This is a genomic window from Kocuria sp. KD4, from assembly GCF_011769905.1.
Classification (GTDB): domain Bacteria; phylum Actinomycetota; class Actinomycetes; order Actinomycetales; family Micrococcaceae; genus Kocuria; species Kocuria marina.
Genome location: NZ_CP050449.1, coordinates 2755123 through 2806716 on the forward strand (window position 1 = coordinate 2755123; position 51594 = coordinate 2806716).

Genomic DNA, 51594 nt, shown 5'->3' on the forward strand with positions numbered 1-51594 from the left:
CACCTCGCCCGCCGCGGCCTGGGGAACGAGATTGGTGACCACCCCGGACACGCACTCTGCGAGGTCCATCACACGGTGGCGCGCCGAGCGGTTCTCCTGGTCCTGGTCCAGCTTGTTGATCAGCAGCAGGTCCTCGATCAGCAGCCGCAGCCGTTCCGTGTTGCGCCGCACCACTTCCAGCACGCGGGCCTGTTCCGGGCCGACACTGCCGAAGTCCCCGTCCTGGAGCATCTCCACATAGCCGCTGATGGACGTGAGCGGGGTTCGCAGCTCGTGGTTGGTGGTGGAGACGAACACGGATTTCTGGCGGTTGAGCTCCGTGAGCTGCTCCAGAGTGCGCTCCCGCTGCTCCACCACGTCCCGGGCCTCGCGGGTGAAGGCGTTGAAGGACGCGGCGAGGCCCACCACTTCAAGAGTGCCGTGGGAGGTTTCCGCGACGGCGTCGTGATCGCCCGCGCGCTGCCTCGCCACCGTGCACTGCAGCGCGAGCAGCGGCGCCCCGAGGGCGCGGTCCGCGCGGCCCAGGGCGAGGAACGCCACCGCGATCGACAGCATCGCGGCAGTCACCACGGCGGCCGCGGCCAGAGTCATGGACCGGTTCAGATCCGCTCTGCGCTGCTCCCGCAGGCGGGAGGCGTCCGCCCGGACGTCCTCCAGTGTACCGAGGGCCCGGTCCATGGCGGATGTCGTAGTGGGTAGGTCCAGAGATTTCCGCGGGGTGTCCCTCCCTGGTTCCCGGGTGAGGCCGAGCCACGTGTCCACGGACTCGTTCAAGGACCGCAGCTGCGGCAGCCGCCCGGCCGCCACCTCACCCAGGACGTCCTGGGCTGCAGTGAGGTCCGCAGTGGCCTCAGCGTACTCCCGCGCGAAAGCCTGGTCTCCGCTGACCGCGTAGCCGCGCGCGGCCGTCTGGGCGCGCAGCAGCGTGGCCTCCACCTGGTGCGTGGCATCCATCAGGGGTGTGATGGTGGTGCGCGTGGCGGCCACGTTCAGCTGCACCGTGTGCAGTCCCCACAGTGCGGTGGCGCCGGTGAAGAGCAGTGCGAGGCACAACAGGGCGAGCACCTGCAGGAGGATGGCGCGCACCCCGCGGTGGCGGACACCGTCCCGCACTCGGGTCACTACCGGGAAGCGGGCGCTCATCCGTCCACCTCCGTGAAACCCGAACGGGTCATGGTGCCCCACTGCTGGCGGCGCCCCAGCAGGGAGGCCACCCAGCCCTCCATGCGCCACCACGCCGTGAGCTGGCGGTAGCCCAGGTTCTCCAGGACCACCGCGCCCAGCGTGATGCCCAGGTCCCGCCAGCGGGGGTACTTGTGGTAGCTCAGCTCCTCGATCGTCACGGCCGCGAGGGTCACGATGATCGCGTACGCGTAGGCCACGAGCATGAACAACAGGAAGTACTGCCAGGACACGAGTCCCAGCGCGAAGCCCAGCGCGATCAGTACCAGCCCGGCGAGTTCCAGCAGCGGGGCGATCAGCTCGAAGAGCCAGTAGTACGGAACCGCCACGAGACCCAGCCGGCCGTAGCGGGGGTTTAACAGCATGTCCCGGTAGGCCCACAGGGTCTCCCACAGACCCCGGTGCCAGCGCGCCCGCTGCCGCCGCAGCACGGGCAGGGTGCTGGGGACCTCCGTCCAGCAGATGGGCTCCGTGAGAAAGGTGACGCGGTAGGGCCGGCGCTGCCTGCGGAAGGTCCGGTGCAGACGCATCACCAGTTCGAAGTCCTCACCGATGCTCGAGGCGTCCAGGCCTCCCACCGCCACGAGGGCATCCCGGCGGAAGACGCCGAACGCGCCGCTGATCAGCAGCAGCGCGTTGATCCGGGACCAGCCTGCGCGTCCCAGGTGGAAGGCTCGCAGGTACTCCATCACCTGGATGTCCGCGAGCGGCGTGCCCGGCATGCGCACCTCCAGGACACGGCCGCCCTTCACGCGGCACCCGTTGACGGCGCGGATCACTCCCCCGGCGGCGACCGTGGAGATCGGGTCCTCGATGAAGGGCCGGGACACCGTCAGCAGCGCCCCGGGGTCCAGGATGGAGTCCGAGTCCACGAACAGCACCAGGTCCTCGCGGGCCAGGTTGACGCCCACGTTGGTGGATTCGGAGCGGCCCGAGTTGCGCTTGTGCACCACGGTCAGCCGGGTCCGCCCGTCCCGTGGGACGTGAATGCTGGTCGGTGCCTCCCGCACCGGAACGTCCTCGGGCATCTGCCGGGACACCGGCACCAGGTCGAAGGCCCGGCGCAGCACCTCGAAACCGTTGTCGGTGCTGCCGTCGTCCACCACGATCACCTCGTGGCGCGGGTGCTGCAGCGACAGAAAGGACTCCACGGCCACGCGGATGCCGACCTCCTCGTTGTGCATGGGTGCCACCACGCTGATGCCGGGCATGGTGCGGGAGCGCATCAGTTCCTCCCGCCCCGCAAACGGGATCCGGCGGCGGTAGGCCACGAAGTCCACCGCCGCCAGGACGATCATCACCAGGTAGGACGTGTTGATCAGCAGGAAGTAGATCAGCACCGGCACCGCAATGAACGCCAGGATCCCGGCCACAGCGCCGCGCAGCAGCTCAAGCCACTCCACGGCCGGCTCCTCTCATGGCGCTCAGCTGCAGCGCGTAGTGGGCGGGGTGCACGGCAGGGGTGTCACCGTCCAGGGCGCCCAGCAGCCGCTCCCGCCCGGCAGGGCCCAGTTCGGTGAGAGCCACCGCGGCCCGCTCCGCCAACCGGGGCCGATTGTCCTCGACCAGGGGGCCCAGGGCCGCCACGGAGGCGGGCAGACCCAGCCGTTCGAGGGACTCCACGGCGGCGAGCGCCACGCTCTCGTCCCGGTGGCGGGCGAGCTCGGACAGGACGGCGAGGTCCTGCGCTCCCCCCACCCATCCCAGGGCGCCGACGAAGGCGGTGAGGGCCCGGGGGTCGGTCTCCTGTGCCAGGCGCTCACGCACGACGGGAGCGGCACCTGGCACGGGGCGCACTCCGATCACAGTTGCCGCCACATGGCGCACCGCCGGGTCCGGGTGCAGGGTGGCCTCCTCGATCACGGGTGCCGCTGCGTCGTCGAAGGCGCACAGGGACTCCACGGCCACCCAGCTGGGCAGTCCGCGGGGACGACGCCGCGGCGCCACCGCGCGCAGCACGGCGCACCGCGCTGTGGGAGGAGAGCCCCGCGATGGCCCACTCGGCGCGTCCGTGGGCGTCCAGCACCTGGGCCAGAGCACGGGCGGGCTCCCCCCTGACCTTGGAGAGCATCGCGGAGACGGCGCGGTCCACCACCGGTACGCGGCGCCGGGGCACCGCGGTCAGGCGGCGCAGGGCGGAGGCGTCGTCGTCCTCACCGGACGCGACCTCGAGCATTGCGGGGCGCAACTCACCGAGCAGCTTCGCGTCCCGGCGTTCACGCCACTGCCGGCCTGCACGCGTTCCCAGGACGGTCGCGAGGAGCAGGGCCGCGGCCCATACCAGAACCCACAGCACCCAGGACAGCAGCTGCGCGGAGACCACCGTGGGGGTCGCCACTGCGGGTCACCGCCCCCGGCCGAGGAGGCTGTTCACACGGTGCAGCAGCTCACGGGGGCTGAAGGGCTTGGTGACGTACTCGTCCGCACCGGTGTTGTACCCGTCGTCCACGTCCGTGTCCCTGGCCCGGGCGGTCAGCAGGACCACTTTGAGGTGTTTCAGAGCCTCGGTGGCACGGATCTGGCGCAGCACGTCCAGTCCGCTGAGACCGGGCATCATGACGTCCAGCACCACGACGTCTGGGATGCCGTCCTCCAGCGCGCTCAGCGCAGCGGTGCCATCCTCCACCGCCCGGACCTCGTATCCCGCCTGCTGCAGTTTGAAGACCACGAGGTCGCGAATGTCGGGGTCGTCGTCCGCAACGAGGACGGACGGGTGTTCAGGGCTCACGAGGGCGCTCCGTGTGTCTGGGGGGATGGACACGCTCCGGGTCCGCGGCAGCGGAGGAGATGAGGCCAAAAGTATTCGAAAACATGCAGGTTGGCGGGAGATGACGCTTGGTGCGGTGAAATCAGCCGCGGGGCTTCATCTCCTTCTCCACGACCCACTTGTGGTTGGTCATGGTCATGCCGTCCGCCTTGTAGTCCACCATGTAGACGGTCTGGGTGGTGGAGGAGGCAACGGTGCCCGTGGCGCCCTTCATGCCCTCCATGTGGTCGGCCTCGATGGTGACCTCGGTGCCGTCCGCGAGGCGCTCCGAACCGGCACCCTGGAGCTCCTCCTGGACCACCCACTTGTGGTTGATGACCTCGGGCCCGCCGTTCGTGGGGGTGTAGTTCACGGCGTAGGCCACGGTCTTATAGGCGCCCACCACAGTGGCCGGGGCGTCCCTCATGCCCTCCATATGGTCGGTGGTCAGCGTGACCTGCGTGCCCACCGGGTAGGTGGGCTTCTCCGCGGCGGCGATGCCCTCCGGGGCGGGGCCACCGTCCATGGCGTGCATGTGCTCGTGCCCGCCCTGACTCGCACTGGGCGTGCCACTCGCGGAGGACGACGTCGCCTGGCTCGTCGCGCTGGAGGTCGCGCTGGTCTCGTGGCCCTCGTGGGCGGAGTGGTCCGCGGAATCGGAACCGGCGGAGCAGGCGGTGGTGGTCACCAGGATGGCGAGACCGGCGAGGGTGAGGGGAAGTCGACGCATGGGAAAGGATCCTTTCTGCGGGCCCGCCCGGGGTGCTGGACCCCGGTACGGGCGGGTTTCTGGTGGGAATGCGGGGTGGCAGCGGAACCCCGCTGCACTGGTTCCCTACAGCAGGGTACCGAGGGAGGCGACGAAGCCGCCCAGCATGAACGCGCTGATGCCGTACGCCAGGGGGCGGTTGTCCATGGGGCCGCCGCCGGAGGCGTGGTGGGTGATGGCGTGGCCCTTGCCGCGGCGCAGCAGGGCCTTGTTCACCGGGTATGCCGCGAAGTACGCGATCACGAGGGACAGAGCCATGGAGCCCCAGAAGAGGGCGTCGAGCAGGCCGGCGTCCATGGCGCCGGGGACCAGCCACATGACGAGGTTGTCCACGACCTCCATGGTGAGGATGGAGACGGTGTCCGCGGCGAGCACGAGACGCAGGGCCCGACCCACGCTGATGCCGGCGCGCAGCAGGGGCAGGGAGGACAGGGCATAGCCGAACACGAAGGCCAGGGCGATGGCCACGGCGGTGCTGGTGACGTTGCCCCACCCGAACACAGTGGCCAGGATCAGGCCGAGGATCTCGCCGATGGAGCAGCCGGTGAGGCAGTGGAGGGTGGCGCTGGCGGCCATGTTGGACATGTCGTGACCCGAGTGACCAGAGGTAGCGTGGTCGTGCATGTCATGACCCGCGTGGGGGTCGGAGTGATCGATGGAGTGGGTGGTGGCGGGCGTCTTCATAACATCAACCGTATACCCTCGGGGGGTACCCAGTCACAGCACTTTGCTTCCCGCGTTTATGGAGCGGCCCAGTGGTTTCCGCCAAAATGAGTCGGAGATGCCCTAGGAGATGTTCTCGTCCACGGGACTGCTGCATGGGTTGGTGACATCTGATCTGTGACGCTGTGAGGTCTCGCTGGAAGGATGAGCGCCGTGCCCAAACCCTTACCCCCTAGGTGTTGCGGGGCATGAGGTTCTTGCTACGGGTGCGCCGGTGAGATGAGGAACGGGCTCCTCGCCACAGGATAGAAGTTCCTACACCGTCCACCTGCACGAGAGAGCCCGTTCATGCCCCACGTTAACGCACCCCTGACCCCGACCGGCAAGCTGCGCATGGTCCGCCGCCACCTCGATGATGGGATCCCGAAGGCCCATGTGGCCGCCGAGTTCCGCGTCAGTCGGCCCACGGTGGCGACCTGGGTGGCCCGCTACCTCGCCGCCGGTGAGGCGGGGCTGGCCGATCGTCCCTCAGTCCCAAGGCGCAGCCCTCAGCGCACCCCGATGGCCGTCGTGGAGCTCATCGAGTGCCTGCGGCGGGAACGGAAGTGGTCCGCCCGACGCATCCACCGCCACCTGCTCGGTCTCGGGCACGAGCTGCACCTGCGGACCGTGGGCCGGTGGCTGAACCGGCTGGGGATCTCCCGGCTGCGTGACCTCACCCCGGACGGGGACGACCTGCGACGCCCACCCCAGCGGATCCGGGCAGGGTGGCCCGGGCACATGGTGCACCTGGACGTGAAGAAGGTCGGACGCATCCCCGACGGCGGCGGCTGGCGGGCCCACGGCCGCGGATCCACCGCTACCAAGGCAGCCAAGCGCGGGCCCGGAGCGAAGGTCGGCTACACCTACCTGCACTCGGCCGTGGACGGCTTCTCGAGACTGGCCTACACCGAGGCCCTCGAGGATGAGCGGGCGGTGACGACGATCGGGTTCTTCTGCCGAGCACGAGCGTTCTTCGCCACCCACGGCATTGAGAAGATCCACCGGGTCGTCACCGACAACGGCGCCAACTACAAGGCCCGGGACTTCACCCGGTGCGTGGAGGCCTTGGCCGGCCGGCACCAGCGGATCCGTCCCTACACGCCCCGGCACAACGGCAAAGTGGAGCGGTTCAACCGGCTGCTGGCCGACGAGGTGCTCTACGCCCGCCCCTACGTGAGCGAGCAGGCCCGCCGGGAGGCGATCGGGGTGTGGGTGAACCACTTCAACTACCATCGGCCCCATACCGCCTGTGGTGATCAGCCCCCAGCCTCACGCGTCCCGGCCCGTGTCAGGAACGTCATGCCCTCTTACACCTAGCGGATCGCCCGTGAGGGGTGCCGGCCGAGTCCGAGAAGGAGTTCGAGCTGGGCTTCGGAGACCTGATCGCCCTCCGCGATCATCCCGCCCAGCGACCTGACGCCGGAGCCGAGCCAGCGACCCGATGGGGTGCCCGCCTCGGCGTAGTAGCGCGTCAGTGGCGTCGAGAGCGAACGGTCGCCGTCGCCCGCGACGACCGTTCGCAGAAGGTACTTGTACCCGTCGCCCGCGCTCATCACGCGCATCGAAACTGTCACAGCGGTTAGGTGCACCTCGCACGGGCGCAGCTGTATGCGATACTTAGTCTCATGACTCAGGAGGCAGATGTCGGCCTGGCCTCCGTTACGGAGGCTCAGCGCCTTGCCTTACGTCGTGCAGCGCGCAACGGCGAGTACCACCTGCTGCTCGGTGCCGGAGCCAGCAGGGACTGATGCACGTTTAGGTGACAGTCGGGGTGTTAGGCCGCAAGGCTCACGGCTGGGTTCATGATGGTCTCGTATTCGATGGGGGTCAATCGGCCCAGGCGAGCCTGTCGGCGGCGTCGATGATAGGTCCGTTCGATCCAGGTGACGATCGCGATTCGGAGTTCTTCTCGGGTCCTCCAGCGGCCTCGGTCCAGGACGTTCTTCTGGAGCAGGGCGAAGAAGGATTCCATAGCGGCGTTGTCGCCGGCGGCACCGACCTGGCCCATCGATCCGATGAGGTGGTGACCGTTCAATGCGTGGACGTATTTTCGTGATCTGAACTGGGATCCGCGGTCCGAATGCACTATGCAGCCGGCCGCGTCTCCACGCCGAGATACTGCGCTGTCCAGGGCGTTCACCGCGAGACGAGCCTTCATCCGGGAGTCTATGGAGTAGCCGACGATGCGACCGGAGAACGCGTCCTTGATGGCGCAGAGGTAGAGCTTGCCCTCGTCGGTCCAGTGCTCAGTGATGTCGGTGAGCCAGAGCTCGTTGACGTCATCCGCAGTAAAGTCGCGCCGGACCAGGTCGTCGTGGACCGGCGGTCCGGGGCGCTTACCGTTCTTGCCGCGCTTCTTGCCGAAGGCTGACCACCACTGGTTGTCACGACAGATCTTCCACGCTGTTCGTTGGCTCATCACCTCGCCAGCGATGGCGGCTTCATCTGCGAGGAATCGGTAGCCGAACGCAGGGTCGTCGCGGTGGGCGTCGAGCAGGGCGTTGGCGCGGTAGGCCTCGGTGAGCTCGGCCTCGGTGACCTGCTGTTTGCGCCAGCGGTAGTAGGGCTGGCGCGAGAGCTTCAGGACCCGCAAGGACACCGCGACGGGGATTCCATCGTCGGCGAGCTCGCTCACGAGCGGGTAGAGCCTTTTCCCGGCAGATTCGCCTGGGAGAGATAGGCGGCTGCGCGGCGGAGGACCTCGTTCTCCTGCTCGAGCAGGCGGATCCGCTTCCTCGCATCGCGCAGTTCCGTCGACTCCTCACGGCTCCGGCCGGGGCGGCTGCCGTCGTCGATGTCAGCTTGGCGGATCCACTTGTGGAGCGTCATCTCGTGGACGCCGAAGTCCTTCGCGATCTGCGCGATGGTGACGCCGTTCTCACGAGTCCGGGCCACCCGCACGACATCGTCGCGGAACTCCTGGGGATAGGGAGCGGGCATGGTGCACATCCTTCCAGGCCGCCCGGTGGGCAAGCCAGATCAGATGTCACCTATCCATGCGGCAGTCCCGCAGATCCAAGAGAATCCGCAGCTTGCATCGCTCCTGACCACCGACGGGACCGATGTGCGTACTCGCCACCGCTGGCTGGCTTTGCAACCCCTTGTCAGACGCCTCGGCGTTCAGAACGCCGCCCAAATTCTGCGCGACGCAGTCCGAAGCGTCTCACCAAGACTGAGTCAGCAGAGCCTCCGAGAGCGCAACCCGACTGCCCTCCTCATCGGCGCGTTCATGTCGCAGCGAAATCTGAACGACGCATTCCCCGGAGCCGATCTCGATTCCTGGTATACATCGCTGATCGACGTTTTCGGCTCCTGGAGCGCTCGGTACTGGGAGCAGCGAGCGATCCTGGCACGCAGGAACTCTCGGCATGATGAAACTTTGCTCGCCAAGGCGGAATCATTCGCACTCCGAGCAACAGAACTCGTCGCCGACACCTATAGCTTCACAACCTTGGGGACCGTGCTGCTCGAGAAAGCCGCCCGACACCCATTTGACGTCCAGACGTACTACGAGCGCGGGTTGAGCGCTTTCGAGCGCGCGGCAGCGCTGGACGGGACAGGCAGCAACGTCGTCACATGGATCGCTTTCCTCCGTTACGCGACAAGAGTGCTCGACCGCATCGCCTCGGACCAGGCGAAGGGCGTAGGTAGCGGAGAATCCGAAGAGCTTTGGACTGCCGTGCGCAGCGACTGGACACGCATTTTCGACCAGCTCGCACTGCTAGGGAAAGCTGGCGAGCAGCTCCAGAACGACCTGCGAAAGCTCCGCCATGATTTTGAATCGCTTCCGACTCCGGCAGCCAGCGATGGTTCTGAGCCTCCTACCGCGGGCTAGGTAACCGCCAACGCCCACTAGGGGCTCCAAGCTCTTGGCCTCGACCTGCAAGAGGCGTGGTGGCCCATGAGGCGGTCGTCGGAACGACGAGCGGACGGGGCGGCCGGTTCGGATGAGGTCGATGGCGGGCGCGGTTCGGCGGTGCTCGGGATCGGGGATGTGCACCTGGAAGGTGACCAGCCCCGGCGAGGCGTTCTACGTCTCGGGCGGGATGAGCCGCCGACCTGTCAGGACCAGCCATGCCCGATCCCGCGCCCGACCTCGGAAGCGGTCGCCGCCTGCGAGTCGAATCGCTATTCTCCGGCTACGGCGGGCTCGACCTCGCTGTCGAGGAGGTTTTCGACGCCGAGACGGTGTGGTTCTCAGAGTTCAGCCTTGCGCCGGCGCGCGTGTTCGCCCATCACTGGCCGGGCGTGCCGAATCTGGGCGACATCACTGCGATCGACTGGCACACGGTCGAGCCGGTCGATGTGATCTGCGGCGGGTTCCCCTGCCAGGACGTGTCCACGGTCGGCAAGCGCGCCGGCCTGCACCCTGGCACCCGCTCGGGCCTGTGGGCGCATATGGCGACGGCGATCGACATGCTGCAACCAGAGTGGGTCGTCGCCGAGAACGTGCGCGGGCTGCTCTCGGCCACCGCGACGCGCCCGAACCCGGAAGGAGACGAGACCGATGGACGCAACCCCATCCCCGCATCCCCCGAGCCCGCAACCGCAACCGAGGACGGTGCCGTTCGCGGTCTGGAACTCGACCCGTGGCATCTGGGAGACCAGTCAGCTCGACCTCTACGGGCGGGACTGCCCCCGGTTGACCTGACTCCTGACTTGTGAGGATCTCTCCTCACAGTGAGGATGAAACAGTGCCCAAGCCCTACCCCGAGGAGTTCCGCCGCGACGTGGTGGCGGTGGCCCGTAAGCACGAGGCGCCGCTGTCGCAGATCGCCCGCGATTTCGGGATCTCAGAAGCCACCTTGCACAACTGGTTGCGCAAGGCCGACGTCGACGACGGCGTCCGTCCCGGCGTGACGACGGCCGAGTCGGAGGAGTTGCGGGTGCTGAAGCGGCGTAACCGGCTGCTCGAGCAGGAGAACGAGATCCTGCGCCGGGCAGCGGCCTTCTTTGCCCGCGAGTTGCCCCCAAAATGACGTACCCGCTGGTCCTCGACCTGGCCGCTGACGGGATCCCCGTCGCGGTGACCTGCCGGGTGCTGGGTTTCTCCAAGCAGTCCTTTTATGAGTGGCGGGCCAAGCCCGTCACCGCCCGGGACTGGGACGACGCCCACCTGATCGACGCCGCCATCGCTATCCACGCCGAGGATCCTGCGTTCGGCTACCGGTTCATCGCCGACGAGCTGCCCGACCACGGCATCACGGCTGGGGAGAACCGCGTCCAGCGCCTGTGCTCGGCCCAGCGCCTGTTCAGCGTCCACTCCAAGAAGCGGGGCCTGAATCGCCGGCCCGGTCCATCGGTCCACGACGACCTTGTGGAGCGCGACTTCACCGCCGGCGCCCCGAACGAGCTGTGGCTCACGGATCTGACGGAGCATCGCACCGATGAGGGCAAGCTCTACCTCTGCGCGATCAAGGACGTCTACTCCAACCGGATCGTCGGCTATTCCATCGACAGCCGCATGAAGGCGTCTTTGGCGGTCACGGCCCTGCGCAGTGCGGTGGCTCGCCGGGGGACGGTGACCGGATGCGTGGTTCATTCGGATAGGAGTAGTCAATTTCGAGCCCGGAAGTTCGTGCACGAGCTCACCCACCATGGCCTCGTGGGGTCGATGGGTAGGGTCGGGGCGTGCGCGGACAACGCCGCCATGGAGTCCTTTTTCGCCCTACTCCAGAAGAACGTCCTGGACCGGCAACGCTGGTCCACCCGGGAGGACCAGCGGCTGTCGATCGTGACCTGGATCGAGAAGACCTATCACCGCCGGCGCCGCCAACGCCGTCTCGGTCGCCTCACGCCGGTCGAGTTTGAGACCATTAATCAAGGCCTCCGAGCCGCCTGAAAACCATCAACCCCGAGAGTCAAGGAAAGTCGGGGCAGTCCCGAACTTGCTGCCGCACGCCGCTACTCTCATTGTTCTAAGGTGCCGATGATCTCATCGACGACGTCCTCAGCGGGTGTGTGTTCCCAATACCGAAGGACCGTCCAGCCCGCGGCTCTCAGATGGGCATTCGTCTGGGCATCTCGGCGCTTGTTTCCTTCGATCTTCTGTAGCCAGTAGTCGTAGTTCGAGGAAGTCAAGTGGCAGTGCTCAGGACAACCATGCCAATAGCAACCATCGATGAAAATCGCGATCTTCTTCTTAGTAAACACAATGTCGGCCGTACGGCGAAGTCCTGGTTCAGGGCGGATCGAGACGCGATAGCGCAGCCCCGCCGCGTGAAGTAAGCGTCGCACCGCCATCTCAGGAACCGTATCTCGCGACCTGTTGCCTTGCATGACTCTGCGCGCGAGGGGACTGCTCGCCCAGGACTCTGGTTGCGACATCTATCGTTATGCGTCTCTCGGCACTCAGAACAACGTCGGTGGCTCTACCACGGGGGCAGACAGGCGCACGCTGTCGAATACCTCCCTGAGCCCCTGCGGAGTCTTGACCGCACGAGCGCCCTTCTCTATAAGGACGCGATTGCCTTTCGGGGTTTCGTCGCCGAAATCTACCGCGATCACGGTGCGCCCTAGCTTCAAAGCTCCTTCTCCCGCTGCGAGGGTGCCGCCCTTTTCCCCTGCTTCGATCACAAGTAGAGCCTTCGGCAGTCCGAAGATGATGCCGTTTCTCGCCATTGCTGCATGGGCCCGCCACGGCTGAGAAGGGGCGAACTGCGAGAGGACGAGGATACGTTCCCAGTCGAAGTCAGCCGCAAAATCGCGCTTCACTCGGAAGTGGTCCAGCCCCTCGGCGAGAACGACGACGGTGCTGCCACCTTCACGAAGCGCCGCGAGGTGAGTGGCCGTGTCGACACCAGCAGCATAGCCGGACACCACGGTTAGGCTCTTCTGCGTCGCGAGGACGCCACAGCGGGTCGCTGCATCTAAACCCCTGGCACTAACGTGGCGTGACCCGCACATACCAATGCCGTCACGGTACAGCAGATCTTTGTTCCCGCGGTAGAAGATTATTGGCGCGATTGGTCGCTCGTCGGATAGCAGACTGCTCGGGAAGTCAGCCATGCCGAAAACGAGGGCGCCTATGCCATCCTGCCGCATCTCACGGGCCTTCTGGTCGACATCTTCGCGGAGGTCAGGCGGCAGCGCTGCGTATTCTTGCTCAAGCGACTTGATGCCGCCGTGGCGAAGCGCAGAGGTGATCCGCGAGGGAGTCTGCAGGCTCCCGCCAAATGCCGCGAGCGCGAGTTCAAGGAGATCAGCCACAAGACCTCATTTCCTCAATGTCCTCGCAGCAGTTAGGGCCAGCACCGCCGTTGCTCCGGCCCGCCGGGCGGCCCTGGCGGCTGATTCCAGGGTGACACCGGTATGGAACACGTCGTCGATCAGGATGATGGGATCGCGAACTACCTCGCTCAACTCAAAATCGTCCCGGACGTCTCGCACGATCTCCTCCTTTTGCGGAGGACGCGCTGGTCCGTGCATAGCTACGAATGGGAGCCCTGTCTTCGTAGCGACATCTGGGCCCAGCTTCTCGCCGAAGCTCTGCCCGTCGCCTTTGCTGCCTGGCGGAGAAGATATAACTGCTGCCTGCGCGAACAACGGGTGGGTACCGATCACGCCGGACATCGCGGTGAGTAGATCCCTGCGGGCTTGCCTCGAACTCGACCACGTCGGTTCCGTCGCGTACTTGGTGCGATAGATGAGCGTTCCTGCGGGAGTGTGTACGAGCTCGCCATCGTCGTTTGGTTGCTTGTACCAGTCAAGGCTCAGGGAGATGTCGAGGCTCGGGCTGGTCGGGATCGACAGCCATTCGGTGAGGTTCTCGCACAGATCCGCGACATCCTGCGGTACGCCGTCGGGGAAGAAGAACCCATGGGTCCATTTCTTGCTACTCTTCTCGCCGAGTCGAACATTCTTAAATGCTCGACCAGCGAACTCTCGCACCTGATCCGCTACCTCGTCAGGTCCGCAAAGCAGTAACAGAGCGTCAGCCTCGCCATTGTGGTCAAGTATGCGGTAACGCTCTTGTTTGTTCCCACGGTTATCGGGAATGAACGGCGGGATGTTGATCGAAAATTCCAAGTCGGCCTCTATTCTCGATGCTCTGCCTCCGGCGTCGTTGCCGAGGCGGTAATGGTGGTCATTGTTATAAGTTCTCTCCGCCGGGCGCTAGGCCGTAGCCACTTAGATCCGCGGAAGTGATTTCCTTCGCAGGCACGAGACGGTAGTGCGATTCGCGACGCACGCGCACCTGATCGTCCTGCACCGCAAGTTCGAAAAGGGCGATTCGGCCGTCGTCGCCGAACTGCGCTGAGATCGGGCGGCAGATCATGTCGGGCCACTTCTCAGCGCAGACCGCCATGTCTTGCTCGGTCTGCGTGATGCCTATTTCGTCGGACCCTCCCTTGGCCTGTACGGGCAGGATGAACTGGCGGCCGTGCCGGTCTACGGCGACGTAGACTTCGTCGACTTCGACCTGTCCGACGCCCTTGGCGGTCGTGCGGAGGTGGTTTTGGAGGGAGTACGAGGCCACGCCAAGAAAGATATCGATGAGGCGGTTGTAACGCACCAACGCGAGAAGAGCCTGCTCGTCCCCGAGGGCCGAGGCCGCAATGATTTCCGGCGTCGCATCGGGAATCTTGGTCACTTCGAGTGCGGGGTTCGGCCGAACTCTAACTTGGGCGGGGATCAGATCGAATGCGTACTTTGATCGGCCGATGGATCGGATGATCCACTCATGGCCGTCTGGTGCGGCGTCTCGCATCACCGCCGGGAAGTCGATTCGGTACCGGATCGCATAGACAACGTCTCCGAGGTTCTTCGGGAGGTCGATTCCCAGAGCTTCGGCAGCGCCGGGAAGTTCGTCTCGCGTCCACTCCACCCGAGTGTTGCCATCGCTGTAGTGTTGCGAGAAAACCCAACCCGCAAGCTGCTGATAGCGGTTCTCCTTGGCCTCATCGATCTGGGTGTCGCTCAAGCCTCAGCCTACTTTCCGGTCGCGCTGTGGGATCACACGTTCGGTGAGCCCAAAGTGCTCGTGTGCCTGACCCGCTGTCATGTACAGCAGATCGGTCGAGCCGAGTTTGGCTGGCTTACCCCTCGTCGGCGTCACGTCATCTGCCTCAAGTAGCGCCGCGCCGACTGCGCGACCGAGGCGAGCGGGAACGGAGTTGCCGATCTCCCGAAAGCCGTTCCACTTCGTGACGTGGAATCTGAACCAGTCCGGGTAGCCGTGCAGGCGCGCCGCCTCGCGCACGGTGATTACGCGCGGATAGACGGGGTGGATCGGACGCGGCGCCGTGTAGGCGCCACGGTCGGATGCCGTACCGGCGCGCAACGTGTTGCAAATGCCCTCCGGGTGCAGGCGCAGGAATCGGCTGACTTTCTCGGTTGTGCCGGGCTCGGCACCCGCGAATCTGTCGATTGACTTCTTCGTATGAACGGTGCGGGCCGAGGACGTCAGCTCGTCCGCGAGACGCGGTCGGGGGCGCGAGTAATCGGTCGAATCCTTCTTCGAGCCTCGCAACTTTGCTGCGTAATCACTCGGCTTACCGTAGGAAACGCCGGCGACGTTGTCGTCGTGCAGCAGTTCGTCGAAACCGTCCGCATCTGGCAAGTCGCCGATGGCATCCAGCACGCTTGGACCCAGCGGTAGCTTTGGCTTCTTGGGCACATCGCCGTTGATCGTGCGCGGAGTGTACGTGGCAGAGGGGTACTCGGGTAGCGCGACGTCCTTCCTTGCCCCGAGGAGGATTACGCGACGGCGGGACTGTGGCGATCCATAGTCAGCCGCCTGGAGTACTTTGATCGGTGTCACAACGCGGTATTCGCCGTTGGCTTCGACCATCTCGACGACCTCGTCTATGAGCTGACGGTGAGCCCCCACCATGAGACCTGCAACGTTCTCCATCAGGAAGTAGCGCGGTTTTAGCTCAAGCACGACCCTCACGAACTCCTTCAGGAGAGCGTTGCGGGGGTCGTCGATGGCCCGACGGCCGATCATGGAGATGCCTTGGCATGGCGGGCCGCCGGCCACAAGATGGATCTCACGGTTTCCGATCTCGGACTCCTCGCGGATCTGCTCACCTGAGATCTTCGATACATCAGCCGCGAAGGTCTTCCCGTAGGGGAAGTTGAACTCGTGCACCGCCGCATGTATCGGGTCGTACTCGACAGCGGCGGCGATCTCGTACCCGGCTTGTTCCAAACCGAGCGAGAGACCACCGGCCCCCGCGAAGAGGTCAACTGCGAGAGGGCGGCGAACATCGATCGACATGGTCGAGAGTCTATCTGGGATTCGCTCGTTGATCGATGTTCGCTTGGGCGTGGCGCGGGCGAAGCTGGTTGGTCCTGCGGAGGATTGATGATCCCATGTCGAAACGGCCAATCACGTCGCCCCTCCTCCGGTCCAGATCCGTTGATCACCGCGGGAGTGCCTGTCGGCGGCGTACTCCCGTGCCCGCAAGCGGAGCAGGAGAAGAAGGCTGAGCGGCCCCATGATGACCAGCTTCACGGCATTCCAGATGCACAGGACGACTAGGAGGTGCAGCCATCCGGGCCCACCCCCTTCGATGAGGTCACGGAAGACGGCTGCGGCCAAGAGGTACGGGATCGCGAGGAGCATCGCGGGGACGCCCCACTTGAGGCCGCGGCGTGTGCGGATCGCGTCGAGGAGCCTGTTGGTGGGCATGTAGCGGCGCAAGAAGTTGCGGCTGTGGATGCTGAGGGTCCAGATGAGTCGGAGCATGGCGGAGTCCTGTCGTGGTCTCGGCGATAAGAACCTTGAAGGACTCACCCGCGAGCGGTGGAGCCATACTGTCGCGAGGAGCGACAGCGCATATTTAGAGGCCGCCTCGTCTTCCAATGTACGACGAACCCCAGACAGCCGGAAGGCCTCGGAGCTCAGAGGGCGTGTCCGGCGCTCTCCCTACCCGTGCGCCGCGGGTCAGCGTTCTGGGTGGGATTCATGATGCGTTGCGCCTGTGTGAGCACGGCCTGAGCGCGGGCCTCATCGATCTTCTGCCTGGTCGATTCCGCTGCGCCGAGCGCTGAGGCGGTCGTTATGCCGTAGCGGTCGCGGTAGGCAGCAATCACCGTCGCGCATCGCCGCCAGATCACCCGGAGCCCGCCTCGACCCACCACTGCTGCTTGCGCTCGACGAGATCGGCAACCTCGCACCCTTGCCGAGCCTGCCGACGCTGATGGCCGAAGGCGGTGGCACCGGCATCACCACGCTGCCCGTCTTGCAGTCACTTGCTCAGGCGCGCGATAAGTGGTCGGAGAACCAGGCGGGCGCGATCTGGGATGCCCCCATCGTGAAAGTCATCCTGGGTGGGGCGTCGAACTCCAAAGACCTCCAAGACCTCTCCACCCTCATCGGCGAACGCGACGAGTTCACCGACTCCGTGACTCTCGGGGATCACGGCACCCGCGCGAACCAACGGTCGGTGAAGCGGGTGCCGATCCTGCCACCGGACCGCATCCGCACCTTGCCGTTCGGTACCGGCGTCACCCTCCTGCGGGCAGCGCCGCCGATCATGACCGATCTGCGGCCGTGGCCTAGCTGTTGCGGGGCATGAGGTTCTTGCTACGGGTGCGCCGGTGAGATGAGGAACGGGCTCCTCGCCACAGGATAGAAGTTCCTACACCGTCCACCTGCACGAGAGAGCCCGTTCATGCCCCACGTTAACGCACCCCTGACCCCGACCGGCAAGCTGCGCATGGTCCGCCGCCACCTCGATGATGGGATCCCGAAGGCCCATGTGGCCGCCGAGTTCCGCGTCAGTCGGCCCACGGTGGCGACCTGGGTGGCCCGCTACCTCGCCGCCGGTGAGGCGGGGCTGGCCGATCGTCCCTCAGTCCCAAGGCGCAGCCCTCAGCGCACCCCGATGGCCGTCGTGGAGCTCATCGAGTGCCTGCGGCGGGAACGGAAGTGGTCCGCCCGACGCATCCACCGCCACCTGCTCGGTCTCGGGCACGAGCTGCACCTGCGGACCGTGGGCCGGTGGCTGAACCGGCTGGGGATCTCCCGGCTGCGTGACCTCACCCCGGACGGGGACGACCTGCGACGCCCACCCCAGCGGATCCGGGCAGGGTGGCCCGGGCACATGGTGCACCTGGACGTGAAGAAGGTCGGACGCATCCCCGACGGCGGCGGCTGGCGGGCCCACGGCCGCGGATCCACCGCTACCAAGGCAGCCAAGCGCGGGCCCGGAGCGAAGGTCGGCTACACCTACCTGCACTCGGCCGTGGACGGCTTCTCGAGACTGGCCTACACCGAGGCCCTCGAGGATGAGCGGGCGGTGACGACGATCGGGTTCTTCTGCCGAGCACGAGCGTTCTTCGCCACCCACGGCATTGAGAAGATCCACCGGGTCGTCACCGACAACGGCGCCAACTACAAGGCCCGGGACTTCACCCGGTGCGTGGAGGCCTTGGCCGGCCGGCACCAGCGGATCCGTCCCTACACGCCCCGGCACAACGGCAAAGTGGAGCGGTTCAACCGGCTGCTGGCCGACGAGGTGCTCTACGCCCGCCCCTACGTGAGCGAGCAGGCCCGCCGGGAGGCGATCGGGGTGTGGGTGAACCACTTCAACTACCATCGGCCCCATACCGCCTGTGGTGATCAGCCCCCAGCCTCACGCGTCCCGGCCCGTGTCAGGAACGTCATGCCCTCTTACACCTAGGAGTTCCGCGACGATATCGTGAACATCGCCCGCGACCGTGAACCCGGCCAGACCATCAAGCAGATCGCTTCGGACTTCGGGATCGCCGAGTCCTGCTTACGCAACTGGATGCGCCAGGCCCGACATTGAGGCCGGTGCTGGGCCCGGAACAACCGCGGCCGAAAATGCCGAACTGCGCGAGGCGAAAAAGCGGATCCGGTTGCTCAAGCAAAAGAACGAGGTGCTGCGCCGGGCCGCTGCCTATCCGTCCGAGGCGAATCTGCCGGGAAAATGAGGTACCCGCTCGTCCGCGAACTGGCCGATGACAGGATCCCCGCCACGGTAACGTGCCGGGTCCTCAAGATCGCCCGCCAACCGTACTACCGGTGGCTGCAGGCGCCCGTAACCGCTGCCAACCTGACCGCGGCGCACCGCGCGAACGCGCTGTTCGACGCACACCGGGACGACCCGGAGTTCGGGTATCAGTACCTGCACGAAGAGGCCGCCGAGGCAGGTCAGGTGATGGCCGGGCGGGCCGCGTGGTCGATCTACTCGCAACAGGGCTGGTGGTCGGCGTTCGGCGAGAAACGCGCCAAGAACGGCAAGAGCCCCGGGCCGCCGGTCCACGAGGACCTATGTGCTGTAGTGGACAAGCAGGCAGGACCCGGCACGTCTTCACTGCTGAGGCCCCGAACCAGCTGTGGCTCACCGACATCACGGAGCACAGGACCGCTTGGATTCCAGCAGTCGTCGCAACACCTACAGAAGAGGTGTCGCGGTGGCGGAGAAGAGATACATCGACGAGCAGAAGGAGGAGTTCTTCCGAGTTCTTGATCGAGGCGGGACCGTTCGCGCGGCGGCGCGGGCGGTCGGTGTTCACGAGAACGCCGGTTACAACTGGCTGCGCAAGACGGGGTTGACGATGCATCGGGCGACTGCGCGCATCTACCCGCCGGAGTTGAAGGAGGAGTTCCTGCGGCTCGTTCGCGAGCGGCAGATCATCTCGACCGTCGCACACGAGTTGGGCATTCATCGTCCGACCGCGTACCCGTGGCGACGCACCGTCGTCGCCCCCGCCCAGCCGCACAACCAAAAGGGGCCCGCGGCACATGCCACGGGCCCCCGAAAGAGCGAACCTCAGTCCACCACGAGCCGCCCCCGCTTGGCATGCGGGTGCCGCCCGTGCACCGCGTGGTATAGCACGGCGGCAACGACTACCAGCACGGCGAGAACCGCGTACATGGCCCCGAAACCGGCGGCGGAGAGCAACAGACCCAGAATCACGGGACCCACACCCACGCCCACGTCCATGAGCAGCAGCAGCGTGGAGATGCCGGTGCCCAGCTTGTGGGCGGGCACCGCGTTCACGGCGATGGCCTGCGCGGCCGGCATGAGCGTGCCGTAGCCCAGACCAGTCATGGCGCCGGCCACGACCACCTGCCAGTCCTGGTTGGCCACCGCCAGGATGCCCAGGGCCACAGCGAAGCAGACGAGGCCCAGGTAGACCACCACGTTGTCGCCGCGCTGGTCCTGCACCTTGCCCAGCACTAGGCGCATGATCAGCATGGCCACGGCGTACGCCACGAAGAACAGGGCGGCGCCGGTGGTGACTCCGCGGTCCTCGGCATAGGCGTTGAGGTAGGTGATGACGCCCGCGTAGCAGACGCCCACCACCAGCATGAAGGAGCCGATGGGCAGCACTGCCGGGTGGGCGATGTCGCTGAGCGAGAAGGCGGCGCGCTGCTTGTCCACCTCCTGGTTGGCCTGGGCTTCACGCTTGACCAGGGGCTCCCGCAGAAAGACACCCAGCACCAGGCCGAGCACGGCGGTGACGAGGGTCGTCCAGAACAGCCACGTGTAGTTCAGCGAACCCACCAGGAAGAGCCCCAGCGCGGGCCCCACCGCAGTGGCCAGCGTGGTGCCCAGCGCGAAGTACCCGGTGCCCTCGCCGCGGCGGGAGTCCGGGATCACTGACTGCGCAATCGTCATCACGGCGGTGCTCGCGAACGCGTACCCGAAACCGTGCAGCAGACGTACCCCGATCAGCACGGGCAGAGACCCGGCAGGCAGGTACAGCGCGCACGCGACCACCACGACCACGAGCGCGATCAGCAGCATCTTCCGGCGGCCAAGGATGTCCACGAGGTATCCGGAGACCAGCCGCGCGACGGTCGCCCCCACCACGAACGCACTGGACGCGAAACCGCCCACGGCGTCCGAGGCCGCAAAACTCTTCACGGCGTACAGCGCCATGGTGGTGACCAGCATGTAGAAGGTCAGGTACTGCAGGAAGTTGACCACCCACGCCACCACGAACGTGGGCGTGACCAGCCGTGCCGGGCCCGCCGAGTGCGCGGGACCGGGCGTGGCCTGCTCCACCACAACCGGCAGTTGACCTGTGGGAACGTCGTTCTTCGCGTCGACCGACACGGGCACCTCCTGGAGTTTTTGGGTTTGTATAGTGCAAGATATTACCCCAGGATTTGTATTATGCAATTTTTGCCGACGACCCCGCTCCCCCGCCTTTCCGCCCCGCCTACCGTTGAGAGCTGCCACGGCGGCAGCCCCTCGGAAGCCGTCCACCCGGGGATGAAAGGATGGAACAGTGCACAGCGATGACTCAGTGAGCGAACTCGTCTACGAGAACATGCTGCTCTCGAGATACGCCCTCCAGGGAGCACCACCCCAGTCCCGCCGGGAGGCGCTGGACCGTAGCTCCACCGTGCTCCTCGCCCGTCTGCAGGCCGGCGGCCCCATGAGCGTGGCCGAGCTGGCCCAGTCCTTCGGCCTGGACATCTCCACCGTCCACCGGCAGGTCGCAGCCGCCATGAAGAGCGGTCTGATCGAGCGCATCAAGGACCCTGAGGGCGGCGTCGCCAAGAAGCACCAGCCCACCGAGGAGGGCGTGCACCGTCTTGCGGAGGAACTGGAGGTCCGCCGCGAGTCCTACCAGCGTTTCATTGCGGACTGGCCGCAGGAGGACGTCACCGCGCTGGCCCGTCTCACCCGCCGCTTCAACGAGAGCGTGGAGGCCACCCTCGGCCACAGCTGGCCGCGCGACTACCCCACCGAGTCCTAGCGCACGACGCCGCCCGGGCCGTCCTCAGCACCCCTCCACCTCCGCGATCAGCAGCGCCACGTGCAGGGACGTCCGCGACTCCGGATCGTCCAGCGACACCCCCAGCCTGCGTTCCAACCGGGCCAGCCGCCCGTAGAGCGCCGGGCGGGAGAGGTGGATCCGCTGGGCCAGCAGGCTCTTGTTCCCGCCGCACGCCAGGAACTGTGTCAACAGCTCACGGTCCTCGTGGCGCTCCACGTCCAGGACGCTCCCGAGTTCCGCGCGCGCGAACATCTGCACGCGCTCGTCCCCGCGCAGCATCGCGAGCAGCCCGCGCAGCCGCACGTCCTGTGCGCGGAAGCACCGCCGCCGCGCGGAACCGGAGCGCGCAGAACCGGACCGGGCGGCGTCCTGCCGTGCCGCGCGGTCCGCCACGGTCCCGTCCTGCGAGGGGCCACCTTCCGCGCAACCGTCCCGCGCGAGCAGGGACACCGCGGCCTCCGCGATCATTCCGGCCTCGTCCAGGCGGGCGGCCGCGCCGATCATCCCCGACTCTGGATCGGAGACCCCCGCGAGCACCCGCCACGCTCCCTCCAGGCGCTGCTCCGCCGCCGTAAGCACCCGTTCCACCACGGCGTCCTGAGGGGTGCGCGCGGCCAGCGGCACCAGCACGGCCACGGAGGCAGCGCCAAGACGGCCAGCAAGCGCCGTCGTGCGCTCCCGGCCCAGCGCCCACGCGAGCCCATCGAGCACGGCGCCGCCCTGGTGCTCGCCCAGCGGACCCGCCCCCGGGCGCTCCCAGCGCACGACCACTGGCAGCCACGCGGCCGGGGCCGCCTCGCTCAGCACCCCGTGGCGCAGCACGCCGATCCCGAGTTCGTGCGCACGCCGCCGCGCGGAGTCCTCGTCCACGTTCCACGGGCGCCGAAGCTCGTGCAGCAGGGCGGTCTCCGCCTGGCGCTTCTCATTGCGGCGGCTGCGCTCGGACAGCAGCGTGAGCGCCACCGCCTGCCCCGCCCGCTCCGCAGCCCGCGCCCCGGGGACGACGCCGCCGCGTCGACTCCCGGGGCGGCGTCGTCGTCCCCGGAGCACCCGCCCCAGAGAACTGGAGAAGTCCATGGCACCCCCCCCCCGTCGTCCACCCGGCCCGCGTGATGCAACCGGGCTACTACGGGGACCAGCCCAACGGGATCTGCAACGTGACCCCGGAGGAGTTCCTGCGGGCCTTCGAGACCTTCCACCGGCACACGTGCACCCACTCGCAGATGACCACTCCCGCCCAGTACCGCCGGATGGCCGCCCCGGGGGCGTGCGCCAACGTGTTCGCCAACCACATCTGGGCGTGGGGGGGGACCAGCACCTGGACCTCACCGTGGGTCCGGACTGTGCGCGCCGGAACAACGCCGCGGCCACCGCGCTGCGCTGCGGAGTGCCCATCAGCCTTCACTCGGACTCCCCCGTGACCCCGCTCGGGCTGCTGCACACCGTCCAGCACGCGGTCACGCGCCGTACCCAGTCCGGCCGCGTGATGGGCGAACACGAACGGATCACCGCGCAGCAGGCCCTGGAAGCCGTGACCATCGGTGCCGCCCTGATCTCCTCCCGCGGTGAGAACACCATCGAACTGACCAAGGGCTGCATCTGCTGCCAAATCACCGACGACGTGCAGCGCACCAGGACCGCCCTTGGCCCGGCGGTCCGACCTCGACCACGTGGTCTGTGAGGTCAGCGGCGTGGGCGATCCGGGTCAGCTGGCCTCGTCCGTCGAGGTCGACGACGCCACCGCACCGAACGTCCGCGTTCACCGTCAGGACCCGCACGACCCCGCGCAGTCGTTGCGGGCCATCGCCGTAGCCCGCCCCGCACACGGAATGCGACGCGGTTCCCCCTGACCACTCACTGGTTCTCCTCGCAGCGGGACCGGATGCCGGAGCGCAGCTGCGGTCCGCCGCGGTGGCGCCCGCTCCGTTCCTGGGATCCGGGCCGACCCCGGGTGCATGAGCCCCCGCCACGTCGCCGTGCCCTTCCCTTGCCGCCCTTCCCTTGCCCCGGGCGGGGGACGATTCCGGATACCCAGCCTGCGTGCCACAGTGGCTCCACCAACTCCGCACGAGCACCCAGGACATGGGCTGCGGTGGCGGACATCGATCCGGGGGAATACGAGCGGGACCGCAGCAAGGCGGCCGCAGCAGCCAGCGAGCACTCCGGGTGCAGTGTGAAGGGGGGACACCCCGCCCGCCGAGGGACTCGGCGTTGGGACCCACCAACAACGAGCTGGACCGCGAGCGCTCCGGTGAGGGCGCCGTGGGCAAGGTCGTGCTGATCGGACTGGCCGTGGTCGTGACACCGTTCACCGTCCTGGCCATCATTGGGCGCGTCATCGGGGGCTTCTAGACCCGCTCCGCCGCAGACCCACCCCAGGTCCGGGGCCACGGCTGACGAGCCCCTCCGTGCGTCATAGGGTGGAGGCATGACTCGGATCACCAGCTTCACGCGACAGGGACTCACGTTCGACGTTCTCGACCAGGGCCCGGAGGACGGCCCCGTGGTCCTGTTGCTGCACGGTTTCCCGCAGGATGCCCGCGGCTGGGACGACGTCGCCGAACGGCTGAACGCGCAGGGGCTGCGCACTCTCGCCATGGACCAGCGTGGGTACTCCCCGGGCGCCCGACCCACCGAGCTGGCCGCGTACCGCCGCGAGGAGCTCTCCGCGGACGCGCTGGCCCTCGCGGACGAGGCCGGAGCGGAGCGGTTCCACCTGGTGGGCCACGACTGGGGCGGGGTGCTCGCCTGGGACATCGCCCTGCGCGCACCGGAGCGGGTGACCTCGCTGACCGTGCTGTCCACCCCGCACCCCACCGCGCTCGGGCACGCGCTCAAGACCCCGGACCAGGTCAAGAAATCCTGGTACATCGGCATGTTCCAGATCCCCGCCGCACCGGAGCGTCTGCTCGCCGGTCGCGTGGGAACCCTCACCCGCCGTGCGGGCATCCCCGAGGAGGCCGCGGAACGCTACGGGCGTCGCTTCGCCACCGCGGACGACCTGCGCGGGCCCATCAACTGGTACCGCGCCATGCTGCGCAAGGACGGCGTGACCGGTAAGAATGCCGGAAACGGCATCATCACGATGCCCACCACGTTTGTGTGGGGCAACCGGGATCCCGCCCTGGGCCGAACGGCCGCGGAGGAGACCGAGGTGTACGTGCACGCGCCGTACGAGTTCATCGAGCTCGATGCCGGGCACTGGCTGCCCGAGCGCGAGGCCCCCGCGGTGGCCGAGGCCATCGTGGACCGCATATCCTCCGTCACGTCCGACTGACGCCGAACGGCCGGGGCAGTTCTCACCGTCAGGACCCCGGGGAGCCCAGCACCTCCAACACGGCGTCCCCGTACTCGGCGAGCTTCTTGGCGCCCACTCCGCTGATGCCGCTGAGCTGCGCGGTCGAGGCGGGGGCGGCCTCCACGATGCCGACGAGCGTGGCGTCCGAGAACACCATGTAGGGCGGGATCTGCTTCTCCTTGGCCACCGATGTCCGCCACTCCCGCAGCGCCTCGAAGGTCTCCTTCGCGGCCTCGTCCAGGGTGTCTGCGGCCCGTGAGCGCCCGCTGCCCCCGCCGCTGCGGGCGCGTCCGTTCGCGCGCGCCGTCGGCGCCCTGTCCACCGCCAGCTCCAGGGTGCCCTCACCGCGCAGCACGGGTCCGGCCTCCGGGCCGGGAACGAGCACGCCGAAATCACCGACGGCCTCCACGACCCGGCGGGCAAGCAGCTGCCGCAGTACCGAGCGCCACTCCCGCTCGGAGAGGTCCTGCCCGACCCCCCACACGCTCAGCTCCTGGTGGCGCGACGCCTCCGTGCGCTCGTTGCTGCGGCCCAGCAGGATGTCGAAGACCTTGCCGGAGCCGAACTGCTCACCGCGTTCGCGTTGCAGCCTGATGAGCGTGGACAGCAGCTTCTGGGCGGGCACGGTGGCGTCCCAGACCTTGGGCGGGTTCAGGCACGTGTCGCAGTTGCCGCACGGCTCGGAGTCCTGGCCGAAGTACCGCAGCAGCTGCACACGACGGCAGTCCGTGGTCTCGCACAGGGCGAGCATGGCGTCCAGGTGCGAGCGCGCATTGCGTTTGTGCAGGTCAGATCCGTCTCCCTGGTCGATCATGCGCCGCTGGTTGACCACGTCGCCCAGGCCGTACGCCATCCATGCCGTTGCGGGCATACCATCGCGGCCGGCGCGGCCTGTCTCCTGGTAGTACCCCTCGATGCTCTTGGGCAGGTCCAGGTGGGCGACGAAGCGGACGTCCGGCTTGTCGATGCCCATGCCGAACGCGATCGTGGCGACGACGACGATTCCCTCCTCCCGCAGGAACCGCATCTGCGTGTCCTGGCGCACTGCGGCGTCGAGACCCGCGTGGTAGGGCATGGCGTCGACCCCGCGGGCGCCGAGCCACGCGGCAGTGGACTCCACGCTCTTGCGGGACATGCAGTAGACGATGCCCGCCTCCCCCGGGTGCTCCGACTGGATGAGCCGCAGCAGCTGGTCCTTCGCGCGGTCCTTGGACTCGATCCGGTACTGGATGTTGGGGCGGTCGAAGTTGGAGACGAAGTGCCGCGCGTTCTCCATGCGCAGCCGCTCGGTGATCTCCTGGTGGGTGGCCCGCGTGGCGGTCGCGGTGAGTGCGATGCGGGGAACGTCCGGGAAGGCGTCCGCAAGCACGGACAGCCCCATGTAGTCGGGGCGGAAGTCATGCCCCCACTGGGAGACGCAGTGCGCCTCGTCGATCGCGAACAGGGCGATCGGTGCGCGCTTCAGCAGCTCAACGGTGCGCGACAGGATGAGCCGTTCGGGGGCCATGTAGAGCAGGTCAATGTCCCCGGCGAGAAGCTGCCGCTCCACCTCCTGCGCCTCGTAGGGCTCCAGGGTGGAGTTGAGGTACGCGGCGCGGATGCCCACGGCCTCGAGCGCGGCCACCTGGTCCGCCATGAGCGCGATCAGCGGGGAGACCACCACGCCCGTGCCGTCCCGCAGCAGGGCGGGGATCTGGTAGCACAGGGACTTGCCGCCGCCGGTGGGCATGAGCACGACCGCGTCCCCGCCGGCCACCACCTGCTCGATGATCTCCGCCTGCTCCCCACGGAAGGCGTCGTACCCGAAAACCTCCTGTAGGACGCCCAGGGATGTGCTGGCAGTGGCGGAGGAAGTCATGCCTCCAGGGTAGGTGCTCAGCACTGGAGCTCAGGGCGCGGGGAGTCCAGGTGTGCAGGACGTCTCAGCGGTGAATGATCGTCGGGGGCAGGCCCGGCCCATGGAACCGCAATGGGTGATGGTGGCTCGCGGGATGTCGGCCAGCGGTGGTGGGGAACCTTTCAGTGGATCTAGACTCTCCCCGTACGTTTTCGAGATCCACAGCCGTGGAGGAACGAGGCTTTCGTGCGTCAGGGGGTTGCCGGCTTCTTCACCGCCGGCACTAGACAGCGCTGACCGGACGCGGCGGGTGAAGACCAGCCCGTCGCGCGCTTTCACCCACCCTTTTCCACCTCCCCGCGGCGACCGCGCTCCACGAGCGCGCCGAACGCCGTCACCCCCCCCCCGCACCACGCGGCACGACGACGCCGCCCGCCCCCACCGCGCTCCTTGGCACCCGGGTGCCCGCGCCGTCCTGACCCGCACGTGGCAGGCAGGGGGAGACCATCCTCGAAGGACCAAAGAACATGAATACGCATACAGAAACCGAAATCCGCAAGAGCTTCGTCAACTGCTCCAAGGGCGCTGCGCAGCGCATCAACATCCCGCAGGACGTGCTCCACGGGGACTGGGAGTCCCAGATCTTCCTGGGCTGGTACGACCCGAAGTCACCGCGGGCGGGCTACGTCGTCGTCGAGACCGAGCACGGGCTGCGCGGGCTGGTGCTCGAGAAGAACGCGCAGAAGGCGAGCGGTGGCGCACGTATGTGTCAGATCTGCCTGACGTTGCACCCGGCCAGCGGCGTCTCACTGGTGTCGATCCAGCGTTCCAAGACCGCGAAGGACCGCTACAACTCCGTGGGCACCTACGTGTGCTCGAACCTGGCGTGCAGCGACTACACGCTGGGGCGCCGCAAGCCCGAGGGCATCCGGCAGATGGAGGAGACCATGAGCCCGGAGGAGCGCGCCGATCGCGCGCTCGCCAACATGCGCGGGCTCGTGGAGCGCGTGGCCGAGGTCATGGGGAAGTAGCGGCCTCCGCGGCGGGGCGGACGCGGGCAGGACCCACCCCGCCGCCGGGCGCGCAGCGCGGACCGCCCCAGCTTGATCTGCGCCCGCGTCAGCTGGTGAAGGGCTTGGAGAAGATCGGAACCATGATGTCGCTGAAGTTCTCCTCGTTCGCCATCTCGCGGCGGAACTTCTGGCCCGGGCGGTGGCGCTTGAACTGGCGACGCCGCCCGGCCCAGAGGACCTCGGACGCCACGTACTGCCCGAGCATGCCGCCCATGCACAGGCAGAATGCGGTGATCGCGGCCTCGAGGACGTTCTCGCCGGCGTTTTCGAGACCGAAGATCACGCCCAGCACACCCTGGTAGACGAGCATCCCGGGGAAGAGCGGGAGCAACACCACCATGAGCGTGGCGTTCGAGGCCAGGTTCAGGGCGCGGGTGAGGGTGACGCTCAGGATGCCCGCGACGATCGAGGCGATCAGGATGGCACCGAAGGAGCTGATGCCCACGGCTGTGATGGCCAGGACACCCAGCTGCACCAGACCACCGAAGAGTCCGAGGGACGCGAGCTTCCAGCCGCGGCCGCCGGAAGCAAGGGCGAAGCCGGCGGAGACCACGGCCGCACCCAGGATGGAGAGCGCCCAGCGCGAGTCGTCCATCTTGAGGGTCTCGATGTAGTCCACGGAGTCCCCCACAAGCGGCTGCATCGCGTGGATGCCGATGGTCACACCGGCCACCAGACCGGCGGTGCTCGTGACCGCCTCGAAGATGCGCCCGGAGGCGGAGACGTACCACCCGGTGATGACGTCGTGCACCGCACCGTACGCGGCAATCCCCGCGAGCCACGCGGCCAGGGCTGCCACGATGCACACCGCCGTCTGGGTGATGTCGAAGAGGACCCCTGCCACAGTGGCCCCGAGCACTGCGGTCAGTCCCCCGGCCGCGAGGCTGAAGACCTCCGGGGCCTTGATCCGCTGAACGAGGGCGTAGACGCCGTACACGATCGCGGAGACGATCGCGGCAGTGATGGCGGTGGGCCAGCTTCCGCCGAGGATCAGCGCGAACCCGACACCGAACATCCCGAAACCGGTCACCGTCAGACGGTGGCCGATGTGCCGGGACTCCGCGAGGATCTCGTCCATGCGCTGGATGCCCTCCTCTGCAGAGATCCGGCCGAGCACGAAGTCCTCCAGCACCTCGCCCGTGTCCGTGCGTAGCTGGATGTCCAGGGTTCCGGGCTGGGACTCGAACACGCGAGTGCTCGGCGCCTTGTCCGGCGCATCCTGGTGGCTGATGGTCACCTGCCCCAGGCCCACGCTCACCGTGACGTCCCGCAGGTCCGTCTTGCGAAAGATCGACAGCAGGGACTTGGTGGTGTTGGCGGACCCGGCCCCGCTGCGGATCAGGGCGTCCGCAATCTGGAAGGCGAGTTTGTAAGCAGCCTGTTCAGTGGTAAGCACCGACAAAGCGTAGTGGGACGGGCCGGTTACGGGCGAGGTGGGTGCGATCCCAGGGGGTGGGAGGTTGGACGCAAGGCGCAGCTCGGCTTGCCCGGAACGCAGCACAAGACGGGGAGCTGAAGACTTTAGAACCCCTCCAGCGCCATGTTCGCGAACCGTGAGTAGTGGCCCTGGAACGCCACCACGATGGTCTTCGTGGGGCCGTTGCGGTGCTTGGCCACGATCACGTCCGCCTCACCCGCGCGCGGGGACTCCTTGTCGTAGACGTCCTCGCGATGCAGCAGGATGACCATGTCCGCATCCTGCTCAATTGACCCCGATTCACGCAGATCACTCACCTGCGGCTTCTTGTCCTGGCGCTGCTCGGAACCACGGTTCAGCTGGGACAGCGCCACCACGGGCACGTCCAACTCCTTGGCGAGCAGCTTGAGCGCACGCGAGAACTCGGAGACCTCCTGCTGGCGGGACTCCACCTTCTTGCCAGAGCTCATGAGCTGCAGGTAATCCAGCACCACGAGCTTGAGGTCGTGCTTCTGCTTGAGCCGGCGGCACTTGGCGCGGATCTCCATCAGGGACATGTTGGGGGAGTCGTCGATGAACAAGGGCGCCTCGTTCATCTTGCCCATGATCTGCGCGATCTTGGCCCACTGCTCGTCCTGCAGAGTGCCCGCGCGCAGGTCCTGCATGTTCAGGGTGCCCTCCGCGGAGAGCAAGCGCATGGCGATCTCGTTGCGGCTCATCTCCAGAGAGAAGATCACGGACGTCATGTTGTGCTTGATGGACGCGGAGCGTGCCACGTCCAGGGCGAGCGTGGACTTACCCATGGCCGGACGCGCCGCGATCACGATCATCTGTCCGCCCTGGAACCCGTGGGTGAGCTCGTCCAGTTCGATGAACCCCGTGGGCACACCCTGCATCCCGGAGCGGTTGCCTGCGGCCTCGATCTCGTCCACGGTGGCTTCCATGACGTCCTTGAGCGGGACGTAGTCCTCCGCCGTGCGCCGCTCGGCCACCTGGTAGATCTCGCCCTGGGCCTCGTTGACGATGTCGTCCACTTCACCGTCGTGCGCGTAGCCCAGCTGCACGATCTTGGTCCCGGCCTCCACGAGCCGCCGCAGCACCGCGCGTTCCCGCACGATCTCCGCGTAGAACCCCGCATTGGCGGCCGTGGGCACGGATGCGATCAGCGAGTGCAGGTACGCGATCCCCCCGATCCGTTCGATCTCACCGTTCTTGGTGAGCTCGTCCCCCACGGTGATCGCGTCCGCCGGTTCGCCGCGCCCGTACAGGGAGACGATGGCGTCGTAGATGTTCTCGTGCGCCGGCTTGTAGAAGTCCACGCCCCGCAGCACTTCCACCACGTCCGCGATGGCGTCCTTGGAGAGCATCATCCCGCCCAGCACCGACTGCTCGGCCTGGTTGTCGTGCGGCATGGTACGGCCGTAGTCCTCGCGCGGCCCGGACGAATATTCCGACACCCTCACTCACTTTCCTTGCAGACGAATGCGCCCACCTCGAGCGGCGCACCCGTTCATTCTCCCACCGCTCTCCGACCCCCATAGCCGCCCGTGCTCGTTGCAGAACCGGGCGCTGAGTAGACGACGACGCCGCGCGGCCCGGTGGCGCGGCGTCGTCGTCCACGGCCTGTGGAAAAGTACGTGGAAAACATGTGGAACACGCCGTGCAGTGCTGTGCACGGGCTGTGGAGAGATCTGTGGAAAACCCGTCGCAGCTGTGGGTAACTCACCCAAGCAGCGCGAAGAAGAGCAGCCAGAGCAGGGGCGATGTCACGATGGCCAGGAGCAACACCAGAACGTGACGGCCCCGCAGGGCCGGGAAGGCCACGGTGCCCGCAATGCCTAGGATCAATGCCACAAGGGACGCGACCACGCTCAGGATGAGGCCGACCACCAGGACGGCCACCGCACCGCGCGGCGCCAAGGAATTGCCGGCGAGGAACGCCCCCAGGAAGAACACCAGGGTCAATGCCACGCACCCCAATGCCACCCAGAACAGCGTGCGGCCCGTGCTCAACCTGCGTGCGCTCATGATCATGACCGGCATCCTCCCACGGTGCTCTGCGCGATCTCTGGAAGCCCGAGGACGGCAAGAACCCCGTGGAACGACTGTTCCACGGGGTTCTCATACATCACCCGCGAGCCCCGCGAACCGCGTGAACAGCTCAGGGGCCCGGATGCACTCGAGGTGCGATCAGGCGGGGACGACCTCGAACTCCACGTTCGCGTTGACGTCCTCGTGCAGGTGGATCACGGCCTGGTACACGCCGGTGGTCTTGATGCGCTGGGTCAGGTCCACGCGACGCTTGTCGATGGAACCCAGACCGGCGGTCTCGACCGCGGAGGCGATGTCCCCAGCGCGGACCGTACCGAACAAGCGACCCTCGGCACCGGACTTGACCGGGACGGTCAGGGTGGTGGAGGTCAGCTTGGCGGCGAGAGCCTGGGCGTCCTCGAGGGAGGACAGCTCACGGGCCGCACGAGCCTGCTTGATGGAGTCGATCTGCTTCTCGGCGCCGCGGGTCCACGGAGTCGCGAAGCCGCGGGGGAACAGGAAGTTACGGGCGTAGCCGTTCTTCACGTCCACCACGTCACCCGCGGAACCGAGCCCGGAGACTTCCTGGGTCAAAATGATCTTTGCCATGAATTCTCAGTCCTCTCTGATCAGCGGCCGGCGCCGGAGTAGGGCAGCAGTGCCACTTCACGAGCGTTCTTGATCGCCTGGGCGATCTTGCGCTGCTCCTGAACGGACACGCCGGTCACGCGGCGAGCGCGGATCTTGCCGCGATCGGAGATGAACTTACGCAGCAAGGCGACGTCTTTGTAGTCGATCTCGGTGACGTCGGCCGCCTTGAGCGGGTTCTGCTTCGGTTTCGGCTTGCGAATTTCAGCCTTGGCCATCGTGGTGCTCCTTTTCTGGTGCGGAGCCCGCAGGCGTACCTGCGGGATGGGTTGGAATGGTTGTGTTTAGAAGGGGGGCTCGTCCTCGGCGCCGGTTCCCCAGTCGTAGTTCCCACCGGAGGACTGACCCCAGGGATCGTTACCCTGCTGACGCGGTTGCTGGCCCCCACGGCCGCCCTGGTTCCCGTTGAACCCGCCGCCCTGGTTGCCACCACCCTGGTTGCCGCCGAAGCCGCCACCCTGGTTGTCGTTGAAACCGCCCTGACCGCCGCCGAAGCCTTGGTTCCCGCCGTAGGAGTTGCCTCCGCCGCGCGAGTTCCGGTTGATCTTGGCGGTCGCGTACCTCATGGAGGGGCCGATCTCGTCCACTTCCAGCTCGGTGCTGGTGCGGCGCTCCCCTTCCTTGGTCTCGTACGAGCGTGCCTTGAGCCGACCCTGGACGATCACGCGGGTTCCCTTGGTCAGGGACTCCGCCACGTTCTCGGCAGCCTCACGCCACACCGAGCAACGCATGAAAAGGGTCTCCTGATCCTTCCATTCGTTGCTCTGCCGGTCGAAGGCGCGCGGGGTGGACGCAACGGTGAAGTTGGCCACGGCGGCTCCGGACGGCGTGAAGCGCAATTCGGGGTCTGCAGTCAGATTTCCGATCACTGTAATGACGGTGTCGCCAGCCATGTGAACCTCCGGATTCTGTGGACGCTGGATGCGAGACTCAGTGGGGTGAAAAGCATCTCACGGGGACTCTCACGAGCCCGCGGTGAGTGCGTGCTGTGCAGCCCGGGTGGGCCGCACGCTCACCTCACTTGCCGTGGATCTTCTGCTCTTCCGGACGGATGATCTTGGTGCGCATCACGGCCTCGTTGAGGCTCAGCACGCGGTCCAGTTCCTTGGCGGTCTGCGGCTCGGCGGTGAAGTTCACCACGGCGTAGATCCCCTCGGACTTCTTCTGGATCTCGTAGGCCAGACGACGACGGCCCCAGATGTCGAGCTTGTCGACGGTGCCGTTCTCCTTGGTGACGACCTCGAGGAACTTCTTGAGGGTCGGCTCGACGGCGCGCTCCTCCACCTCGGGGTTGAGGATGACCATCAGTTCGTATTCACGCATGTAAAGAACCCACCTCCTTCGGGCTAAGCGGCTGCGGTCCTTCCGCAGCAGGAGGTTCTGTGCGTATGTCGGTGCCGGCAGCGATCGGCGCACGGCACACAGACTTCCCCACTTTACTACAACGGGGGCTCAGTAGCCACCGACGCGTCGGGCCAACCGAGCGTTGAGCGCGCCCACGCGCAGGGGGATCACGAACAGGTCGATCAGCATGAGCAGCCACAACAGACCCAGGAAAAACCAGCCGATCAGGATCCCCACGGTGAGCCACCCGATCGCGGAGAGCACCAGGTAGAAGATCCCTTGGAAGGGCTGGGCCAGGTAGAACTTGTGGACGCCGAAGTTGCCCAGGAAGAACCACAGGACATAGGCCAGCACGATGGACCTGCCGCCCACCACGTTGACGTTGACCGGCTGGCCGACGGGGCGCTGGTGACCCCACCCGGGCGCGGTGCCTGCGGGGCCGAAGCCGGCGCCCTGGCCGTAGCCGCGGGACGGCTCGTCGCGGCGCGGTAGCGGTTGTGCCGTGTAGTACTCCGGTTCGTCGGCCATGATGAACCCCTCTTCCACTCCCCGGTTGCCTTGATGCAACCGATCCCATCCTAGGAGCGCTGGCTGGCCCTCTCCCGCTCGGTCAGCGTCGAGCGCAACTGCACGTCCGTGTCCAGGTCCTCACCGTTGGTCCGGGCCGTCACGTCGATCCCGAAGCCCACGGTCCCCGAGTGCTGCCGCCCGTTCTGCAGCCAGGTCACGGTGGCCACCGCGGGGCGGAACCGCACGGCGTGGAAGGCCAGGGGATCGTCGTCATCCTGTGCCAGGAGCAGTGACGGGCGGGACTGCAGTTCCCACCGAATGTTGGACACGCCCGGCGGGACCTCCGTGGGAGCCCCGGTGGGTGAAGCACTGGGCGAGGCGGAGGGTGACGCCGCGGGCCCGCCTCCCAACTGCGCGGGCAGCGGGCACTGCGCAGCGTCGAAGCGCAGCACGCGTTCGCATTGGCCCACGGCGTCCTGAACGGCCCGCTCCGCGCCCTCCCACATGTGCGGCGACGCTGTGAAGTCCAGTTCGACCGCGGCGGACCGGGGATCGCTCATGGATATTTCCGCGGAGGCATGTTCGCTGGCCAGGAGATACGAGTCCTCAGGCATCGCGATGTCGTAGACCCCGGGCAGGCCCTCGAACTGCCACGTGCGCGCGGGTGACCCGGGATCGGAAGGGTCCGTGGGGAAGAGCTCGGAACCGTTCGGACGCACCTTGTTGCCGTTGACGGACGCCGCGTCCACCGCCGCGGGCAGTCGGACGTCCACAATGGCGTTGTCGCGTTCCACCAATCGCCACGAGTCGTTGAAGGGGCCCCAGGACGCCACCTTCTCGACCGTGTACTCACGGTGCACGGTGGAACCGTCCCCCAGGTGGATGTCCACCCCCACCGCGGCGTGTTCCCCGTGCTTCTGGACCCCCACGAAGTCGTGGCCCTGCGGGCGGTTTGCGGCATCCCGGTACACCCCGTTGGACAGCAGCTGCGCCAGGGGGCGGTCCCCGCCGATCAACAACGGTGCGAGGACCTGACGGGAACTGCCGCCCTCGAGGTACCCCAGGTACCTGCCCACGGGAGCCTCGGGATCCCGCGAGACCAGGAAGTAGTTGGCGAGCGCGGCCCACACGGTGGACGCGACCGCGACGAACACCAGCACGAGCAACAGGGGTAGGCGGAGGGAACGCCAGGACGGCAGCCTCAGACGAGCGAGGGTCTCGGAGTCGCGCGGTGCCATGCCGGGTTCTTACTGGACCGCGGACGCGCCGAGCGCCGCAGCCTTGCGTCCCCGGAACATGTCCACCACAACCGCCACCACCAGATAGATGAGAAAGACATAACGTACTACGGCCAATATATCTTGGGCACTCCAGCCGAATTCCTCGACCCACGGCAGGGTAGGCCATGCCGAGGCCGGCAGCACCACGGTGGCCCAGTAGAGCACTTCCACCACCTGCCACAGCCCGAACTCGATCCAGTTGCGACGGCACAGGATGACGAGGGGCACGAGCCACACCACGTAGGTCAGGGAGTACTCCTTGGCCAACAGGATGTAGAGCGCGAGCAACAGGAACGTGATCTGCACGGCCGAGGGCTCCCGCTTGCTGAGCAGCGCGATCAGGAGCACAAACACGAGCGCCAGGATCATGCTCAGCAGGACGTACTGACCGTCCGCGCCGGTTCCCAGGGACACCCCGGTGCGCGGTTCAACGGTGGAGCTCCACACGTTCCACAGCGAGGGTTGTTCGGTGTCGGAGCGCACCATGTCCCCGAACTGGGCCCGCCAGCGATCCCACGCCGTGATCATGTACGTCCCGTTGATCAGGGCCCACGCAACCACGGCCCAGATGAACGCGGAGAGGATGTCCTTGAGGAACCGGTGACGCGCGGCCATGATCAGGATCGCGAGCAGCACCACCACGGGGAAGAACGCCACGGAGGCACCGAAGCCCACCATGATCCCCGCGAGCGCCGGGTTCCCGCGTACGTAGCCCAGCAGGGCAAGCATCATGAACAGCACGGCCCACAGGTCCCAGGACTGGAATCCCACGAGCACGATCACGGGGGCCAACGCCATGACCAGGGCGTCGGAGCGCCGGTTGCCGCTCAGCGAGGAGACCACGCCCACGATGGCCAACCACACGAGGGCCAGAAGGATCAGGGAGAGGTCCAGGTAGAAGCCCTGCCCCACGTCCAGACCTAGCAGAGAGGTCAGGTTGGAGGCGAACCACCCGATGATCGTGGTGATCATCCCCACGAGCACCGGCTGATCCCCCGTGGGACCCCCGGTGAAGAACCCCCCGGCCACGTCCGACGAGCGCACACTGAGATCCCCGGTGCCGATCACCGTGGCACACAGCTCGGGAACCTGCTGGGCCATGTTCCAGTCCGGTACCCGGCACGGGATGCGCAACAGGTAGGCCATCATGACCGTGTACAGGCCGAGGCCCAGCAGCATCAGACCGGCATTGCCTCCCGATCTGTTGCGCGCACCTTCCAGGCTCATGCGGGATCTCCTCGGAACGCGGGTACGGATGCTGTCAGTGTTCCACGGGGGCGGGGAGTCCACGCGTCATGGCGCGAGTGTTCCGCTGCGGTACCTCGGCGTGGCCCTCTCCGTCAGGAGTCGATGACGCCCTTCTCACGCGCCCAGGACACGAGGCGCTCGCGTGCCACGTCCTCCCCCACGGCGCCCTCGTCCAGACGCATCTCCAGGAGGAATTTGTACGCGCGGCCCACCTGGGGTCCGGGCGGTATGCCCAGGATCGCCATGATCTGCTGGCCGTCCAGCTCGGGCCGGACGGCGTCCAGCTGTTCCTGCTCGGCGAGCTGGTCGATGCGGTGTTCGAGCTCGTCGTAGTGCCGGGCGAGCCGGGAGGCCTTGCGCTTGTTGCGGGTCGTGACGTCCGAGCGGGTGAGCCGGTGCAGCCGCTCGAGTTCGTCCCCCGCGTCCCGCACGTACCGGCGCACCGCGGAATCGGTCCAGTCGGCGTCACCATATCCGTAGAAACGCATATGCAGTTCCACAAGGCGGGTGACCCGCTTGATCGTGTCATTGTCGAAGCGCAGCGCCTTCATCCGCTTGCGCGTGAGCTTGGCCCCCACCACCTCGTGGTGTCGGAAGCTCACGGCCCCGGACGGTTCGAAGCGGCGCGTGGCGGGTTTTCCCACGTCGTGCATGAGCGCCGCGAAGCGCAGCACGAAGTCCGGGGCGGGCACAGGGCCGTCCGGACCGGTCTCCTTCTCCGCGGCCTGTTCCATGACCGTGAGGGAATGTTGGTAGACGTCCTTGTGATGATGCGCCTCGTCGGTCTCCAGCTGCAGCGCGGGCACCTCCGGGAGCACGATCTGCGCGAGTCCCGTGTCCACCATGAGTTCGGTGCCCCGGCGGGGATGGGCGCCGCAGATCAGCTTGACCAGTTCCTCGCGCACCCGTTCGGCGGAGACGATCTCGATCCGCTCGGCCATCGCGGTCATGGCCTCCCGCACGGGCTCCGCCACGGTCAGACCCAACTGGGAGCTGAACCGCGCGGCACGCATCATGCGCAGGGGATCGTCCGTGAACGAGTCCTCCGGGGTCCCGGGGGTGCGCAGCACACCGGCGTGCAGGTCCTTGATCCCGCCGAACGGGTCCACGAGCTCCATGCCCGGCAACCGCAGGGCCATGGCGTTGACGGTGAAGTCGCGGCGTTGCAGGTCTTCGGTCAGATCGTCCCCGAAGGCCACGGTGGGCTTGCGAGAATCGGGGTCGTACGCCTCGGCGCGGTAGGTGGTGACCTCCAGCTGCATGCCGGACTTACGCATCCCGATGGTCCCGAATTCCCGGCCGATCTCCCAGTGTGCATCCGCCCAGTCCCGGATCAGCTCGAGGGTCTGATCGGGGCTCGCGTTCGTGGTGAAGTCCAGGTCCAGCGCGTCCCGGCCCAGCAGGAGGTCGCGTACGGGCCCGCCCACCAGGGACAGCTCGTATCCGGCGCTGTCGAAGAGGCGCCCCAGCTCGTGGGAAACGGGGTGAAGTGAGGAGGTGTCCAGCAACTGCGTCATGATGAGCGTCATTATCGCATCACGGCGAGCGCCGTCGGCCGGCTCGGGGCGGCGTCTGCGGCGGCGGGTGCGAGCGGAATGTGCCGTCGGCTGGCCCGGCCGGAGCGGGCGTCGTCGGGCCCGCGGCGGTACAACCGCTCTCGACCGCGGCGGACGGACCGCCGCCGGACCCATATCAGGGAGTGTCCCGGGAATGTCGCTAAGGTAGATGGCATGGCTTTCCCCGTACCCAGCGCGCCCAAGAGGCGACCGAACCAACCGGTCTCCGCGCTGCCCACGGTGGAAGAGGTGTCGGCCGGTGGGATCGTGGTGGACCTGTCCGATCCCACGCATCCGGTGGCCATCATTGCTCGGATCAACCGCGGTGGACGGCTCGAGTGGTGCCTTCCCAAGGGTCATCCCGAGGGCGAGGAGACCAACGAGGAAGCCGCCGTGCGGGAGATAGAGGAGGAAACCGGAATCATGGGCCGCGTGCTCTCCCCGCTGGGCAGCATCGACTACTGGTTCACGGTCTCCGGACACCGCGTGCACAAGACCGTCCACCATTTCCTGCTGGAGGCCATCGGCGGATTCCTGACCACGGAGAACGACCCCGACCACGAGGCCGTGGATGTAGCGTGGTCCGGGATCGACGCCCTCGGCCGGAAGTTGTCCTTCCCCAACGAACGGCGCATCGCGGACATCGCCCGGGAATACATCATTCACCAGTTGTAGGCTGTCCCGTCCGATCCGTCGTGCGCCGTACCCGGCCCGTCCCCCCGCGCAGGAGGCCTTGATCCATGCAGAAGTCCGGTGCGCGCTCCAGCGCGATCATGGCCTCCGGGACCCTGGTGTCCCGCATCCTGGGGTTCGTCAAGACGTTCCTGATCACGGTGGCCATCGGTTCCGCCGCGACCATGGCGGATGTGTTCCAGCTGGCCAACACACTGCCCAACCTGATCTACGTGCTGATCGCGGGCGGTGTGTTCAACGCGGTGCTGGTGCCGCAGATCATCAAGGCGTCCAAGGCGCAGGACGAGGGCGCTGATTACATCTCCCGGCTGATCACACTCGCCGTGATCGCGCTGTTGGTGATCACCGCGGCGGTCGTGCTGTTGGTGCGCCCCATCATGAATCTCATGGGCCCGGGGTGGTCGGACGCCCAGCTGGCCATGGGCACCACGTTCGCGCTGATCACGTTCCCCCAGATCTTCTTCTACGGCCTCTACACGGTCGTGGGTCAGGTGCTCAACGCCAAGGGTGCGTTCGGTGCGTACATGTGGGCCCCGGTGCTCAACAACGTCATCGCGATCGCCGCCCTGCTGGTCTTCATCCAGCAGTTCGGTCCGTTCCGCACCAACCCGCACACCCTCGAGAACTGGACCTCCGCCCAGACCTTCTGGCTCGTGGTCATGGCCACGGTGGGTGTCGCCGCGCAGGCCTTCATCCTGTTCTGGCCGCTCGCCCGGCTGGGACTGCGGATCCGCCCGCGCTTCGGGTGGCGCGGGATCGGGCTGTCCACCGCGGCGCGCCTGGGCGGCTGGACGCTCGCCACCGGCGTGATCGCCAACCTCGCGTTCATGGCCCTGTACCGCACTGCGGCGATCCCCACGGGTGCCCGGGCGGACATCGCGTCCGGTCCGGGTGGGGCGCCCCCCATCGCGGGTACGGCCGTCCTGGACCAGGCCACCATGCTCTACGCGCTGCCCCACGGGGTGATCGGGCTGTCCATCGCCACCGTGTTGTTCAACCGCATGGCGGCCGCGGCGTCCGAGAAGGACCGTGACTCCCTGGTCTCATCCCTGTCCTCGAGCCTGCGGGTCACCGGTGTGGCCACCGTGTTCTGCATGGTCGCCCTGATCATGTACGCGGGTCCGCTGGGCATGCTGTTCTCCGGTGGTGTTCCTGCCGCCGGCGCGGTGATCGGTCAGGTCATCACGGTGATCGCCATCGGCGCGCCGTTCATGTCCACCGCGTTCATGCTGGGCCGCGCGTTCTACGCCCAGGAGGACGCGCGCACCCCGTTCCTCGTGCAGCTGGGGGTGTCCGTCTTCACCGTGATCGCCGCCGTGCTGATCGCCCGGGTCTTTCCGCCCGAGCACATGGTGTTCGCCGTCGCGGCCTGTTACGCCATCCAGAACGTGCTGGCCACGGTGATCTACCACTACGCCCTCACGCGGCGGATCGGGGACTACGGCCTGTCCCGGATCGTGAGCAGTCACGTGCGCATCCTGGCCGCCTCGCTCGTCGCGGGCGTGGCGGGAGTCGTGACGCTGTGGTTGCTCGGCGGGTACCGCACCGACGGTTTCCCGTGGGGTAATCAGGCAGCAGCCCTGATCAGCCTGGCCGTGGGCGGGCTCGTGATGGCCGCCGTGTACGCCGTGGCCCTGAAGCTGTTCCGGGTCCAGGAGTTCACGGGTTTGCTGGCCCCGCTGCGCGCCAAACTCGGCCGGTAGACTGCCCGAAAGATCGTTCTCGCGCCCGTGCGACCCCCGTGGCGCCCGATTACCAGAGGGAGCCACCGTGTCCCAGCCCATTGCGCTTGGAGCCGTTCTGGGGGGCCGTTACAAGGTCACCGCGTCCCTGCTGAGCACCGCCGAAAACGATCACGTGCTCCAGGGCGAGGACCAGATCCTGCGCCGCCGGGTCTCAATCCTGGTGCCCTCCCCGGCTCACGAGTCGCTGCTCGTGGACAACGCGCGTTCGCTGGCCGCCGGCGCCGGGCACAGCGGCTTCCAGGTCCTGGACATGGGTCAGACCGAGGACTCCACCTACCTGGTCACCTCCTATGCACCCACCGCGGACCTGTTGGACGCGCTGCTGGTCCAGGACGACGACGCCGACGACTACTCCCTCTCCGACGACATCTTCGGGGACTCCCGCTCGGCCGCCTCCTCCGCCTACATCTACGAGGAGCCGGACCCCACACAGCCGCAGGAGACCGTCTCCCGGGATCCTGAACCCTCGTCGCGCCCCGCCGTCACGCGCTGGAACGCCTCCGACTACGACGATTACGACGACGCCCCCGCCGCCCCGTCCGTGCGCAACAAGCTCGGCTTCGCGCGCAAGGTCCGCCCCGACGCCGTGCGCTCCACGATGTTCGACCGCGCAGCCACCCGGGGCGCTGCCGCCGGGGCGACCGCAGCAACGTCGGCCGAGGCAATCGATCCCACCTACGACGGCGACAACCGCTACGAGAGCTACGAACGGACCGAGGGCAAGCCTGGGCGCCTGGATGAACAGCCCTCCGCGCCCCGCTCGGCCCGCGATGACGACGCCGCTCACGACGGCACCGCGGCCATCCGCACGGTCGCACCGGCCTCCGGTGCAGCGGCCGGGCATGCTTCGGCATCGGACGACGACGCCGCGTCGCTCCCCGACACGGCCCCTGGTGACGACGCTGCTCCCCTGGACGATCCCGCCGCCCCGGCCAGGACGGCCGCCGGTGGTTCGGATGCCGCCGCGTCCGCCGAGAGCGTGGGTACGGCCCATGCCGCCGGGGGCGGGATGATGAACGCCGCGGCGACCACCGCGGCGGCGGGCGGGATCGCGGGTGCGGCAGCGGCGTCGTCGGCGAATGCCTCCGCAGGGCACTCCCCCGCGGGGACGGACACCGCAGCGGCGCGCACCGCGGACGGGGCGAGGGAGCCCGCGGCCGGCGGCGCAGCCGCACGCACCGCCCACGCCGCCGAACGCGAGCATGCCGCTGATCCGGCGGGCGCGGGTGGCGCCCGGCCCGGCTCCACCGAACGATCCCGCAAGGGTCCGCTGCGGTGGCTGTTGCTGGTGTTACTGATCATCGCGCTGATCGCGGCGATCGTGCTGGGCTTCCGCGGGCTCGGTGCGCTCACCGGGCAGTTCGGACAGGGCGGGGCCCCGCAGGAGAACGCAGCGCCGAGCGGGCCCGCGGCGTCGAACACGCCGAGCCCGGCCGCCACACCGCAGGTCGGGACGGTCACGCGGGTGACCCAAGACCCGAACTTCATGACCGACACGGACGCCACGCTGGGCCAGGCCACGGACGGCAACCCGGGGACCTCGTGGCTGAGCTACGGTTTCTCGAACTCCCAGTTCGGCAACCTAGTCCAGTACGTGGGACTCGCCGCGCAGCTGCAGGACCCCGCACTCGTCCGGGAACTCACGATCCAGCAGGACGGTGGCACCGGCGGACAGTTCACGGTGTACGTCTCGGACAGCCCGTCGCTCGACGGCGCGCAACAAGTGGGCACGGGCTCGTTCACCGGGCCGCAGGTCAGCGTCCCGCTCTCCGAGGCCGCGCAGAACGACCCGCACCGGTACGTCCTGGTGGTGTGGAACGAATTGCCGCGGCTGAACAATCCCATCGGCGGCTACCCGTACGGCTTGCGGATCAGCGAACTGTCCGTGCACTGAACCCGGTGACGCCGCCGAACGGAATATCTGGCGGTACTCCCCACGTTCTTGGGTGTAGTTGACATCCGCACACGCGGTGACTCGTGGAAAGGTTTCGTACCAGTGAGCAATCAGCCCGGCATTTTCGCGAATGCTGTGAACCTCAAGGTCGGCGGCGCGGCGGAGGCCTCCGCTGCGTCCGAGGACGCCCGCACCACCTCCGAGGACGATGCCGTTCACGACGTCGTCATCGTGGGTTCCGGTCCCGCGGGGTACACCGCTGCCATCTATACGGCGCGCGCAAACCTCAACCCCGTGGTGCTGGCCGGGTCCGTGACCGCCGGTGGTGAACTCATGAACACCACGGACGTGGAGAACTACCCGGGGTTCATCGACGGCATCATGGGCCCGGACCTGATGAACAACATGCAGCAGCAGGCCGAGCGCTTCGGGGCGGACATCCGCTACGAGGACGTCGTCTCCGCGGAACTCGAGGGAGAGATCAAGACCGTGACCGTGGAGGACGGGACCGTGCTGCGCGCCCGCGCGGTCATCATCTCCACCGGTTCCGAGTACCGCAAGCTCGGTCTCGAGGACGAGGAACGGCTCTCCGGCCACGGTGTGTCGTGGTGTGCCACGTGCGACGGGTTCTTCTTCAAGAAGCAGAACATCGCGGTGGTGGGCGGCGGTGACTCCGCGATCGAGGAGGCCACGTTCCTGACCAAGTTCGCGGACAAGGTGACCCTGATCCACCGCCGGGACCGGTTCCGTGCGTCCGAGATCATGCAGCAGCGTGCGTTCGACGACCCCAAGATCGAGATCCTCTGGAACACCAAGGTCACCGGGATCCAGGGCGCGGACAAGGTGGAGTCCCTGGCCCTGGAGGACACCGTCACGGGTGAGGCCTCTGAGCTGGCCGTGACCGGTCTGTTCGTGGCCATCGGCTCGGACCCCCGCGTAGGACTCGTGAAGGATCAGCTCGAGTTGACGGTGGACAACACGATCGCCGTGGACGGGCGCAGCTCCACGACCTCGCTGGCCGGTGTCTTCGCCGCCGGCGACGTGGTGGACGCGACCTACCGCCAGGCGATCACCGCCGCGGGCTCGGGCTGTGTTGCCGCGGTGGACGTGGAGCACTACCTCGCGGCCCTCGACAGCTGATCCGAACCCACCCGCCAACCCACTCCCGCCCGGAACCGCCGGAACGATTCGGCGACCGAGCGGGAAACCCATCGAAAGGAAACACACATGAGCTCTGCAAAGGACGTCACCGACGCCAACTTCAAGGCCGAGGTGCTCGAGAACTCCAAGCCCACCATCGTGGACTTCTGGGCCGAGTGGTGCGGTCCGTGCCGCCAACTCGGACCCGTGCTGGACGCGATCGCCGCGGAGCACGCGGATCACGTGGACGTGGTGAAGGTCAACGTGGACGACAACCCCGCGATCGCCTCCCAGTACGGCATCACCTCAATCCCCGCGGTGTACCTCTTCGCGAACGGCGAGGTCGCCAAGACCTCGATCGGTGCCAAGCCCAAGTCCGCGCTCGAGAAGGAGTTCGGGGACTACCTCAACCCCTCCGCGTGACTCATCCGACCCGGGCCCGCATCATATACGTGCGCGGGCCCGGGTTTTCTCGAACCCAATTGCAGTGTGCGAACCACACCGTGGGAGTGGCTCGCCGACCCCAGGGAGACCACGTGCCGCCATCCACCCCCGGAGCCGCGCTCAGACACGGTATGACCGACCGCCGCATCACGGGTCTCAGGGAACGCCTCGTCAGGGCAGGGGGCGAAGACCTACCCCTGGCCGGCGACAGCGTGCCGGACCCCACGGTCTTCGACGACCGTGTGGACCACGCCGTGCGGGTGTTCCAGCAGCGCAAGGGGCTCATCGTGGACGGCGTGGTCGGTCCGGAGACCGAGGCAGCACTCAACGACGCCCAGTACAGGCTGGGTGACCGTCCACTGTTCTTCGACGAGGTAGCCCCGTTGCACGGCGACGACGTCGCGGAGCTGCAGGACAACCTTTCGCTGTTGGGTTTCTACTACGGGCACCTGGATGCGGTGTTCAACCGACAGACCGAGTACGCCGTAAAGGAACTCCAACACAGCCTGGGTGTCCCGAGTGACGGCACCGTGGGTCTCGATACCCTCTCCGGGCTGGCTCGCGTGCGCAAGAAGATCACCTCGGCCAAGGCATTCTCCCTACGAGATCACCACCGGCTGGAGAGCCTCCAGGAGGCCCTCCGTGATCGCCTGGTGCTCCTGGTGCCCTCCGGTGCCGGTCCTCAGGTGTCCCCAGCCGGGGCCCCGAATTCGTTCGCCGCGGATCAGGATGCCATCACCCTCGACGTCGCGCAGCGCACCCGCGACCTTCTCCGGGCGGTGGGCGCCAAGCCCGTGATCGCACCGGCCCAGGGCGCCGGCGCTTCGTCGTCAGGTACTGGACGGGAGGACTCGGACGGGAGCGTCCCAAAGGTCCCCGAGGTCCTCCCCGACGACGCCCTTGTGCTCACCCTGCAGTGTGATTGGAACTCCTCGCCCCTGGCCCAGGGTGTGGCCACCTTCTTCTGGGGTGCACCGGACACACGTCAGGCGTACTCCCCCGTGGGTCAGCTCGCGTCGGACATGATCCTGCGTGAGCTGGTGGCCCGCACGGGTGCCCTGGACCTGGGGAGCCATGCGCGGCAGTGGAGTGCACTCCGTGAGGTCCGTACCGCGGCGGCATGGGTCGATCTGGGATACCTTTCGAACGAGGATGAGGCCTCCCGGCTGCGGAGTGGTGAGTACCGCGCCCGTTTGGCGGAGGCGCTTCTGTGTGGCCTCCAGCGCGTCCTGGCGTCCACTCCGGAACCCACCGCCACGGGAACCATGAGCCTGGCGGACATCCAGGACTATTACCGTAGGGACGGCTGAACGCACCTCATCATGGGGCGATAGCGACGCGTTGGAGACAAGGCTGATCGCCTTGCTGCTGACACTCGATCGCCCGGCTGGTCTGTTTAGGTGATGGAAGTAGGGCCGCGATGTTTCACGTGAAACATCGCGGCCCTTATTCGTGGCCGCGAAAGCTCAGTTCGCATCCAGCTTGGGGTCCAGCACGTCGATGATGCGGTTGAGGTCCTCGACCGATGCGAACTCGATCGTCATCTTGCCCTTGCGCGCACCAAGCTGGATCTTCACGCTCGTGTCCAACTTGTCGGAGAAGGCATCTGCGATGTAACCCAGTCGGTCATCGTGGCGGGTTGCGGGGGTCTTCCGCTTGGTCGAGTGTCGCTTGAGACCGTCGGAGAGGGCGACGAGCTCCTCCGTGGCGCGCACTGACAGCCCCTCCGCCACGATCCGCTGGGCGACCCGCTCCATCTCGGCGGGATCCGTCAGCGCCAACAGTGCACGCGCATGTCCCGAGCTCAGTACCCCCGCGGCCACGCGACGCTGCACGAGCGCCGGGAGTCGGAGTAGGCGCAGGGTGTTGGAGATCTGCGGCCGGGAGCGTCCGATCCGTTCCGAGAGCTGCTCCTGAGTGGCCCCGAACTCCTCCATGAGCTGCTGGTACGCGGCGGCTTCTTCAAGGGGGTTGAGCTGAGCCCGGTGCAGGTTTTCCAGCAGGGCATCCCGCAGGAGATCATCGTCCGCTGTATCCCGGATGATGGCCGGGATGACGGCCAGACCGGCCTCCTGGACGGCTCGCCACCGCCGTTCGCCCATGACGAGCTCGTACTTCTGCTCTCCCCCCTCATGACTGGGACGCACGACGATGGGCTGCAGGACACCGAGTTCCTTCACCGAGAAGGCGAGCTCCGCGAGCTCGTCCTCATCGAAGACCTGGCGCGGCTGCTTGCGGTTGGGGTGGATGTCCGTGACCGAGATCTCCGCGAAGGTGGCTCCGGGGATGCTCTGCAGGTCTTCCTGTGCAGAGTGTTCGGCGGGCACGACCTCCCGCTGTGACGCGATGACATCCGCCGCGGGGATATGCTCTGCGAGGGTGTCCGCATCACCATCGGCGGAGGCAGAAGGAGACGCTATGTTCCGCGTGGTAGAGGATTGGACCGATGTTTCACGTGAAACGTCGGCAGAGTCGGACTTTACCTGCTGGTTCCCCTGAGCGACATTCGTGGGCGTATTGCGCACGGTCTCCTGGTGTGACCCATCCGCTGTGCTCGAGGAGGTCACCTCTACGGCCCGCGAAGGGTCATGGATTTCGTCGGTACGCGAAAAGTCGTCAGAGTTTCCCGCATCAGTTTCCTCGCCACCACTCGACGGCAGGAAGAACATGTCCACCGGGCGGCGCACATTCGTCGTACTGCGTAAGGCCTGGCCCATGTCCCTCCGGGTCCGTGGCGGCTTGCTTCCACGTGATGCCGGAGCCTTCGAGGGATCGGATGTTTCACGTGAAACATCGTCGGATCGTGACCCAGCGGCGTCGGCACCGTCTTTGGTCGTACTCACCTGCGTCTTAAGCTTGGCCGCGTCTGGTTTAGTGCCCACACCCTTTTCGGAGCCCGCCTCCCCCGCTTTATTGGATCGCGACGACCGACGCACTGAGGTTCCAATTCTATTGCCGTCACCGGTCGGGCCGGCATTCTTACCAACTGCCTCAGCGTCGGCGCCTGATGCCCCGGTCTTGCCGCCTTTCGAACCAGTTTTCTTGGGGGTCGCCGTCGCGAGTGGAGTTGCCTCCTGACGATTCTCGTCGGCAGACTTCAAGGCGGGGGTGGCCCGTACCCCCTTGGCAGTACCGGCTTTACGAGACGAGCTCCGATCGGGGGTCTCGGTCGGGCCGCTTCGAGAGGACTGCTTGCCACGACTTGCGGTCTCCCTAGGGTCGACCGCTGGCGGTGTCGTTTGCTCCTGAGCGTCCCCATTGGGGATGAGAGCGCCTAAACCGCGCCCGAGGCCACGACGTCGTTCTGCCACGATGAATTCCTCCCGGTGATGATGGTGTATCCATCGTAGTCAAGAACGGATCCTTCGTATGACCCATTCACCGGCGGTAACCGCGCGCCTGACACACGATTACCTCGATGTTTCACGTGAAACATCGGGGTCATAATGGAAAGATCTATCAGCGCAGCGTTATGCGACCTGGCGCCCGCCAGCTGCAACTACGCAGAAAGTGGCTGCCTCGTTCGCGGTATCGAAGATGCCTACTCGGCCGCGCCGGATCCGCGGCTGGCCAGTTCCGCCGCAGCCTCCAGGTACGACAGCGCTCCGGTGGAACTGGGGTCGTAGGTGATGACGCTCTGCTGATAACTCGGCGCCTCCGAGACTCGCACCGACCGGGGAATCATGGTCTCCATGACCTCCCGAGGGAAGTGCTGCCGGACTTCGTCGGCCACCTGCGACGCCAGGTTGGTCCGCCCGTCGTACATCGTCAGCAGGATGGAGGACACCACGAGCTTCGGATTCAGGTGCTTCTGGATCATGGCGATGTTGTTGAGCAGCTGGCTCAGCCCTTCGAGCGCGTAGTACTCGCACTGGATGGGGATCAGTACCTCGGTCGCCGCGACGAACGCGTTGATCGTGAGGAGGCCGAGGCTGGGCGGGCAGTCGATGAACACGTAGTCGAGACGGGGGAGCCCATGCTCCTCGCGCGATGTCGCGTACTCCGCCAGAGCCCGCTGCAATCGCTGTTCACGAGCCACCACGGACACGAGTTCGATCTCGGCACCGGCAAGGTCGATGGTCGCCGGGAGGACCCACAGGTTGGACACCTCGGGGGACTCCTTGACCACCTCGGCCACCGGCACCTCGTCGATGAGCACGTCATAGACGGAGTCCGCATCCGCACCGTGGGGAATCCCGAGTGCGGTGGACGCGTTGCCCTGCGGATCGTTGTCCACGACCATCACGTTCTGGCCCTGCTGCGCGAGCGCCACGGCGAGGTTGACCGACGTACTGGTCTTCCCCACACCACCTTTCTGATTGCTGATGGTGATGTAGCGCGTGTTCTCGGGGCGGTCCAGGTGCACGTTCTTGAGCTTGGCGCGGCGCTTGTTCTCTTCCACGAGTTTCCTCCCCAGGGCGGTATCCGCCACCGCGTCTTGTGCCGTCACTCCTGCATGACCGTCTGTTTCACGTGAAACATGGCGTCCGCGATCAGGAACAACTTTTTTTGTTTGCGAAATTGGATCAGGCGGCAATCCGAAGTCGTGTCCACGGGTAGGTCCTGCTGTGGGCCGTTCCGGCTCGGTCATCGACTGTCCCTTACGTGACTGGTGCGGTGCTCTTAGTAGCTTATCGACAAGGCCGCACCGGCAACGACGGATTCACAGCACGAGCCGGACCACCGTGGTGGGTTCCTCCAGGAGGTCCTCGCCCACGGTCACGACCTCCGAGGACCGGACCCCGAAACGATTGAACTTCTTACTCGCCTTGCGCAGCTCGTCCTGGGCGGAGCGTCCCTTGAGCGCGAGCAGCTCACCGGAACCCTTCAACAGCGGCAGGGTGATGTCCACCAGGCCGATGAGCGCGGAGACGGCTCGGGCCGTGACCACATCCACCGGGCCCACCTGGTTCTTCGCCTGTTCGGCGCGCGCCCGCAGCATACGGACGTTGTCCAGGCCGAGATCCGCCACAATCTCCTCGAGCCATGCGACACGGCGCTCCAGCGGCTCGATCAACGTGATCGACAGATCGGGCCGGGCGATCGCGAGGCACAGGCCGGGAAGGCCGGCCCCCGAGCCCACGTCCGCGACGTGAGCGTTCCGCGGGATCAGCCTCTCCACCACCGCGCAGTTGAGTACGTGACGTTCCCACAATCGCGGGGCCTCACGGGGACCGATCAGTCCACGGACGATGCCCGAGGACGCCAGGTGCTCCGTGTAGCGCCGCGCCAGGTCGAGGCGGTCATCGAAGATCGTGCGCGCCGCGGCCTCGTGCTCACCGAGCTCAGGGGCTGGCTGGGGCTCGGGAGCGGGACGCGACGCGCCCTCGGCGCCCGACCCGTTCTTGTCCTGCCCGGGCACGGCGGGGTGCGGGGTGGAACGCGACACGGTCACTGAGCCGCCGAGACCACGATGTGGCGCCCGGCGCCGTCGCCCTCGGACTCGGAGACCAGACCGGCGTCCGCGACGGCGTCGTGGACGATCTTGCGCTCGTACGGGGATAGCGGGGGCAGGTGCACGCTGCCGCCCTCGGACTCGACCTTGGCCACGGCGTCCTGCGCCATCTCGCGCAGCTCCGAGGCTCTCTCGTCACGGTGCCCCGCGATGTCCAAGATCAACCGGCTGCGCCGCTGCGTGGCGCTGAGGACGGACAGCCGCGCGAGTTCCTGCAGCGCCTCGACCGTCTCGCCGTTCTCGCCCACGAGCTCTCGCAGAGGGGAGTCGTCACCGTCCTCCGCGACCACGGAGACGTACGTGCGCCCGTCCCGGACCTCGATGTCGATGTCGCCGTCGATGTCCGCGGTGTCGAGGAGCTCCTCGATGTAGTCCGCGGCGATCTCACCCTCCTCCTCGAGGGGGGAGAGCTCGGGGGTCTGCGTCTCGGCGGACGCGTCCTGCGAGGGTAGCTGCTGCTGTTCGTCGATGTCGTTCATCGGGTGCGACCTCTCAGCCGTTCTTCTTGGCCTGCTGCTTCTGGCGCTTCTTGGACACGGGCTGCTGACGCTGGCCCGCCGCCGCGCGTTCACGCTGCTCCTCGAGCTTCTCCTCGTGCTCCTTCTTGGTCATGCCCACCGGGGGCAGACCCTTGGCCGCACGGCGCTCGTTGAGTTCACGCTCCGCCTGGGACCCCTTGGTGGGGTTGTTGCGGATGACCCACCACTGCTGGCCCATGGACCACAGGTTCGAGACTGTCCAGTAGATGAGCACACCCAGCGGGAAGTTGATGCCACCGATCGCGAAGATGAGCGGGAACAGGTAGAGCATCATCTGCTGCTGGCGGTACATGGGCGATTCCTTGGCGGCATCGCTCATGTTGCGCGCGGTCAGCTGCTTCTGCGTGATGAACTGCGTGGCACACATGGCCACGATCATGACGATCGCCAGCACGATGGTGGCCATGTGGTTGCCCGCACCCGGCTGCATCAGGGTGGAGAACAGGGGAGCGCCGAAGATCGTGGAGTCGTTGAACTGGTGGACCAGCTGCGGCGTGAGGACGTGGATGGACTCGTTGTTCTGGGCGGCCTGCGGGACCGAACGCAGCACCTGGAACAGCGCGAAGAAGATGGGCATCTGCACGATGATCGGCAGGCACGCCGCGAACGGGTTGGATCCGTGTTCCTTGTACAGGGCCATCTGCTCCTCGGCCATGGCCTGGCGGGAGAGCTGGTCCTTCTTGCCCTTGTACTTGGCCTGCAGCTTGGCCATCTCCGGTTGCAGTTCCTGCATGCCGCGCATGGACTTGATCTGCTTGAGGAACAGCGGGATGGTCAGTGTACGCATGACCAGGGTCAGGCCCACGATGCACAGCACCCAGGTGACACCAGAGGCCGGATCCATCTCGAGGGTGGTGAACAGTTCGTGGAACACCCACAGCACGGCGGAGACGATCCACCTGAAGGGGAAGAGAATAATGTCGAAGAAGTTCATCGAGCGTTGGCTCCTTGAGCCGCGTGGTCGTCACGGGCCGGGCAGTCGTGCACGTGGTCGCGCACGAGGGTCGGGTGGTTGAGCAGAACGATTTTGGGGGTCGAGGCCACGGAGGGGAACTCCCGACCGCCGCTCGGGACCCTATCGATCCCGCCGGCCGCCCACGGGTGGCAGCGCAGCAGACGTCTGACGCTCAGTCCCAGTCCGCGCACCGCGCCGTGCACGGTGAACGCCTCCAGCGCGTATGCGGAACAGGAGGGGAAATACCGGCACACGTCTCCGTACAGCGGGGAGACGATCGTGCGGTAGAGCTTGAGCAGGGCGATGCAAAGATTCTGCGGAAGATGCTTCATGGTGCGCACGAGGCCGCCGCCAGGGTTGTACTCGTGCGGCGCGCGCGCGAGGAGTTGCTCGGGAGACGGACGTGATGTCACGTGCGGGCCTCCTTCTCGACTCTGTACAAGCAACGTTACGGCATCCGCCGCGTACGCAGCGGGGAGGTCATCGCGCCTTGCGCAGCGCGGCATGCAGGGCGTCGCGGTAGTCACGCCCCAGTTCGTCCCACCCTGCCGCGGCGGCCGCGGGCAAAGCACGGACGACGACGTCGAGCCCGGCCGGGTGTTCGCGGACGGTCACGGCAGCGAGTTCACGCAGGCGGCGCTTCACCTTGTTCCTGACCACGGCGTTACCCACCGCCTTGGAGACGATGAACCCCACGCGGGACGCTTGCTCCGTGGTGCTTCGCACGGATACGACGACGTTCCGGCGGCCACTGCGGGCGCCGGAACGTACGGTGTCTGAGAACTGCGCCGAGGTCCGCATCCGATGCCTGGTGGGCAGCACGACGCGAACCTCGCGAGTTGACGATGAGTTAGGCCGACAGGCTGGCGCGGCCCTTGCTGCGGCGGGCGCCGATGATGGCGCGGCCGGCACGGGTGCGCATGCGAGCACGGAAGCCGTGCTTGCGAGAGCGGCGGCGGTTGTTGGGCTGGAAAGTCCGCTTGGGCATTAGTCACTCCACGAGGTTGGACAACGGCGCGCCAACTGCGACGGATCACAGGGGACGCACGCGGTACGTATTTGGGGGCATGCGGACGCGCAGAAATCGCAATCCTACACGCACAAGACTGATTCACAGTAGTCAAAAGGGCCACACCGGTCAAATTGCCGCACACTACGATCGGCGGTCCGGTGGGCTGCCGGACGGGCGGCCGCGTCCTTCCACAAGTGTGTACACCGCCTCCCGGGAGCATGTGGAAAAGCGCCGGATCACACCCCGCCGGAGCGAGTTATCCCCAGGTGGGAACTACACAGTTGTAGTTCTGTGCACCGGCTCCAACGGGCTATGACGAGCCCGGAACCATGCTCTAGGCTGAGGTTTGCGGCCGCCCCCAC

The 51594-nt window shown here is 66.9% G+C and carries 54 protein-coding genes and 3 pseudogenes (1 of these 57 only partly in view); 20 read left to right on the forward strand and 37 right to left on the reverse strand.

The window, feature by feature from the left end:
* From HBK84_RS12330 to HBK84_RS12355, 7 genes are all read right to left on the reverse strand, one after another.
* Window positions 1-1143, reverse strand: the 5' portion of a protein-coding gene (locus HBK84_RS12330) for an ATP-binding protein (protein WP_167319042.1). It extends 432 nt beyond the left edge of the window; the window shows 1143 of its 1575 coding nt (coding positions 1-1143); its start codon is at window positions 1141-1143; its stop codon lies off the left edge, out of view.
* On the reverse strand, window positions 1140-2585 hold the full coding sequence (locus HBK84_RS12335) for a glycosyltransferase (RefSeq protein ID WP_167319043.1): 1446 nt from the start codon (window positions 2583-2585) through the stop codon (window positions 1140-1142). The genes HBK84_RS12330 and HBK84_RS12335 overlap by 4 nt, the downstream gene beginning before the upstream one ends.
* Window positions 2572-3045 (reverse strand): HEAT repeat domain-containing protein, encoded by a 474-nt coding sequence (locus HBK84_RS12995; protein WP_370520641.1) that lies wholly within the window; start codon window positions 3043-3045, stop codon window positions 2572-2574. Before HBK84_RS12995 ends, HBK84_RS12335 begins: the two co-directional genes overlap by 14 nt.
* On the reverse strand, window positions 2942-3520 hold the full coding sequence (locus HBK84_RS13000; RefSeq protein WP_240919016.1) for a hypothetical protein: 579 nt from the start codon (window positions 3518-3520) through the stop codon (window positions 2942-2944). Before HBK84_RS13000 ends, HBK84_RS12995 begins: the two co-directional genes overlap by 104 nt.
* Window positions 3521-3526: 6 nt before the next feature.
* Window positions 3527-3910: a response regulator transcription factor gene (locus HBK84_RS12345; protein ID WP_126874166.1), complete on the reverse strand. Its 384-nt coding sequence runs from the start codon at window positions 3908-3910 to the stop codon at window positions 3527-3529.
* Between the two features lie 121 nt (window positions 3911-4031).
* Window positions 4032-4658: a YdhK family protein gene (locus HBK84_RS12350; protein WP_167319044.1), complete on the reverse strand. Its 627-nt coding sequence runs from the start codon at window positions 4656-4658 to the stop codon at window positions 4032-4034.
* Between the two features lie 105 nt (window positions 4659-4763).
* Window positions 4764-5381, reverse strand: a complete 618-nt coding sequence (locus HBK84_RS12355; protein ID WP_240919017.1) for a DUF4396 domain-containing protein — start codon at window positions 5379-5381, stop codon at window positions 4764-4766.
* Between the two features lie 327 nt (window positions 5382-5708).
* Here HBK84_RS12355 and HBK84_RS12360 point away from each other — a divergent pair, with 327 nt between their 5' ends.
* A complete protein-coding gene (locus HBK84_RS12360) occupies window positions 5709-6719 on the forward strand; it encodes an IS481 family transposase (protein ID WP_167319045.1) in 1011 nt (336 codons plus the stop codon).
* Here HBK84_RS12360 and HBK84_RS12365 read toward each other — a convergent pair.
* A pseudogene (locus tag HBK84_RS12365) lies at window positions 6714-6964 on the reverse strand (relaxase domain-containing protein); the annotation flags it as partial. The gene HBK84_RS12360 and the pseudogene HBK84_RS12365 overlap by 6 nt on opposite strands.
* A gap of 63 nt (window positions 6965-7027) precedes the next feature.
* Between HBK84_RS12365 and HBK84_RS13050 the strand changes: the two are divergent.
* The gene (locus HBK84_RS13050) at window positions 7028-7150 is read left to right on the forward strand and encodes a hypothetical protein (RefSeq protein ID WP_255458066.1); all 123 of its coding nucleotides are present in this window, start codon (window positions 7028-7030) and stop codon (window positions 7148-7150) included.
* A gap of 26 nt (window positions 7151-7176) precedes the next feature.
* On the opposite strand, the gene HBK84_RS12370 is transcribed toward HBK84_RS13050, so the two are convergent.
* Window positions 7177-8342, reverse strand: a protein-coding gene (locus HBK84_RS12370) for an IS3 family transposase (protein WP_240918877.1) whose coding sequence is annotated in 2 segments (ribosomal slippage) — window positions 7177-8055 and window positions 8058-8342 — 1164 coding nt in all. Because the reading frame shifts where the segments join, the coding sequence is not laid out codon by codon here.
* On the opposite strand from HBK84_RS12370, the gene HBK84_RS12375 reads away from it, so the two are divergent.
* The 3 genes from HBK84_RS12375 to HBK84_RS12385 all read left to right on the forward strand — a co-directional run bounded on the left by HBK84_RS12375 (window position 8341) and on the right by HBK84_RS12385 (window position 11244).
* Entirely contained in the window at window positions 8341-9237 is an 897-nt protein-coding gene (locus tag HBK84_RS12375) for a hypothetical protein (RefSeq protein ID WP_167319046.1), read from the forward strand. The genes HBK84_RS12370 and HBK84_RS12375 overlap by 2 nt on opposite strands.
* 239 nt (window positions 9238-9476) lie before the next feature.
* Complete coding sequence (locus HBK84_RS12380) at window positions 9477-10067, forward strand: DNA cytosine methyltransferase (protein WP_167319047.1); 591 nt, start codon at window positions 9477-9479, stop codon at window positions 10065-10067.
* Between the two features lie 29 nt (window positions 10068-10096).
* Window positions 10097-11244, forward strand: a protein-coding gene (locus tag HBK84_RS12385; protein WP_167319048.1) for an IS3 family transposase whose coding sequence is annotated in 2 segments (ribosomal slippage) — window positions 10097-10370 and window positions 10370-11244 — 1149 coding nt in all. Because the reading frame shifts where the segments join, the coding sequence is not laid out codon by codon here.
* Between the two features lie 68 nt (window positions 11245-11312).
* Here the strand turns inward: HBK84_RS12385 and HBK84_RS12390 are convergent.
* The 6 genes from HBK84_RS12390 to HBK84_RS12415 all read right to left on the reverse strand — a co-directional run bounded on the left by HBK84_RS12390 (window position 11313) and on the right by HBK84_RS12415 (window position 16095).
* Window positions 11313-11729, reverse strand: coding sequence for a very short patch repair endonuclease (locus HBK84_RS12390; RefSeq protein ID WP_167319049.1), 417 nt, complete (start codon window positions 11727-11729; stop codon window positions 11313-11315).
* Between the two features lie 24 nt (window positions 11730-11753).
* Window positions 11754-12611, reverse strand: a complete 858-nt coding sequence (locus HBK84_RS12395) for a DNA-processing protein DprA (protein WP_167319050.1) — start codon at window positions 12609-12611, stop codon at window positions 11754-11756.
* 6 nt (window positions 12612-12617) lie between these two features.
* Window positions 12618-13430 carry a phosphoribosyltransferase gene (locus HBK84_RS12400; RefSeq protein WP_167319051.1) on the reverse strand — a complete coding sequence of 271 codons (813 nt, stop codon included), beginning with the start codon at window positions 13428-13430 and terminating at the stop codon, window positions 12618-12620.
* A gap of 64 nt (window positions 13431-13494) precedes the next feature.
* Window positions 13495-14325, reverse strand: coding sequence for an endonuclease (locus tag HBK84_RS12405; RefSeq protein ID WP_240919019.1), 831 nt, complete (start codon window positions 14323-14325; stop codon window positions 13495-13497).
* Between the two features lie 3 nt (window positions 14326-14328).
* Window positions 14329-15624: a DNA cytosine methyltransferase gene (locus HBK84_RS12410; RefSeq protein WP_167319052.1), complete on the reverse strand. Its 1296-nt coding sequence runs from the start codon at window positions 15622-15624 to the stop codon at window positions 14329-14331.
* A 111-nt stretch (window positions 15625-15735) separates the two neighbouring features.
* On the reverse strand, window positions 15736-16095 hold the full coding sequence (locus HBK84_RS12415; protein WP_167319053.1) for a sulfate permease: 360 nt from the start codon (window positions 16093-16095) through the stop codon (window positions 15736-15738).
* Between the two features lie 352 nt (window positions 16096-16447).
* Here HBK84_RS12415 and HBK84_RS12420 point away from each other — a divergent pair.
* The 4 genes and pseudogenes from HBK84_RS12420 to HBK84_RS13185 form a co-directional block, all read left to right on the forward strand.
* Window positions 16448-16912 (forward strand): annotated as a pseudogene (locus tag HBK84_RS12420) (type IV secretory system conjugative DNA transfer family protein); the annotation flags it as partial.
* 111 nt (window positions 16913-17023) lie between these two features.
* A complete protein-coding gene (locus HBK84_RS12425) occupies window positions 17024-18034 on the forward strand; it encodes an IS481 family transposase (protein WP_167319045.1) in 1011 nt (336 codons plus the stop codon).
* 18 nt (window positions 18035-18052) lie between these two features.
* Window positions 18053-18163 (forward strand): transposase, encoded by a 111-nt coding sequence (locus HBK84_RS12430; RefSeq protein ID WP_206069165.1) that lies wholly within the window; start codon window positions 18053-18055, stop codon window positions 18161-18163.
* 628 nt (window positions 18164-18791) lie between these two features.
* A pseudogene (locus HBK84_RS13185) lies at window positions 18792-18923 on the forward strand (transposase); the annotation flags it as partial.
* Between the two features lie 227 nt (window positions 18924-19150).
* Here the strand turns inward: HBK84_RS13185 and HBK84_RS12440 are convergent.
* On the reverse strand, window positions 19151-20443 hold the full coding sequence (locus HBK84_RS12440) for an MFS transporter (protein ID WP_206069166.1): 1293 nt from the start codon (window positions 20441-20443) through the stop codon (window positions 19151-19153).
* 175 nt (window positions 20444-20618) lie between these two features.
* Here HBK84_RS12440 and HBK84_RS12445 point away from each other — a divergent pair, with 175 nt between their 5' ends.
* Complete coding sequence (locus tag HBK84_RS12445) at window positions 20619-21092, forward strand: MarR family winged helix-turn-helix transcriptional regulator (RefSeq protein WP_098055728.1); 474 nt, start codon at window positions 20619-20621, stop codon at window positions 21090-21092.
* A 24-nt stretch (window positions 21093-21116) separates the two neighbouring features.
* On the opposite strand, the gene HBK84_RS12450 is transcribed toward HBK84_RS12445, so the two are convergent.
* On the reverse strand, window positions 21117-22190 hold the full coding sequence (locus HBK84_RS12450; protein WP_240919020.1) for a helix-turn-helix domain-containing protein: 1074 nt from the start codon (window positions 22188-22190) through the stop codon (window positions 21117-21119).
* A 223-nt stretch (window positions 22191-22413) separates the two neighbouring features.
* Between HBK84_RS12450 and HBK84_RS12455 the strand changes: the two genes are divergently transcribed.
* From HBK84_RS12455 to HBK84_RS12465, 3 genes are all read left to right on the forward strand, one after another.
* Window positions 22414-22794, forward strand: a complete 381-nt coding sequence (locus HBK84_RS12455) for an amidohydrolase family protein (protein WP_240919021.1) — start codon at window positions 22414-22416, stop codon at window positions 22792-22794.
* A 530-nt stretch (window positions 22795-23324) separates the two neighbouring features.
* Window positions 23325-23465 carry a hypothetical protein gene (locus HBK84_RS12460; RefSeq protein WP_167319054.1) on the forward strand — a complete coding sequence of 47 codons (141 nt, stop codon included), beginning with the start codon at window positions 23325-23327 and terminating at the stop codon, window positions 23463-23465.
* Window positions 23466-23541: 76 nt separating this feature from the next.
* Window positions 23542-24390: an alpha/beta fold hydrolase gene (locus HBK84_RS12465; RefSeq protein WP_167319055.1), complete on the forward strand. Its 849-nt coding sequence runs from the start codon at window positions 23542-23544 to the stop codon at window positions 24388-24390.
* A gap of 28 nt (window positions 24391-24418) precedes the next feature.
* On the opposite strand, the gene recQ is transcribed toward HBK84_RS12465, so the two are convergent.
* Window positions 24419-26269 (reverse strand): DNA helicase RecQ, encoded by a 1851-nt coding sequence (gene recQ / locus HBK84_RS12470; RefSeq protein ID WP_167319056.1) that lies wholly within the window; start codon window positions 26267-26269, stop codon window positions 24419-24421.
* Between the two features lie 506 nt (window positions 26270-26775).
* Between recQ and HBK84_RS12475 the strand changes: the two genes are divergently transcribed.
* Window positions 26776-27279: an FBP domain-containing protein gene (locus tag HBK84_RS12475; RefSeq protein WP_085107263.1), complete on the forward strand. Its 504-nt coding sequence runs from the start codon at window positions 26776-26778 to the stop codon at window positions 27277-27279.
* 88 nt (window positions 27280-27367) lie between these two features.
* Here HBK84_RS12475 and HBK84_RS12480 read toward each other — a convergent pair whose 3' ends face one another.
* The 11 genes from HBK84_RS12480 to HBK84_RS12530 form a co-directional block, all read right to left on the reverse strand.
* Window positions 27368-28717 (reverse strand): threonine/serine exporter ThrE family protein, encoded by a 1350-nt coding sequence (locus HBK84_RS12480; protein ID WP_167319057.1) that lies wholly within the window; start codon window positions 28715-28717, stop codon window positions 27368-27370.
* A 125-nt stretch (window positions 28718-28842) separates the two neighbouring features.
* Window positions 28843-30150: a replicative DNA helicase gene (gene dnaB / locus HBK84_RS12485; RefSeq protein WP_231885474.1), complete on the reverse strand. Its 1308-nt coding sequence runs from the start codon at window positions 30148-30150 to the stop codon at window positions 28843-28845.
* 310 nt (window positions 30151-30460) lie between these two features.
* Window positions 30461-30766, reverse strand: coding sequence for a hypothetical protein (locus HBK84_RS12490; RefSeq protein ID WP_240919022.1), 306 nt, complete (start codon window positions 30764-30766; stop codon window positions 30461-30463).
* 162 nt (window positions 30767-30928) lie between these two features.
* Window positions 30929-31378: a 50S ribosomal protein L9 gene (gene rplI / locus HBK84_RS12495; RefSeq protein WP_035962847.1), complete on the reverse strand. Its 450-nt coding sequence runs from the start codon at window positions 31376-31378 to the stop codon at window positions 30929-30931.
* 20 nt (window positions 31379-31398) lie between these two features.
* Window positions 31399-31635, reverse strand: a complete 237-nt coding sequence (gene rpsR, locus HBK84_RS12500) for a 30S ribosomal protein S18 (protein WP_012399405.1) — start codon at window positions 31633-31635, stop codon at window positions 31399-31401.
* 66 nt (window positions 31636-31701) lie between these two features.
* Window positions 31702-32310 carry a single-stranded DNA-binding protein gene (locus HBK84_RS12505; RefSeq protein ID WP_167319059.1) on the reverse strand — a complete coding sequence of 203 codons (609 nt, stop codon included), beginning with the start codon at window positions 32308-32310 and terminating at the stop codon, window positions 31702-31704.
* A 124-nt stretch (window positions 32311-32434) separates the two neighbouring features.
* Window positions 32435-32740: a 30S ribosomal protein S6 gene (rpsF, locus tag HBK84_RS12510; RefSeq protein WP_012399407.1), complete on the reverse strand. Its 306-nt coding sequence runs from the start codon at window positions 32738-32740 to the stop codon at window positions 32435-32437.
* A gap of 129 nt (window positions 32741-32869) precedes the next feature.
* The gene (locus tag HBK84_RS12515; protein ID WP_144997593.1) at window positions 32870-33289 is read right to left on the reverse strand and encodes a TM2 domain-containing protein; all 420 of its coding nucleotides are present in this window, start codon (window positions 33287-33289) and stop codon (window positions 32870-32872) included.
* A 50-nt stretch (window positions 33290-33339) separates the two neighbouring features.
* Entirely contained in the window at window positions 33340-34509 is a 1170-nt protein-coding gene (locus HBK84_RS12520) for a hypothetical protein (protein ID WP_167319060.1), read from the reverse strand.
* 9 nt (window positions 34510-34518) lie between these two features.
* A complete protein-coding gene (locus HBK84_RS12525) occupies window positions 34519-35778 on the reverse strand; it encodes a glycosyltransferase 87 family protein (protein WP_085107246.1) in 1260 nt (419 codons plus the stop codon).
* 113 nt (window positions 35779-35891) lie between these two features.
* Window positions 35892-37316 (reverse strand): CCA tRNA nucleotidyltransferase, encoded by a 1425-nt coding sequence (locus HBK84_RS12530; RefSeq protein ID WP_167319061.1) that lies wholly within the window; start codon window positions 37314-37316, stop codon window positions 35892-35894.
* Between the two features lie 213 nt (window positions 37317-37529).
* Between HBK84_RS12530 and HBK84_RS12535 the strand changes: the two genes are divergently transcribed.
* The 6 genes from HBK84_RS12535 (at window position 37530) to HBK84_RS12560 (ending at window position 44581) form a co-directional block, all read left to right on the forward strand.
* The gene (locus tag HBK84_RS12535) at window positions 37530-38030 is read left to right on the forward strand and encodes an NUDIX hydrolase (protein ID WP_064845478.1); all 501 of its coding nucleotides are present in this window, start codon (window positions 37530-37532) and stop codon (window positions 38028-38030) included.
* A 65-nt stretch (window positions 38031-38095) separates the two neighbouring features.
* Complete coding sequence (gene murJ, locus HBK84_RS12540; RefSeq protein WP_064845479.1) at window positions 38096-39751, forward strand: murein biosynthesis integral membrane protein MurJ; 1656 nt, start codon at window positions 38096-38098, stop codon at window positions 39749-39751.
* Between the two features lie 67 nt (window positions 39752-39818).
* Window positions 39819-41687, forward strand: coding sequence for a hypothetical protein (locus HBK84_RS12545; RefSeq protein WP_167319062.1), 1869 nt, complete (start codon window positions 39819-39821; stop codon window positions 41685-41687).
* Window positions 41688-41789: 102 nt separating this feature from the next.
* On the forward strand, window positions 41790-42827 hold the full coding sequence (trxB, locus tag HBK84_RS12550) for a thioredoxin-disulfide reductase (protein WP_167319063.1): 1038 nt from the start codon (window positions 41790-41792) through the stop codon (window positions 42825-42827).
* Between the two features lie 87 nt (window positions 42828-42914).
* Window positions 42915-43250: a thioredoxin gene (gene trxA / locus HBK84_RS12555; protein WP_085107233.1), complete on the forward strand. Its 336-nt coding sequence runs from the start codon at window positions 42915-42917 to the stop codon at window positions 43248-43250.
* Between the two features lie 152 nt (window positions 43251-43402).
* The gene (locus tag HBK84_RS12560) at window positions 43403-44581 is read left to right on the forward strand and encodes a peptidoglycan-binding protein (RefSeq protein ID WP_167319064.1); all 1179 of its coding nucleotides are present in this window, start codon (window positions 43403-43405) and stop codon (window positions 44579-44581) included.
* 156 nt (window positions 44582-44737) lie between these two features.
* Here the strand turns inward: HBK84_RS12560 and HBK84_RS12565 are convergent, their stop codons facing one another.
* From HBK84_RS12565 to rpmH, 8 genes are all read right to left on the reverse strand, one after another.
* Window positions 44738-45988 (reverse strand): ParB/RepB/Spo0J family partition protein, encoded by a 1251-nt coding sequence (locus tag HBK84_RS12565; protein WP_240919023.1) that lies wholly within the window; start codon window positions 45986-45988, stop codon window positions 44738-44740.
* A gap of 824 nt (window positions 45989-46812) precedes the next feature.
* The gene (locus HBK84_RS12570; protein WP_370520549.1) at window positions 46813-47673 is read right to left on the reverse strand and encodes a ParA family protein; all 861 of its coding nucleotides are present in this window, start codon (window positions 47671-47673) and stop codon (window positions 46813-46815) included.
* A 261-nt stretch (window positions 47674-47934) separates the two neighbouring features.
* On the reverse strand, window positions 47935-48525 hold the full coding sequence (gene rsmG, locus HBK84_RS12575; RefSeq protein ID WP_239320721.1) for a 16S rRNA (guanine(527)-N(7))-methyltransferase RsmG: 591 nt from the start codon (window positions 48523-48525) through the stop codon (window positions 47935-47937).
* 137 nt (window positions 48526-48662) lie between these two features.
* Entirely contained in the window at window positions 48663-49205 is a 543-nt protein-coding gene (locus HBK84_RS12580; RefSeq protein ID WP_167319065.1) for a R3H domain-containing nucleic acid-binding protein, read from the reverse strand.
* Between the two features lie 13 nt (window positions 49206-49218).
* Window positions 49219-50199 (reverse strand): membrane protein insertase YidC, encoded by a 981-nt coding sequence (gene yidC / locus HBK84_RS12585; RefSeq protein ID WP_167319066.1) that lies wholly within the window; start codon window positions 50197-50199, stop codon window positions 49219-49221.
* Window positions 50196-50633 (reverse strand): membrane protein insertion efficiency factor YidD, encoded by a 438-nt coding sequence (yidD, locus tag HBK84_RS12590; RefSeq protein WP_064845486.1) that lies wholly within the window; start codon window positions 50631-50633, stop codon window positions 50196-50198. Before yidD ends, yidC begins: the two co-directional genes overlap by 4 nt.
* Before the next feature lie 67 nt (window positions 50634-50700).
* Window positions 50701-51132 carry a ribonuclease P protein component gene (gene rnpA / locus HBK84_RS12595; RefSeq protein WP_370520550.1) on the reverse strand — a complete coding sequence of 144 codons (432 nt, stop codon included), beginning with the start codon at window positions 51130-51132 and terminating at the stop codon, window positions 50701-50703.
* Window positions 51071-51208, reverse strand: coding sequence for a 50S ribosomal protein L34 (gene rpmH, locus HBK84_RS12600; protein ID WP_035962803.1), 138 nt, complete (start codon window positions 51206-51208; stop codon window positions 51071-51073). The genes rnpA and rpmH overlap by 62 nt, the downstream gene beginning before the upstream one ends.
* Window positions 51209-51594: the final 386 nt, after the last annotated feature.

Bases quoted from the DNA above. Each gene is read 5' to 3' on its own strand.
- HBK84_RS12505 (WP_167319059.1), bottom strand. From the start codon at position 32,310: ATGGCTGGCGACACCGTCATTACAGTGATCGGAAATCTGACTGCAGAC.
- rpsR (WP_012399405.1), bottom strand. From the start codon at position 31,635: ATGGCCAAGGCTGAAATTCGCAAGCCGAAACCGAAGCAGAACCCGCTC.
- HBK84_RS12450 (WP_240919020.1), bottom strand. From the start codon at position 22,190: ATGGACTTCTCCAGTTCTCTGGGGCGGGTGCTCCGGGGACGACGACGC.
- HBK84_RS12415 (WP_167319053.1), bottom strand. From the start codon at position 16,095: ATGCTCCGACTCATCTGGACCCTCAGCATCCACAGCCGCAACTTCTTG.
- HBK84_RS12515 (WP_144997593.1), bottom strand. From the start codon at position 33,289: ATGGCCGACGAACCGGAGTACTACACGGCACAACCGCTACCGCGCCGC.
- HBK84_RS12360 (WP_167319045.1), top strand. From the start codon at position 5,709: ATGCCCCACGTTAACGCACCCCTGACCCCGACCGGCAAGCTGCGCATG.
- rplI (WP_035962847.1), bottom strand. From the start codon at position 31,378: ATGGCAAAGATCATTTTGACCCAGGAAGTCTCCGGGCTCGGTTCCGCG.
- HBK84_RS12375 (WP_167319046.1), top strand. From the start codon at position 8,341: ATGGTGCACATCCTTCCAGGCCGCCCGGTGGGCAAGCCAGATCAGATG.
- HBK84_RS12465 (WP_167319055.1), top strand. From the start codon at position 23,542: ATGACTCGGATCACCAGCTTCACGCGACAGGGACTCACGTTCGACGTT.
- HBK84_RS12350 (WP_167319044.1), bottom strand. From the start codon at position 4,658: ATGCGTCGACTTCCCCTCACCCTCGCCGGTCTCGCCATCCTGGTGACC.
- HBK84_RS12520 (WP_167319060.1), bottom strand. From the start codon at position 34,509: ATGGCACCGCGCGACTCCGAGACCCTCGCTCGTCTGAGGCTGCCGTCC.
- dnaB (WP_231885474.1), bottom strand. From the start codon at position 30,150: ATGCCGCACGACAACCAGGCCGAGCAGTCGGTGCTGGGCGGGATGATG.
- HBK84_RS12535 (WP_064845478.1), top strand. From the start codon at position 37,530: ATGGCTTTCCCCGTACCCAGCGCGCCCAAGAGGCGACCGAACCAACCG.
- HBK84_RS12410 (WP_167319052.1), bottom strand. From the start codon at position 15,624: ATGTCGATCGATGTTCGCCGCCCTCTCGCAGTTGACCTCTTCGCGGGG.
- HBK84_RS12355 (WP_240919017.1), bottom strand. From the start codon at position 5,381: ATGAAGACGCCCGCCACCACCCACTCCATCGATCACTCCGACCCCCAC.
- HBK84_RS12580 (WP_167319065.1), bottom strand. From the start codon at position 49,205: ATGAACGACATCGACGAACAGCAGCAGCTACCCTCGCAGGACGCGTCC.
- HBK84_RS12530 (WP_167319061.1), bottom strand. From the start codon at position 37,316: ATGACGCAGTTGCTGGACACCTCCTCACTTCACCCCGTTTCCCACGAG.
- HBK84_RS12390 (WP_167319049.1), bottom strand. From the start codon at position 11,729: ATGTCGCAACCAGAGTCCTGGGCGAGCAGTCCCCTCGCGCGCAGAGTC.
- yidC (WP_167319066.1), bottom strand. From the start codon at position 50,199: ATGAACTTCTTCGACATTATTCTCTTCCCCTTCAGGTGGATCGTCTCC.
- HBK84_RS12560 (WP_167319064.1), top strand. From the start codon at position 43,403: ATGACCGACCGCCGCATCACGGGTCTCAGGGAACGCCTCGTCAGGGCA.
- HBK84_RS12525 (WP_085107246.1), bottom strand. From the start codon at position 35,778: ATGAGCCTGGAAGGTGCGCGCAACAGATCGGGAGGCAATGCCGGTCTG.
- rpmH (WP_035962803.1), bottom strand. From the start codon at position 51,208: ATGCCCAAGCGGACTTTCCAGCCCAACAACCGCCGCCGCTCTCGCAAG.
- HBK84_RS13050 (WP_255458066.1), top strand. From the start codon at position 7,028: ATGACTCAGGAGGCAGATGTCGGCCTGGCCTCCGTTACGGAGGCTCAG.
- HBK84_RS12425 (WP_167319045.1), top strand. From the start codon at position 17,024: ATGCCCCACGTTAACGCACCCCTGACCCCGACCGGCAAGCTGCGCATG.
- murJ (WP_064845479.1), top strand. From the start codon at position 38,096: ATGCAGAAGTCCGGTGCGCGCTCCAGCGCGATCATGGCCTCCGGGACC.
- HBK84_RS12475 (WP_085107263.1), top strand. From the start codon at position 26,776: ATGAATACGCATACAGAAACCGAAATCCGCAAGAGCTTCGTCAACTGC.
- HBK84_RS12565 (WP_240919023.1), bottom strand. From the start codon at position 45,988: ATGGGCCAGGCCTTACGCAGTACGACGAATGTGCGCCGCCCGGTGGAC.
- trxA (WP_085107233.1), top strand. From the start codon at position 42,915: ATGAGCTCTGCAAAGGACGTCACCGACGCCAACTTCAAGGCCGAGGTG.
- rpsF (WP_012399407.1), bottom strand. From the start codon at position 32,740: ATGCGTGAATACGAACTGATGGTCATCCTCAACCCCGAGGTGGAGGAG.
- HBK84_RS12380 (WP_167319047.1), top strand. From the start codon at position 9,477: ATGCCCGATCCCGCGCCCGACCTCGGAAGCGGTCGCCGCCTGCGAGTC.
- recQ (WP_167319056.1), bottom strand. From the start codon at position 26,269: ATGACTTCCTCCGCCACTGCCAGCACATCCCTGGGCGTCCTACAGGAG.
- HBK84_RS12490 (WP_240919022.1), bottom strand. From the start codon at position 30,766: ATGAGCGCACGCAGGTTGAGCACGGGCCGCACGCTGTTCTGGGTGGCA.